Source organism: Streptomyces sp. T12 (assembly GCF_028736035.1).
Lineage (GTDB): Bacteria > Actinomycetota > Actinomycetes > Streptomycetales > Streptomycetaceae > Streptomyces.
The window spans coordinates 4,233,035-4,290,705 of record NZ_CP117866.1 but is presented as its reverse complement, the minus strand read 5'-3'; the positions used below and the strand labels follow the sequence as shown (position 1 = coordinate 4,290,705).

Sequence of the window (57,671 nt, the reverse complement as noted above, 5' to 3'; positions counted from 1 at the left end):
TTGACCTCGAAGCCGCGGTGGACGAGCCCCCACGCGTCCTTGGCGTAGTACGTCTCGTCGAATATCACCTTCTTCGGGCTGCCGAGGTTCCAGAACCGCAGCACTCCCGCCAGCAGCGTCACCAGCAGCGGACCGACCCAGCCGGACCAGCGCGCGACCCGCTCGGCGAGCGGCCGCGGGACGCCGAGGAACTGCCACATCCGCGGGCTGGGCTGGACGTACGGCGGGACGAGCCGGTCGCGTACGTCGCTTCTGGGCGCCGCCGTGTAGCCGAATCGGCGCAGCCGCTGCTGCCACGAAGGCCGCTGCTCGTGGGTCGCCTGGCCCTGCCGGGTGTCCGTGGAGGACGCGGTACTGGTCACCGCGCCATCGTAGGGAACACGTCTGTGGGAGTCCCGTGGATGCGCCCTGCGAGGATGGAAACGTGACAGGAACCCTTGTTTTGGCAGGCACCCCCATCGGCGACATCCAGGACGCCCCGCCCCGGCTCGCCGAGGAACTGGCGGGAGCGGACGTGGTCGCCGCCGAGGACACCCGGCGGCTGCGGCGCCTCACCCAGGCGCTGGGCGTGCAGCCGGCCGGGCGGGTCGTGTCGTACTTCGAGGGCAACGAGGCGGCTCGTACGCCCGAGCTCGTCGAGGCGCTCCTGGAGGGCTCGCGCGTGCTGTTGGTGACCGACGCGGGGATGCCGTCGGTGTCGGATCCCGGGTACCGGCTGGTCGCCGCGGCGGTCGAGAAGGACATCCGCGTCACCGCCGTACCGGGGCCGTCCGCCGTGCTCACCGCGCTCGCGCTGTCCGGGCTGCCTGTCGACCGGTTCTGCTTCGAGGGGTTCCTGCCGCGCAAGGCGGGGGAGCGGATGTCGCGGCTGCGGGAGGTGGCCGAGGAGCGGCGGACGCTCGTCTACTTCGAGGCCCCGCACCGGCTCGACGACACGCTCGCCGCGATGGCCGAGGCGTTCGGCGCCGAGCGGCGGGCCGCCGTGTGCCGGGAGCTGACCAAGACGTACGAGGAGGTCAGGCGGGGCGGGCTCGGGGAGCTCGCGGCCTGGGCCGCGGAGGGGGTGCGCGGGGAGATCACCGTCGTGGTCGAGGGCGCGCCGCCGAAGGGGGCCGAGGAGGTCGGCGCCGAGGAGTTCGTGCGGCGGGTTCGCGTGCGGGAAGAGGCGGGGGAGCGGCGCAAGGAGGCCATCGCGGCGGTGGCGGCGGAGGCCGGGGTGCCCAAGAGAGAGGTCTTCGACGCGGTCGTGGCGGCGAAGAACGCGGGGGCGTGAAATGCCGTGTGAGCAGGGCGTATCTCGGCTGAGCATACGCCCCATGCGGGGGTAAAGGGACCCGGCCCTTTCGGCAAGGAACGCCCAAGTCGGCGCCAATACTGGACAGATGGCGTGCGTTCGCTCCCGCAGAGGAGTCCACTGGACGAAGGGACGCAACCCGTCCCACCAGCGGACCACAGGAGCTGGCATGAGCGAGATCGCACAGCAGACCACGGGCCTTCGCAACGCCGCGACCGCCGTCGTCCACGAGTCGTATTCCTTCGCCTGCATGCGGTGCGGGCACGGCTGGGAGCAGTCGTACGAGATAGAGCACCACATCGACGGTGACGGCCGTGAGTTCGTCATGTACGTGGCCGACGGCCAGGTGGTCCCGTCTCCGTTGAGCCGGCCCACGTGTCAGAACTGCGACAACCACGTCGTCCGCATCATGCGGGCCGGGCAGGTGTCCTCCGTGCAGAACTCCCTGCACTCCCACCGATCGATCCCCCGGCAGGCGGGGCCCAAGCCGGAGTCGGAGTCGGCGGCCGAGGCGGACCACCACTGGCATCTGTCCGATCTCCTGCACGTCTTCCACCGCAAGGCGAGCTGAGACGAGCGCCGGCTGAGACCGAGCGCCGACAGAGAGGGCATGCTCCTTTCGTAGGATCGGGGCATGCCTTCGAACGCCTCCGACAAGCACGCCGCCCCGCCCCTCCCGGAACCCCTCCGGGTGCCGGTCGCCGACTCCCACACCCACCTCGACATGCAGTCCGGCACGGTGGAGGAGGGCCTGGCGAAGGCGGCGTCGGTCGGGGTGACGACGGTCGTGCAGGTGGGCTGTGACGTACGCGGCTCGCAGTGGGCGGCCGAGACGGCGGCGCGGTACGACGCCGTGCACGCGACCGTCGCCCTGCACCCGAACGAGGCTCCGCGCATCGTGCACGGCGACCCCGACGGCTGGTCACGGCAGGGCGCACGCGAACCCGGGGGCGCGGCGGCGCTCGACGAGGCGCTCGCGGAGATCGACCGGCTGGCCGCGTTGGAGCAGGTCAGGGGTGTCGGCGAGACCGGCCTCGACTACTTCCGCACCGGGCCCGAGGGTAAGGAGGCGCAGGAGGCGTCCTTCCGCGCCCACATCGAGATCGCCAAGCGGCACGGAAAGGCCCTGGTCATCCACGACCGCGACGCCCACGCGGACGTCCTGCGCATCCTGAAGGAGGAGGGCGCCCCCGAGCGGACCGTCTTCCACTGCTACTCCGGGGACGCCGAGATGGCCCAGGTGTGCGCCCGCGCCGGCTACTACATGTCCTTCGCCGGCAACGTCACCTTCAAGAACGCCCAGAACCTGCGGGACGCGGTGGCGGTGGCCCCGCTGGAGCTGCTCCTCGTGGAGACCGACGCGCCCTTCCTCACGCCGGCCCCGTACCGCGGACGGCCCAACGCGCCGTATCTCATTCCGATCACGGTGCGCGCCATGGCCGCCGTGCGGGGCATCGACGAGGACGCGCTGGCGGCGGCACTCGGCTCGAACACGGCACATGCCTTCGGCTACTGACCGATAACCGACGGATAACGCTCGTCCGGGTTCGCCCCGGTTCTCTGGTCACGGTGCGTGGCCACGTCGCTTTGGAGAGTAACGACCCCTCCGCTAGGTTCTGTGGGCCCGATCCGGACCCCTCCGCTGGAGCGTGTCGTCGTGAGCAACGCGCAGTTCGAGACGTATGGCCCGAGCCCCGCCCACGAGCCCCCGGCGTACGGCGGCTTCGACCCGTACAGCGCTCAGACCCTGGGGTACGGGGTGCCGGGGGCGTACGAGACGCGTACGGACACCTATGGACCTGTGTACGGGGTGTACGCGGGGTACGGCAGCCACAGCGGCCACGGCGGCCACACTGTCCACGGCGGCCATGGGACCTACGGGGATCATGGCGCCCATGGGGATTACGGGGCCTACGGGGATTACGGCGACTACGAGGACACCTACCGGCCCGCGTACGAGATTCCCGAGCCGGCGCCCGTACCTGTCGTGCGCCCCCGGCGCGGTCGACGAGCCGCGCGCCGGCACCGGGCTCGGGCCGCCGAGCGGGTGGACGGGCCCATGCGCAGACTCGTGCCGCAGGCGCTGGTCGTCGCGTTCCTCGCGGGTGGGACGACCGCCTTTGTCGCCGAGGACAAGGCGATCGAGCTGAGCGTCGACGGCGAGCCGCGCACCATGCACACCTTCGCGGACGACGTCACCGAACTGCTGGTCGAGGAGGGCGTGGAGGTGGGGGCGCACGACGTGGTGGCGCCCGCTCCCGGTGCGGCGCTCACCAACGGTGACGAGGTCGAGGTGGACTACGGGCGCCCCGTGCGGCTCACGCTCGACGGTCAGCGGCGCGAAGTGTGGACGACCGCGCGCACGGTCGAGGCGGCGCTCAAGCAGTTGGGGGTGCGTGCGGAGGGGGCGTATCTGTCGACGTCGCGCTCCCGGCGCATCGGGCGCGAGGGGCTCGCGCTGGATGTGCGCACCGAGCGCGCGGTGACGATCATGGCGGATGGCCGGGCGCGCACGATCCGTACGAACGCCGCGACCGTGGGCGAGGTCGTCGAGCAGGCCGGTATCACCCTGCGCGGGCAGGACACCACGTCCGTCCCGCACGAGAGCTTTCCGCGCGACGGTCAGACGGTCACGGTCCTGAGGATCACCGGCCGCAAGGAGATCCGCGACGAGGCGATCCCGTTCGCCACGGAGCGGATCGACGACCCCTCGGTGTTCAAGGGCACGGAGGTCGTCGAGCGGGCGGGGCAGCCGGGGCTGCGGCGGATCACGTACTCGTTGCGCACCGTCAACGGCGTCAGGCAGAAGCCGCGGCGGATCAGGTCCGAGGTGGTGCGGGAGCCGCGCACACAGGTGGTGAAGGTGGGGACGAAGCCGTTGCCGACGTCCGTGCGCGGTGCGGGTGATCTGAACTGGCAGGGGCTGGCGGCGTGCGAGTCCGGGGGGCGGGCGGATGCGGTGGATTCGTCGGGGACGTACGGCGGGCTGTACCAGTTCGACACGCAGACCTGGCGCAACCTCGGGGGCAAGGGGCGGCCGCAGGACGCGCCGGCGGAGGAGCAGACGCTGCGGGCGAAGAAGCTGTACGTGCGGCAGGGGGCGAGCCCTTGGCCGCACTGTGGGGCGCGGTTGCACGGGTGACCGTCCGGGGGCGGTGCACGGGTGACCCCGTCCGGAGCGCGGTTGCGCGGGTGGCCCTCGGCCGGGCGGCCGGCTGCGCTGGTGCGATCGTGCCCGGCGGTGCCCCGTACCCTTGTCGGGTGAGTAGCCCCACCCCTGACGCCCTGCTGGGCCCCGCCGACATCCGTGAGCTGGCGGCCGCCCTCGGTGTGCGCCCCACCAAACAGCGCGGCCAGAACTTCGTGATCGACGCGAACACGGTCCGCCGTATCGTCCGCACCGCGCAGGTCCGCCCCGACGACGTGGTCGTCGAGGTCGGCCCGGGGCTCGGCTCCCTCACGCTCGCCCTGCTGGAGGTGGCCGACCGCGTCACCGCCGTCGAGATCGACGACGTACTGGCCGCCGCGCTCCCCGCGACCATCGCGGCCCGCATGCCGGAGCGCGCCGACCGTTTCGCGCTGGTGCACACCGACGCGATGCACGTCACCGAGCTCCCGGGCCCGCCGCCCACCGCCCTGGTCGCGAACCTCCCGTACAACGTGGCCGTCCCCGTCCTCCTGCACATGCTCGAAACCTTCCCGAGCATCGAACGCACCCTCGTCATGGTGCAGTCGGAGGTCGCCGACCGGCTGGCCGCCGCGCCCGGCTCCAAGGTGTACGGCGTGCCGTCCGTGAAGGCCAACTGGTACGCCGAGGTCAAGCGGGCCGGTGCCATCGGGCGCAATGTCTTCTGGCCCGCGCCGAACGTCGACAGCGGGCTGGTGGCGCTGACCCGGCGCACCGAGCCGCTCAAGACCACCGCCTCGCGGCGCGAGGTCTTCGCCGTCATCGACGCCGCGTTCGCCCAGCGCCGCAAGACGCTGCGGGCCGCGCTCGCCGGGTGGGCGGGTTCGGCGGCGGCGGCCGAGGCGGCGCTCGTCGCGGCCGGCGTCTCGCCGCAGGCGCGCGGAGAGGCGCTGACCGTCGAGGAGTTCGTGCGCATCGCCGAGCACAAGGCAGACCACAACGCCGAGCACGAGGCAGACCCCGAGAAGGAAGACAAGGAGCCGGGTCAGCAGTGAGCGTCACCGTCCGCGTCCCCGCCAAGGTCAACGTCCAGCTCGCGGTGGGCGCCGCCCGCCCCGACGGGTTCCATGACCTGGCCAACGTCTTTCTCGCCGTGGGCCTGTACGACGAGGTCACCGTGACCCCGGCCGGGGAACTGCGTGTGACCTGCGAGGGGCCGGACGCCGGCCAGGTCCCGCTGGACCGTACGAACCTGGCGGCGCGGGCGGCGATCGCTCTCGCCGAGCGCCATGGGATCGACCCGGCCGTGCACCTGCACATCGCCAAGGACATCCCGGTCGCCGGTGGCATGGCCGGCGGCAGTGCGGACGGCGCGGGCGCGCTCCTCGCCTGCGACGCGCTGTGGGGCACGAACGCCTCCTGCGAGGAACTCCTCGACATCTGCGCCGAGTTGGGCAGCGACGTGCCGTTCAGCCTGGTCGGCGGGGCGGCCCTCGGCACCGGGCGGGGCGAGAAGCTGCGCCCGCTCGACGTGGGCGGCGCCTTCCACTGGGTGTTCGCGATGGCAGAGCGCGGGCTGTCGACGCCCGCCGTCTTCCGTGAGTTCGACCGGCTCGGTGAGGGCACGGACATCCCGGAGCCGGTCGCCTCCCAGCCGCTCCTCGACGCCCTCGCGAAGGGCGATGCCGACGCGCTCGCCGCCGCCGTCTCCAACGACCTGCAGCCCGCCGCCCTCTCCCTCTTCCCCGAGCTCGCCGGCACTCTCGCCGCCGGCCGCGCCGCGGGCGCGCTCACGGCGCTCGTCTCCGGCTCGGGCCCGACGACGGCGTTCCTGGCCCGCGACCCCGAGGCGGCGGTCAAGGTGGCCGAAACTCTACGGTCGTCGGGGACCTGTCGGGCGGTGCGTACGGCGTCCGGGCCGGCGCCGGGCGCCACCGTGCTGTCTGCATAAAACCGACACAACATCTCCACATGGGCCAATGTGACCCCTCGATCTGCATAGATATGTGGGTCAAGTGTTAGCTAGTTCACGGTAGTTGATTGTTAGACAATCATCTTCATGGTCCCTTTCGCGCCACTGTGCGTCATGGGAACGGCTGGCATGATCAGCCATCCCCGGTCCTCTGTTACCGGTGGTACTCCTGAGGAGCTCCCATGGGGCACATGGACCACTTCAGCGCGGGATGGGTCACCCCCGTCCTGTCCTACGCGATGGCCTGCGTCGGCTCGGCGCTCGGACTGCGCTGCACCGTCAGGGCACTTGAGGCGGACGGCGCCTCCAAGCGGAACTGGCTGCTGCTCGCCTCGCTCGCCATCGGCTCCGGCATCTGGACCATGCACTTCATCGCGATGATGGGCTTCAGCGTCGACGGCACCCCGATCCGCTTCGACGTCCCGATCACCGTGCTGAGCCTGCTGATGGCAGTCGCCGTCGTCGCGGCCGGCGTCTTCACCGCCGGATACGGCCGCTCACGCGTGATGTCGGTCGTCCTCGGCGGCCTCGGCACCGGGCTCGGTGTCGCCGCCATGCACTACACGGGCATGGCCGCGCTCAACCTCCACGGCGACGTCGACTACGACCCGATGCTCGTCATCGCCTCGGTCGCGATCGCCGTCGTCGCCGCGACCGCCGCGCTGACGCTCACGCTCATCGTGCGCGGACCGGTGCTGGCGACCGCCGCCGCGCTCGTCATGGGGCTCGCCGTCAGCAGCATGCACTACACCGCGATGTACGCCGTGCGCATCTCCCTCGCGCCCAGCAGCGTGGCCCTGCCCGGCGCGACCGCCACGGAGTTCATCTTCCCGCTGGCCGTGCTGCTCGGCTCGTTCCTCTTCCTCGCCGCCGCGTACGTCGCGCTGTCCCCGACCGGCAAGCGCCACGAGTCGGCGGCCGCGGCACAGCTGCTGCGCGAGGTCGAGCTCACCACGGCCTGACGGCTCCCCTGCCCCCCGAGCTTCTCCCCTGACCCAGGCCGAACGAGGTCCCCTCATGCGCGTCCCCCGCCGTAACTCCGCCCGGCTGCGCCCCAGATCGGTGCGGGCGAAGATCGTCTCCCTGCTGATGCTGCCCATCGTGTCCCTCATGGCGCTGTGGGGCTTCGCCGCCGTGACGACCGCGTCCAGCATCGGCGACACCGAGCGCGCCAAGGACGTCAACACCGAACTCCTCGCCCCGGTCGGCGACTTCGTCACCGTGCTGCAGGCCGAGCGGACCGCCGCGATGCGGTACGCGACTGCCCCGGAGGCCTTCGCGAAGGCCCGCAAGGCCACGGACAAGGCCGCCACCGCCCTGGTGAACGGCATCAACGCCTCCAGCTCCGACGCCGCCCTCCTCGACGCGAGCCTGCCCGGGCGCATCGAGCGTCTGGAGGCCGACGCCGCAGGTCTGGCGAAGCCGCGCGCCGAGGCGACCGCGAAGAAGGCGGGGGCGCCCTCGGCCGCGTACACCGCCTACTCGGCGATCATCGAGCACGCCTTCGCCGTCACCGGCGCCCTCACCGGCGACCGGAGCACCGACGCCGCGTCCGAGGCGCGGGTGGTGCTCGAACTCGGCCGCGCACGGGAGGCGCTGGCCCAGGAACAGGCGCTGCTGAGCGCCGCCGACGCGCGCGGGGCGCTGAGCGAGGCGCAGTACGGGCTGTTCGTGGGCGCCGTCGCCACGCAGCGCCAGCTGCTGGAACCCGCGGTCGCCGACCTGAAGGCCGCACACCGGGCGGCGTACGAGAACGTCCTGGACGGCGACGGGTACGCGCGCGTGCGGGCCGTCGAGAACCGGGTGCGGGATGCCGGTGCCGGGGCGGCGGCCGTGACGGCCGGTTCGCTCGCGGGCTGGGACACGGCGGTGTCCGCCGCGCTGACGGGGCTGACCGAGGCCGAGACGGCGGCCGGAACGGGCGCCGCCGCGCAGGCCGACCCGTTCGGCTGGGACACCCTCGGCGCCTCGGGCGTGGCGGTGGTGCTCGGCCTGGTGGGTGTGCTGCTGTCGCTGCTGGTCTCCGTGCTCGTCGGGCGCGGCCTCATCGTCGAGCTCCTCGACCTGCGCAACGACGCCCTGGAAGTCGCCGGCCGGCGCCTGCCCCAGGCCATGCGCAAGCTGCACGCCGGACAGGGCGTCGACATCGACGCCGAGGCACCCATGCGGCGACTGGTCGGCGACGAGCTGGCCCAGGTCGGCACGGCGCTCACGGCGGTGCAGCGGGCGGCACTGAAGGCCGCGAGCGAGCGGGCCGAGCTGCTGAGCGGGATCTCCGGCGTGTACGTCAGCCTGGCGCGCCGCAGCCAGGTTCTGCTGCACCGTCAGCTGGACCTGCTGGCGGGGATGGAGCGACGGCAGCAGGATCCGGCGGAGCTGCAGGACCTGTACCGCGTCGACTACCTCGCGACGCGGATGCGCCGGCACTCCGAGAGCCTGCTGATCCTGTCCGGCATCGCGCCGGGGCGTGGCTGGCGGGACCCGATCGCGCTGCCGGACGTGCTGCGCGCGGCGGTCGCCGAGATCGAGAACGCGCAGCGCGTGCAGATCTGGGCGGTGCCGAGGGTGTCGCTGGTGGGCGGCTCGGTCGCCGACGTCATCCACCTCCTCGCCGAACTGGTCGAGAACGCCACGGCGTTCTCCCCGCCGAGCACCAAGGTGCAGCTGCGCGCCGCCCGAATGCGCGAAGGGCTCCTCGTCGAGGTCGAGGACAGCGGCTTCGGCATGAACGAGGACGCCCTCGCCGACGCCAACCGCAAGATCCAGTCCGAGAAGGTCGACCTCCTCGACGCCAAGCAGATCGGCCTGTTCGTGGTGAACCGGCTGCGCGAGCGGCAGGGCCTGCGCGTCGAGCTGCGCGCGTCGGCGAACGGCGGCGTCACGGCGGCGGTCCTCGTCCCCGAGCACCTGCTGCGCGACGACATGCCGGTGGGCGAACAGACGGCCCACGGGCGCGGACTCGCCCCGGCGGCGGCGCTGATCCCGCAGCAGCGGACGGACGGCGCCGGAGCGTGACGCGGTACTCACAAGTAGGGCTTCTTCGCCCGATCTTCACACGAATGTACTGCGATCGGAGTACGCGTGGGGCGGGTGGGACGGTTAGGGTCGCTTGACGTTTCAAGCGCCTGGCGTCACGCCAGGCCGCCCGGACTGCCCTCGGCATGCCCGGTGCACCCCCCCGTCAAGTGCACTTCTGGAAGGGGACACTTCCGTGTCCGAATCCCCCACCCCCGCCCAGCCGTCCCACCGTAGAAAGCGCTCCCTGTCCCGCCGCGGCATGATTGCCGCCGGCGGCGCGGTGGCCGCCGGAGCCGCGATCACGCCGATGGTGTTCGCGTCCACCGACTCCGGCGAGACGGACAACTCCGCGTCCGGCTCCGGTGATTCCGGTACGACGCCGGAGAAGTTCCCCGCCACCCGGACCGAGGCCGCCACCGGCACCGGCGCGGCCACCACCGCCTTCGCCGCCTCGTACGTCGGTGTGCGCTGGTCCGGCGCCAAGGAGGGCGCCGCCATCCGGCTCGCGGACGGCGACTGGCAGCCCCTCGCCGGCGGCTGCGCGACCGTCGAGAACGGCGGCACGGCCCTGGTCGCCGCCGCCAGTGCCACCGCGTACGCGGTGAAGGCCCCAAGCGACATCGACGGCGTCCACTCGCTGGCGATCGACACCACCGACGGCCCGAACCGCACCGTCCAGGTGCCGAGCGAGCCCACACGCGTGCGTGGCGTCGGCTACCTCTCGCGCGCGGCCTGGGGCGCCGACGAGTCCAAGCGGTACAAGGACGGCAAGGTCAACTCGCCCGAGACGTACTACCCGCTGCAGATCATCACGGTCCACCACACCGCGACGCCGAACGGCGATCCCGACCCGGCCGCGACGGTGCGCGCGATCTACGAGTACCACGCGATCACCAACGACTGGGGCGACATCGGCTACCACTTCCTCATCGACGAGGCGGGCACGGTCTACGAGGGCCGTTACTCCGGCGACGACGGCATCCCGGCCTTCAACCCGGACGGCGACCTCGTCACCGGCTTCCACTCCGTGGGCTACAACTCCGGCGCCCTCGGCATCGCCCTGATCGGCAACCTCGACCAGCAGGCCCCCACGGACGCGGCCAAGGCGTCCCTGGTCCGCCTGATCAAGGTGATCTCCCGGTTCAAGGGCCTGGACCCGCAGGCGAGGGTGACGTACACCAACCCCGTCAACGGTACGAAGAAGGACACGAACACGGTCGGCGGCCACCGCGACTACTTCGCCACCGAGTGCCCCGGCCAGGTCATGTACGACCTCCTCGCCGAGGTCCGCGAGGCGGCTGCCGCCCGCCGCTGACGCCGAGCACGGCGATGCGCCCCGGGGATCCCGTCCCCGGGGCGCACGGTCGTTTCGCGCGGTGGCGGGGGACCAGGGACGACGCGGGGCGAGGAGCCGTCGGTGCGCCCGACTACGCTGGGAAGCTGATTCATCCCCCTGGGCAGGAGAGAAATGGCCGTCAATCTGGTCAATGTCGAGAACGTCAGCAAGGTGTACGGCACCCGTGCCCTGCTCGACGGTGTGTCGCTCGGCGTCTCCGAGGGGGACCGCATCGGTGTCGTCGGGCGTAACGGCGACGGCAAGACGACCCTGATCAGGATGCTGGCCAAGCTGGAGGAGGCCGACACCGGCCGGGTCACGCACTCCGGCGGGCTGCGGCTCGGAGTGCTCACGCAGCACGACTCGCTCGACCCCGAGGCGACCGTCCGGCACGAGGTCATCCGGGACATGGCCGACCACGAGTGGGCCGGGAACGCCAAGGTCAGGGACGTACTGACCGGGCTCTTCGGCGGTCTCGACCTGCCCGGCTTCCCGCAGGGCCTCGACACCGTCATCGGCCCGCTGTCCGGTGGCGAGCGGCGTCGGATCGCACTCGCCAAACTGCTCATCGAGGAGCAGGACCTGATCGTCCTCGACGAGCCCACCAACCACCTCGACGTCGAGGGCATCGCCTGGCTCGCCCAGCACCTGCGCGAGCGGCGCTCGGGGCTCGTGTGCGTCACCCACGACCGGTGGTTCCTCGACCAGGTCTGCACACGCATGTGGGACGTGCAGCGCGGTGACGTCTACGAGTACGAGGGCGGCTACTCCGACTACGTCTTCGCCCGCGCCGAGCGCGAGCGCATCGCCGCCACCGAGGAGGTCAAGCGGCAGAACCTGGTGCGCAAGGAGCTGGCCTGGCTGCGGCGCGGCGCGCCCGCGCGTACCTCCAAGCCCCGCTTCCGGGTCGAGGCCGCCAACGAGCTGATCAAGGACGTACCGCCGCCCCGGGACAGCAGCGAGCTGATGAAGTTCGCCTCGTCCCGGCTCGGGAAGACCGTCTTCGACCTGGAGGACGTGACGGTCCAGGCCGGCCCCAAGGTGCTGCTCAAGCATGTGACATGGCAGCTCGGCCCCGGCGACCGCATCGGCCTCGTCGGCGTCAACGGCGCGGGCAAGACCTCCCTCCTGCGGGCGATGGCCGAGGCCGCGCGGACCGAGGGCGAGGCGCAGCCGGCCGGTGGTCGGGTCGTGGTCGGAAAGACCGTCAAGCTCGCCTACCTGTCCCAGGAAGTCGCCGAGCTGAACCCCGGCCTGCGCGTGCTGGAAGCCGTTCAGCAGGTGCGCGAGCGCGTCGACCTCGGCAAGGGGCGCGAGATGACCGCCGGGCAGCTGTGCGAGACGTTCGGCTTCAGCAAGGAGAAGCAGTGGACGCCGGTCGGGGACCTCTCCGGCGGTGAGCGGCGCCGCCTCCAGCTGCTGCGTCTGCTCATGGACGAGCCCAACGTCCTCTTCCTCGACGAGCCCACCAACGACCTCGACATCGAGACCCTCACCCAGCTCGAGGACGTCCTCGACGGCTGGCCCGGCTCGATGATCGTCATCTCCCACGACCGGTTCTTCGTCGAGCGAACCACGGACCGGGTGTTCGCCCTGCTCGGCGACCACACCCTGCGGATGCTGCCGCGCGGCATCGACGAGTACCTGGAGCGGCGCCACCGCATGGAGGCGCAGGTCGCCGCCGCGGCCTCCGCCCCGGCCGCGGACAAGGCCGTACCGGAGAAGAGTGCCGCCGATCAGCGCGCCGCCAAGAAGGAGCTGCAGAAGATCGAGCGGCAGCTCGACAAGCTCTCCGAGCGCGAGACCAAGCTGCACGCCCAGATCGCCGAGAACGCCACCGACTTCGGGAAGGTCGCCGAACTCGACGCCGAACTGCGCGACTTGGCCGGCCAGCGGGACGAACTGGAGCTGCGCTGGCTGGAACTAGCTGAGGACGCATAGCACCGAGAACCGCCCCGCGGACGGCGCTCAGGGCCGTTCGCAGGGGCGGGGCGCGCGTCAAGTGAAGGTGACGTGGAGGCGCATAACGGTGGCATCACGGGCCGGTTCTCCCTTGGGAACAGGGGCGGAGACGGCCCGGTGCGCTGTCGGTGGCGGGTGATAGAAAGAGCCGTCTGAGAACAGTCTGAGAACCGCTGGTGTGGCGCGAACGCGACGGCACAGGACGTGCCGCACACCGGTCACAAGGGGGAACCGCGCATGAGCCAGCCGCCCAACCATCCGCCGCAGGGCGGTTTCGGCGCGCCACAGGACCCACGCCAGGGCGGCTTCGGGGCACCGCAGCCCCCGCAGCAGGACGCTGCGCAGGCCCCGCCCCCGCCGCCGGGCGCCCCCCAGACACCCCCGCCGCCGCAGGCCCCGCCCCAGGCGCCGCCGCCACCGCAGGGCCCGCCGCCCGGCGCCCCGCAGCCCGGCTACGGCTACCCGCAACAGCCGCCGGCCCAGCCCGGGCAGCCGGGCCCCTACGGCCAGCCGCAGCAGCAGCCGGGCCCCTACGGCTATCCCCAGCAGCCCGCGCCCTACGGCCAGCAGCCCGCCCCGGGTTACGCCTACCCGCCCCAGCCGCAGTACCCGGGCGCCCCCGGTACCCCGCCGTCCGGCTCGTCCAACCCCTTCAAGGGCAAGCCCGCCCTCGTCATCGGTGCCGCGGTCGCGGTGCTGCTCGTCCTCGGCGGCACCGTGCTCGCGGTGACCCGCGGCAGCGACGACGCCCCGAAGGCCCCGGTCGCCCAGCCGAGCGGCGACCCGAAGGGCTCCGAGTCCCCGACCGACGGCCCCGACAACGGCAGCGGCGGTGGCGGCGCCGACCCGGAGAACCTCAACGCGGGCCGCCAGGCCGGTGAGTCGAAGGTGCTCTGGTACAAGCAGGCGCCCGACGCGCCCGCCTCCGGCGCCGACGCCCCCGGCATGTGGATCACCGACAAGACCGCGGTGAAGGCGGCGTACAAGCAGCTCTTCGCCTACAACGTCGGTGACGGCGAGGCCACTTGGGACCCGATCGCCTTCCCGCAGAAGATCTGCGCGGTCACCCCGCAGAAGTCGGCCGACGACAAGATCGTCGTGGCGTACATGAGCGGCAGCAGCGACCGCGCCAAGTGCAACCAGCTCCAGCAGGTCGACCTCAACACCGGCGCCCAGGGCTGGAAGGCCAGTGTCGCCAACGGCCAGCTGTTCGACAGCACGCTCGACGTCGAACTGTCCATCACCGGCAAGACGCTGATGGTGGGCCGCTCGCAGTCCGGCACGGCGTACGACATCGACAGCGGCGAAAAGCTGTGGGACAAGACGCGGTTCGGCGACAAGTGCTTCCCCGACGCCTTCGCGGGCGGTGAGAAGCTGCTCGCCGTGGCGGGCTGCGACGCCACCGGCACCAACGAGCACGACGAGGTGCAGGAGCTCGACCCGGCGACCGGCAAGGCCAAGTGGACCCTGAACTTCGACAAGGGCTGGCAGGTCGCGCGCATCTACTCGATGGATCCGCTGGTCATCTACAGCACCAACGAGGACAAGAAGGTGTACAACATCTCCACCTTCACCGCCGGCGGCAAGTTCCGCTCGCAGATCGGCTTCGACCTCGACATCGGCGCCCAGTGCGGCTGGGCCATCCTCCAGCGTGACCTCCAGGGCTGCACCGGAGTCGCCGCCGACGCCGACACGCTCTACCTGCCGACCCGGGCGACCACCGGCGCCAACGAGATCGTCGCGGTCAACCTCGCCAACGGCAAGGAGAAGTGGCGCGTCAAGTCCCCGGCGGACGAGCCGATGCTGCCGATCAAGGCCGAGGACGGCAAGCTCATCGCCTACGTCGATCCGTCGTACGACGCGGGCGGCCAGGTCGTGGCCATCCCGGTCACCGGCAGCAGCCACCAGCCGACGAAGCTGCTGCAGAACCCGGCGAGCGCCGCGAGCGTCGAGAACGGCTTCTTCTCGAAGACGTTCGACTGGGTCGACGGGCGCTTCTACCTCTCCAGCACGCGGCTGACCGGCAGCGACGAATCCAAGGAGAAGCTGATGCTCGCCTACGGCAAGTAGGCGTGCGCCTCGTCTCCCCCTCCCCGCCGCCCCCACCGCGTCCGCCGTCCCCCTCCCCTGAGGTACCCACGCCATGACCCAGCCGCCTCCACCGCCCCACCAGCCCCCGCCGGGGGGAGGGTTCGGCGCGCCGCAGCCACCGCAGCAGCCTCCGCAGCCGCCCGGGCAGGCACCTCAGACACCGCCGGCGCCCCAGGGCCCGCCCACGCCGCCGGCCGGCGCGCCGCAGCAGCCCGCGTACGGCTATCCCCAAGCACCCCAAGCACCCCAAGCACCCCAGGGAACCCCGCAGCCCCCTCCGCCCGGGTACGGCTACCCCGGCCAGCAGCCCGCCGCATACGGTCAGCAGCAGAATCCGTACGGACAGCCGCCGAACCCGTACGGGCAGCAGCAGAACCAGTACGGGCAGCCGCCCGGTTACGGCTATCAGCAGCCGGCCACGCCGCAGTACGCCCAGCCCGCGGTGGCGGCCGGCGGCTCGAAGCTCAACGCGCAGGTGGCCGTCATCGTGGCGGCGGCCGTCGTGGTGATCGCGCTGATCATCGGCGGTGGCGTGTGGTACGCCAAGTCCGGTGACGAGGGCGGCAAGGACGACACCGCCAGCTCCAGCGGCGGCACCGGCGGCGGGGACAACGGCGGGTCAGGCAGCGGCGCCGACTTCCCCGACGGCACGGAGAAGGTGCCCGCCAACCCCGGCTCCCACGTCCTCTTCCGGGTCCCGCCGCCCGATGTCGACGACAAGACCAGCGTCGCCGTGTCCGGCTCGTGGCTGACCGACAAGGCGTACGTCAAGAGCGGCGTCGCCGAGATCGTCGGCTACGACCCCGACAAGGGCACCAAGCTGTGGACGATCCCGCTGCCGGGGCCGGTCTGCCTGGCCAGTAAGCACCTCACCGAGGACAACCTGACGGCCATCGCCTTCGAACCCGCGATGCCGACCAAGGCGAAGCCCTCGCAGGGCTGCAGTGAGGTCGCGGCGCTCGACCTCGACGCCGGTAAGAAGCTGTGGACGAAGACCGCCAAGGTCGACGGCGACCTGATCCGGTTCGACAACGTCACCGTCAGCGGCGGCACGGTCGCCGCCGGCGGCACCAGCGGCGGCGCCGCGTTCGACCTCCGGTCCGGCAAGCCGCTGTGGGTCCCGAAGGCCAACGACAGCTGCTACGACCTCGGGTACGCCGGCGGCCCGAAACTGGTCGTGGTCCGCAAGTGCGGCTCCTACGACCAGCCCCAGCTGAACATCCAGACCATCGACCCGAAGTCCGGGAAGGTGATCTCCGAGTACAAGATGACCCAGGGCGTCGAGTACGCCAGCGTGATCTCCACCGAGCCGCTCGTCGTGGCCGCCGAACTCGGCGAGTCCCAGGACGCCATCGGCATCACGGACGCCTTCTCCATCGACAACAAGACCGGCAAGCTGCGCATCCGCATCTCCCTGCCGGGCGGTCAGTACGCGGCCCGCTGCTCCGGCGTCACCAAGATCGAGTCCTGCACGGGCGTCGTGGTGGGCAACGACCGGCTCTATGTGCAGACCGAGGAGCACGCGAGCGGCGGCGCGCGCGGCCGGACCAACGAGATCGTCGCGTTCGACCTGGCCACCGGCAAGCAGACCGGGCAGCGCGCGGACGCGGGCGACGGGTACACGATCACGCCGCTGCGGATGGACGGCGGCAATGTGATCGCGTACAAGCGTCCGCCGTACGACAAGGGCGGGCAGATCGTCAGCATCGACGGCGGGAGCTTCAAGGAGACGAAGCTGCTGGAGAACCCGGCCACGAAGGCGGTGCGCGATGTGGAGACCCGGATGTCTCCGGATTACGCCGAGATCGTCTACGCGCAGGGGCATCTGTACATGTCCGCCATGTACGCGAGCGAGCTGACCACTTCGGACACGAGCAAGTCCCATGTGGTTGCGTTCGGCACGACGGGCTGACGAACGCGACCGGTCGGCGAACGACCGGTACCGGGCGTGATGACGGCCCCGTCCCTGTTCAGGGGCGGGGCCGTACGCGTACCGCTCATCACCCTCGAATGCGGGGAAAGCCAGAAATTCCGTCGATCCGGGGCACTTCTCACCGGTAGGGGGAGCGCAACGTCGAACAAGCGTGTAGCTTCCGGGGGCATGAAGGGCGGGGGAGCCGGGAGGGGGCTTCTGTCCGCGCGGACCAGTGGGCATCCATAGTGGGGCATCCGGACTGGCGCTGCTGGTCCGGGGTATTGATGGGGATCCATTGGGGGGACTGGGGGGTTGCTCGATGGGAGCGCGGCTCATGGTGGTCGACGACCACCGATTGCTCGCCGAGGCGCTGGCCTCGGCACTGAAACTGCGGGGCCACCGGGTGCTGGCCGCGGCGGCTCCGGCCGCGGGGGCGGCGGAACTGGTGATCACGCGGGCGCCCGAGGTGTGCCTGCTGGGTACGGCGACACCGGCGGAGCCCGGCATGTTCGATCCGGTGGTGAAGATCAAGCGGGAGCGGCCGCAGGTGGCGGTGCTGGTGCTGGGGCCGGTGCCGAGCCCGCGCGGGATCGCGGCGGCGTTCGCGGCGGGCGCTTCGGGTTACGTACGGCATGACGAGCGCATCGAGGGCGTCGAGCGGGCGATCATGAAGGCGCGGGCGGGGGAGGCGGCGGTGGCGCCGCAGCTCCTTCAGGGCGCGTTCAGCGAGTTGCTCAACCCGGCCGCCCAGCCGGACGACGAGGGTCAGCGCCTGCTCCAGATGCTCACACCCCGGGAGGTCGAGGTCCTGGTCCGGGTCGCCGACGGCGAGGACACCCGTCTGATCGCCGCGGGCATGGGCATCGCCCCCTCGACGGCCCGCACCCATGTCCAACGGGTCCTGATGAAGCTGGGCGTCGGCTCCAGGCTGGAGGCGGCGGCGTTGGCGGCCCGCACCGGGCTGCTGGACCGGGCGGGACCGGTGCTGCACGCCCACCCCTTGGCGGACCCGGAAGCGGGGCCGGAGTTCTGAGTGTGCGGTTCCCCCGCGGGCGGTTTCGTGACCAGGCACCGTGAGGTGCATTACGCCGACCACCATGAGGACTTCGGCCTCAGCGGGCTGGCAGGGGCCCTGTGCTCCTGGACCGGGCCACGCCTCGGCGTGCCGACGGTCGTGGCCCGCGCCGCGGAGAGGGCCTGCGACGACGGGGACGACCAACTCGGCAGGGACGTGCGGCTCCTGCTGGGGTCACCGCTGCCGGGCGAGGTGCTCCACACCGTGTGGCTCGCCGCCACGCGAGGGCGCTTCGACCCGTGCGGCCACGGCCTGGACATGCGCGCGTGGCTGCGCGGGATCGCCGAGGCGTGCCCGGCCCGCACGACGCCTCGGACGGAAGCGGAAGAGGCCGTTCTGGCAGAGGTGGCACCGGTCGTGCCGGAGGAAGAGCTGCGCGTCTGCGTGTCGGCCGAGATCCGGTCGGCCGCCTCCGCGCTGACGCGCGCCGCCGCGTCGGAGGACCTCGTGCCCGCCCTGCGGCAGGTCGTCGAAGAGGCCGACGCCGACCTCGGCTTCCGGCTGTTCCTGCGCGCGCTCAAGGCCTGCGCCGTGAAGGTGGACCACGACCAGTACGAACGGCTGCTGGGCCTCGGTGACCGGCTGGCCTACCCGCTCACCGCCGTCTTCGCGGGCTTGGACGTGCGATGGCCGCCGCTCGACGCGGGCCGACGGGATTTCGAGTTCGGGTTCGGACTGCCGCAGCTCTCCCGCATGTTCGACGGGGAGTGGGACGCCTGGCGGTACGAGGGCACGGGCACGCCACGCGAACAGGTCGTACGACTCGCCCACGCAGACAGCGGTATGACCCCCGGCTCGCAGGCGGCCGTACTGCTTCAGGACGTGCGGTGTCTGCTGAACTCCGCCCTGTCCGACGACGAGGTCACGGCTCTGTGGCGCACCGCGGCGCGGCGCCGGCACCGAAGCGAGGCGTTCGACGCCGACGGACGGGCATGGCTGCGGGAGATCGCCGAGGTGTGCACCGAGCGGTTGGCGGAGGTCGCCCCTGCCTACACGCCCGTGGCGCAGGAGCAGACGGGGACGTCGGTCGACGCCGACCTCGGGTTCCGCCTCCTCCTGCGCATCCTCGACGCGTACGGCATCCCGGCCGAGCGGGTGGAGGAACTCCTCCGGCACGGCTGACGGGGGCCCGGGGCCTGGGCCGAGGTCCTGCGTCACTCCCTCGGCTCGTCACCCGGTGTCACGTCCCCCGGTGTCAGATCCTCGGGTGCCAGGTCCGGCGGCGGTGGAGCCGTGGGCCTCAGCTTCAGCCATGCCAGGAAGAACAGGCCGAGCAGCAGCATGCCCAGGCCGGTCCAGAGGTTGATGTTGACGCCCTCGGCCTTGTCGATCGCGGCGTCGTCATCGGTGAGGCCGGTGAGGGTGACGATGACGCCGTAGAGGACGAACAGGCCGCCGATGATACGGCGGATGTCGAAGAGGCGGGCGGCGGTGGCGGACTTGCCCTCCAGCTCGGTGACTTCCCGCTGGACGTCCTTCTCGGAGTACCCGGACTGATCAGTCATGGTGTGTCGATCCTCCCTCGATCAGAACGAGAACGGGATGTAGCAGGCGGCCGCCAGTACCACCGCACCCCAGCCCAGCAGCGCCGGCTTGCGGTACCACGCGTCGTCGCCCTCGGCGGGCGGCTCGGCCGTGCCGGGGGTGGGGGTGCCCCCGGACGAAGTCTGGGGGAGGGTGCCGTAGACCAGCCCTTGCAGTTCCTCCGTGGGCTTGGGCGCCGTGAACAGCGACACGGCCACCATCACGACCGCGCCGGCCACGAAGCCCGCGATCGCGGAGACGAAGTTGGCGCCCTGGTCGGAGGGGATGGAGATGACGTCCTGCTTGTAGAGGACGAAGTAGTTGATCATCGCCGCCGTCGTGCCGGCCAGCAGGCCCCAGAAGCCCGACTTCATCGACGCCCGCTTCCAGAACATGCCGATGATGAAGACCACGAACATCGGCACGTTGAAGAAGGAGAACAGGGTCTGCAGGTAGCTCATGATGTTCGAGAACGACGAGGCCAAGAACGCCGTGCCGATCGACGCGAGCACCCCGATCGCCGTGATCAGGCGGCCGAAGCGGACGTAGTAGGAGTCCTCGCGGTCCGTCACCACGTACTTCGCCCAGATGTCCGTGGTGAACACCGTGTTGAAGGACGACACGTTTGCCGCCATGCCCGCCATGAAGGCCGCCAGCAGGCCCGTCACCGCGATGCCCAGGACGCCGTTCGGCAGGAGCTGTTCCATCAGGTACGGGATCGCGTCGTTGTACTGCAGGTCCGAGCCGGAGGTGCCGATCTTCGGTACCAGCACCGCGGCCACCAGGCCCGGGATCATCACCAGGAACACGATGAAGATCTTCGGGAAGGCCGCGATCAGCGGGGTGCGCTGGGCCGCTGAGAGGTTCTTCGCGGAGAGCGCGCGCTGGACCTCCGCGAAGTTCGTCGTCCAGTAGCCGAAGGAGAGCACGAAGCCGAGGCCCAGCACGATCGTCAGCCAGTTCGCGCCGAGCGGGTTCGCGTCGCCGATGCCCGTGCCGCCCCAGGCGGTGACGAAGTCGTCGCCGTGGGTCTTGGTCAGGGAGTCGGCCAGGCCGTCCCAGCCGCCCACCTTCTTCAGTGCCAGCACGGTGATCGGGATCAGCGCGGCCAGGATCACGAAGAACTGCAGGACCTCGTTGTAGATCGCCGACGACAGGCCGCCGAGGGTGATGTAGGCGAGGACGAAGAAGCCCGCCACGACGATGGCCACCCACTGCGGCCAGCCCAGCAGCGCCTCGACCACGATCGCCAGGGCGTAGAGGTTCACCCCGGCGATCAGGATCGCGGCGAAGGCGAACAGGACCGAACTGAGCAGGTGCGCCCCCTTGTCGAAGCGCAGGAGCAGGAACTCGGGGACCGAGCGGACCTTGCTGCCGTAGTAGAAGGGCATCATCACCAGGCCCAGGAAGACCATGGCCGGGATGGCGCCGATCCAGTACCAGTGGACGGTGTAGGCACCGTACTGCGCGCTGTTGGCGGCCATGCCGAGGATCTCGGTGGCGGCCAGGTTGGCGGAGATGAAGGCGAGGCCCGTGACCCAGGCGGGCAGGGAGCGGCCCGAGAGGAAGAAGTCGAGGCTGGTCTTCACCGAGCGGCGGGCGGCGAAGCCGATGCCCAGCACGACGACGAAGTAGATGCCGAGGATCGTGTAGTCGAGCCAGTTCGTGGGGAGCCGTAGCTCGGCGGCGAGGTGGAGGGGGCCGGGGGTGGGGCTGGGGGTGGGGCTGGGTGTGGGGCTGGAGGTGAGGGTGGGGGAAATTGTGGGGGTTTGCATATGTACTCGCTTCGTTTCGCGAACCGATACAGAGCGGAACCTACGCCCCTGTGTTCAGTAATTGAACGCGTCTGGTGATGCTCTTTGTTTGATTGTGATGTTGACGCAGGTGGTGAGTTGTGTTTCTCTATGTTTAGTTCTGTTTGATGGAGACTCGGATGGTGTCCGCCGTGAAGAAGACCTCGACCCGACTGGCCGACGGTCGTGAGCTCATCTACTACGACCTGCGCGACGACACGGTGCGGGACGCGGTCGACCGCCGTCCCCTGGACCGGACCGTCACGGCGTCCGAGGTCCGTCGCGACGCGCTGCTCGGCGACGCGGTCGCCATCGCCTCGCACCGGCAGGGGCGGACGTACCACCCGCCGGCCGACGAGTGCCCGCTGTGCCCCTCGGAGGGCGACCGGCTGAGCGAGATCCCGGACTCCTCGTACGACGTCGTCGTGTTCGAGAACCGCTTCCCCTCGCTCGCCGGCGACTCCGGGCGCTGCGAGGTCGTCTGCTTCACCTCCGACCACAACGCGTCCTTCGCCGACCTGACCGAGGAGCAGGCGCGTCTGGTCCTCGACGCGTGGACGGACCGGACCTCGGAACTGTCATCGCTGCCCTCCGTGCAGCAGGTGTTCTGCTTCGAGAACCGCGGCGCCGAGATCGGTGTCACCCTCGGCCATCCGCACGGGCAGATCTACGCCTACCCCTTCACCACCCCGCGCACCGCCCTGATGCTGCGCTCCCTCGCCGCGCACAAGGACGCCACCGGCGGGGAGAACCTCTTCGACGCCGTCCTGGAGCGTGAACTCGCCGACGAGCGGGTCGTCCTGGAGAGTGAACACTGGGTGGCCTTCGTGCCGTACGCCGCGCACTGGCCGTACGAGGTCCACCTGTACCCGAAGCGCCGCGTGCCGGATCTGCTGGCGCTGGACGAGGACGCGCGCACAGAGTTCCCCCAGGTTTATCTGGAACTCTTGAGGCGCTTCGACCGGATCTTCGGTGGGCGGGACGCGGGGGAGAGTTCCGCCGGCGAGCCCGCCACCCCGTACATCGCCGCCTGGCACCAGGCGCCGTTCGGCACGCTGGACGAGTTCGAAGGGGTCGTCCGTGAGGACTTCGCCCTCCACCTCGAGCTTTTCACCATCCGCCGCACTTCCGGCAAGCTGAAGTTCCTCGCGGGTTCCGAATCCGGCATGAGCGTGTTCATCAACGACATCCGGCCGGAGGCCGCGGCCGAGCGACTGCGAGAGGTAGCGAGTTCATGAGTGGGAAGTACCTGGTCACCGGCGGCGCCGGCTACGTGGGCAGCGTGGTCGCCCAGCATCTGCTGGAGGCGGGTGACGAGGTCGTCGTCCTCGACAACCTCTCGACCGGCTTCCGCGAGGGCGTGCCGGCCGGGGCTTCCTTCATCGAGGGCGACATCCGCGACGCCGCCAAGTGGCTGGACTCCTCCTTCGACGCGGTGCTGCACTTCGCTGCGTTCTCGCAGGTCGGCGAGTCGGTCGTGAAGCCCGAGAAGTACTGGGACAACAACGTCGGCGGCACCATGGCGCTGCTCGGCGCCATGCGCGAGGCGGGCGTGCGCAAGCTCGTCTTCTCCTCCACGGCGGCCACGTACGGCGAGCCGAAGGAGGTGCCGATCGTCGAGTCGGCGCCGACGCAGCCGACCAACCCCTACGGCGCCTCGAAGCTCGCCGTCGACCACATGATCACCGGCGAGGCGGCCGCACACGGCCTGGGCGCGGTCAGCCTGCGCTACTTCAACGTCGCGGGCGCCTACGGCGACTGCGGCGAGCGCCACGACCCCGAGTCGCACCTCATCCCGCTGGTCCTGCAGGTCGCCCAGGGCAGGCGCGACGCGATCTCCGTCTACGGCGACGACTACCCGACGCCCGACGGCACCTGCGTGCGCGACTACATCCACGTCGCCGACCTGGCCGAGGCCCACCTGCTGGCGCTCAAGGCCGCCCAGCCGGGCGAGCACCTCATCTGCAACCTCGGTAACGGCAACGGCTTCTCCGTCCGCCAGGTCGTCGAGACCGTCCGCCAGGTCACCGGGCACCCGATCCCCGAGGTCGTGGCCCCGCGCCGCGGCGGCGACCCCGCGGTCCTGGTCGCCTCCGCCGACACCGCCCGCGAGCGGCTCGGCTGGAACCCGTCCCGCGCGGACCTCGCGGGGATCGTCGCGGACGCGTGGGAGTTCGCGCAGCGCCGCGACAGTTAAGTTCTACGGCCGGTACGGACGGCTGTAAGTTCCAAGGCTGTTCGGCCGGTCAACTCACCGGCCGCTTCGGCCGGTTCAGCAGGGAAGGTCAGGGTCAGGGGATGAGCGTCGACACGGCAGCCGCGGTCGCCGAGCGGTTCAAGGAGCTGTACGGGGCCGAGCCGGAGGGAGTGTGGGCCGCGCCGGGCCGGGTCAACCTGATCGGCGAGCACACCGACTACAACGACGGCTTCGTCATGCCGTTCGCGCTGCCGCACACCGCGGTCGCGGCGGTCTCGCGGCGCGACGACGGTGTCCTGCGCCTGCACTCGGCGGACGTCGAGGGCGACGTCGTGGAACTGCGCGTCGACGACCTGGCACCCGAATCGGACAAGGCCTGGACGGCGTACCCGTCGGGCGTGATCTGGGCGCTGCGCGAGGCCGGCCACGCCGTGACCGGCGCCGACATCCACCTGGCCTCGACGGTCCCGTCGGGCGCGGGCCTGTCGTCGTCGGCGGCACTGGAGGTCGTCGTGGCGCTCGCGCTCAACGACCTGTACGACCTGGGCCAGAAGGGCTGGCAGCTGGCCCGCCTGTGCCAGCGCGCCGAGAACGTCTACGTCGGTGCCCCGGTCGGGATCATGGACCAGACGGCGTCCGCGTGCTGCGAGAGGGGCCACGCCCTGTTCCTCGACACCCGGGACCTCTCCCAGAAGCAGATCCCCTTCGACCTGGCCGCCTTGGGGCTGCGCCTGCTGGTCGTCGACACCCAGGTCAAGCACTCCCACAGCGAGGGCGAGTACGGCAAGCGGCGCGCGGGCTGCGAGAAGGGCGCGGCGCTGCTGGGCGTGGACGCGCTCAGGGATGTCGCCTACGACGACCTGGACGCGGCGCTCGATCGGCTCGGCGACGACGAGGAGGTGCGCCGCCTGGTGCGCCATGTCGTCACCGAGGACCAGCGCGTCGAGCGGGTCGTCTCCCTGCTGGAGTCGGGCGAGACGCGAGGGATCGGCCCGGTCCTGACCGAGGGCCACGCCTCCCTGCGGGACGACTTCCGGATCTCCTGCCCGGAGCTGGATCTGGTCGTCGACACCGCCCTGGCGAACGGCGCGCTGGGCTCCCGCATGACGGGCGGCGGCTTCGGCGGCTCGGCGATCGTGCTGGCGGAGGTGGCCGACGTCGAGACCATCACCAAGGCCGTCGAAGAGGCCTTCGCCTCGGCCGGGTTCACCGCCCCGCGGGTGTTCGAGGCGGTGCCGGCGGCGGGGGCGCGGCGGGTGAGCTGACCCCAGGGGTTCCCAGAGGTACGGGGCTGAGGGCGACCCTTCGGCCCCGTAGCCGTATCTCGTGGCTCACCCCAGCCGCTTGGTGAGGGTGTACTCCGTGATCCCCGGCGGATAGTCCGGGATCACGCACACCACGTCGTACCCCTGCTTCTTGTAGAACTCCGGCGCCTGGAAGTCCCACGTCTCCAGGCGTACGGCGGTGCAGCCCCGTTCGGTGCGGGCCGTGCGCTCCGCGCGTGCGAGCAGATGCGAACCGAGACCGGTGCCGCGGTGGCGTTCGTCGACCCAGAGGTAGGTGACATGGAGCCAGGTGGTCCAGGTGTGACCGACGAGCCCGCCGGCCAGGGCGCCGGAGTCGTCCAGCGCCCAGACCTGGAGCGGACGTTCGCGTTCACCTGGGGTTCCGCGCAGGGCGCGCAGGATCGGGGAGACCGCGGTGTTGGTCTCCCGCAGCCGGCGGCGGAGCAGATCCTGCCGCGATTTGTCGACTTCTGTCTCCAGACGAAACATGCGGCTCACCATAAACGCGCCGGACTACCAGTTCTGCAAATTACCTTCCGCTCCTGCCCCCCGCCCGTACTCTGATGAACGGCACCGGTGGGGGCCGGTGCTGATCAGGGGGCGAGACAAAGTCGGGTTCGACGCCCGAAGTGGGGGTAGCAGTTTCTGCACGGCGGCGGCCGTGCGGCCCATCATGCTTCGGGCGTCGTACCCGCGACCGTGTCCGTCTCCCGGTGTCGTCCTCATGACGATGGGGTATCCCCTGCTCTTCGAGAGCGTGGGGAAGGGGGTTTCGTGGTTCGCATCCGAGTGCTGGTCGTCGACGACCATCGCATCTTCGCCGAGTCGCTCGCCGCCGCCCTGGCCGCCGAGCCCGACGTCGACGTCTCGGCCGCCGGCAGCGGCCCGGCCGCGCTGCGCAGCCTGGAGCGCGCGGCCGCCGAGGGGCGCCGGTTCGATGTCCTGCTCGTCGACGCCGACCTGGGCGGCAATGTGGCGGGGATACGGCCCGCCGTGCCCGTTCAGGAGGTGGGCGAGGACGGGCTGGTCGACGGCATCTCGCTCGTCGCCGGTGTCCGCACCGCCCAGCCGGCCGTACGGATCGTCGTCCTCGCCGAGAAGGACGATCCGCGCCGGGCCGCGCTCGCCCTGCAGGCCGGGGCCTCGGGATGGGTGGCCAAGGACTGCTCGCTGTCCCGGCTGCTCACCGTCATCCGCGGTGTCCTGCGCGACGAGACCCATCTGCTGCCGGCTCTGCTCACGGGCGTCCTGCGGGAGCTGACGGCCGCGCGCAAGCACCGCACCGAGAGCGAACGGCTGGTGGAGTCGCTGACGCCGCGCGAGCGGGAAGTGCTCCGGTGCATGGTGGCGGGACTGGGGCGCAAGGCGGTCGCCGAGCGCCTGTACCTCTCCCCGCACACCGTCCGCACGCACATGCAGAACGTCCTCGGCAAACTGGGCGTCCACTCGACGCTGGCCGCGGTGGCGCTCGCGCGGCGCGCCGGGGTCGGGCCGGTCGACCTGGCCGGGGATGTTGTCGAACGGGGCGGTCAGTTGGCGTAGCGGGTGGCTGGGGGTCTGGTCGGCGCGGTTGTGGCCCTTGTTCGTGAGGCGGAGCGCTGTGCGCCGGTCGCTGGGGTCGGGGCGGCGATTCACCTGCTCCGCGGTGGCGCTCGCGCGGCGCGCCGGGGTCGGGCCGGTCGACCTGGCCGGGGATGTGGTCGAACGGGGCGGTCAGTTGGCGTAGCGGGTGGCTGGGGGTCTGGTCGGCGCGGTTGTGGCCCTTGTTCGTGAGGCGGAGCGCTGTGCGCCGGTCGCTGGGGTCGGGGCGGCGATTCACCTGCTCCGCGGTGGCGCTCGCGCGGCGCGCCGGGGTCGGGCCGGTCGACCTGGCCGGGGATGTGGTCGAACGGGGCGGTCAGTTGGCGTAGCGGGTGGCTGGGGGTCCGGTCGGCGCGGTTGTGGCCCTTGTCCGTGAGGCGGAGCGCTGTGCGCCGGTCGCTGGGGTCGGGGCGGCGATTCACCTGCTCCGCGGTGGCGCTCGCGCGGCGCGCCGGAGGGCGGGCCGGTCGACCTAGCCGGGGATGTTGTCGAACGGGGCGGTCAACTGTCGTAGCAGACCGGCCAGTTCGCCCCGCTGGGCGCGCGACAGCTCCGCGAGGATCGCGCGCTCCTGGTCCAGCAGGCCGGCCAGCGCCTGGTCCGCGCGGTCGCGGCCCTCGTCCGTGAGGCGGACGAGCACACCGCGCCGGTCACTGGGGTCGGGGAGGCGCTCGACCAGGCCCTTCTTGGCCAGGCGGTCGATGCGGTTCGTCATCGTGCCCGAGGTGACCAGGGTCTGCGTCAGCAGCTGTCCCGGGGAGAGCTGGTACGGCGTTCCCGCGCGCCTGAGCGCGGTCAGTACGTCGAACTCCCAGGGCTCCAGGCTGTGCTCGGAGAAGGCCAGCCGCCGTGCGCGGTCCAGGTGCCGGGCCAGTCTGCTCACCCGGCTGAGCACCTCGAGCGGTTCCACGTCGAGGTCCGGGCGCTCCCGGCGCCACGCTGCGACCAGCCGATCGACCTCGTCCTCCATAGAGATCAGTGTAGTGGTTGTGTCGACGTGAAGTCTCTTGACGTCAAGATACTTGCGAGGGCAGGCTGGAGATCGACAGACAGGAGGCCCGCCCATGTCCGCTGCCGCCGCCCCCACCTGGGACCCGGCCCAGTACCTGCGTCACGCCGACCACCGCGCCCGCCCCTTCACCGACCTCCTCGCCCGGGTCCCCGGCCTCCCCGGCGAGCGGCCCCGCATCGCCGACCTGGGCTGCGGCCCCGGCAACGTCACCGCCGTGCTCGCACAGCGCTGGCCCACGGCCCGGATCACCGGCTACGACAACTCCGCCGAGATGCTCGACAAGGCCCACGTCGAGCACGAAGGACCGACCCCGGGCGGCGGCCGCCTCGACTTCGCCCACGCCGACGTACGGACGTGGACGCCCGGGGAGCCGTACGACCTGATCATCAGCAATGCCACGCTGCAATGGGTCCCCGGGCACGTGGACCGGTTCGCGGACTGGGTGAGGGCCCTTGCGCCCGGCGGCACGTTCGCCTTCCAGGTCCCCGGCAACTTCGACGCCCCGAGCCACCGCCTGATGCGCGACCTCGCGCACCGCTACGGCCTCACCGACACCCTGCGCCACGAGGACGCCGTGCTCACCCCGCAGGCCTACCTCGAGCGCCTGACCGCCCTGGACTGCACGGCGGACGTGTGGGAGACGACGTACATCCATCTGCTGACCGGCGAGGACCCCGTCCTGGACTGGGTGAAGGGAACGGGCCTGCGCCCTGTCCTGACGGCCCTCGCCGACACCCCCGACCAGCGGGAAGCCTTCCTGCGCGACTACCGGGCGGCCCTGCGGCAGGCGTATCCGCCCGGCGCACACGGCACCCCCTTCCCGTTCCGCCGGATCTTCGCCGTGGCCCGCAAGGAGGCGTGATGATCACGGCCGTCGACCATGTCCAGCTCGCGGCCCCGCCCGGCTCGGAGGAGCGGCTGCGGACGTACTACGTGGGTGTCCTCGGGATGACCGAGATCCCCAAGCCGCCTGTGCTCGCCGCGCGCGGAGGCTGCTGGTTCCAGGCGGGTGGCGTGCAACTGCACCTCGGCGTGGAGGCGACCTTCCGGCCCGCGAAGAAGGCCCACCCAGGGCTGCGGGTCACCGGAATCGAGCGGTACGGCGCCCGGCTGCAGGCCCTCGGGGCCCAGGTGGAGTGGGACGAGAACCTGCCGGGGCACAGGCGGTTCTACTCGTACGACCCCGTCGGCAACCGGCTGGAGTTCCTGGAACCGGTGACCGCTGTTTGAGCACCACGGCGCAGGGTCACCCGCTGGTTGGACCACGACGTCAAGCCCTGCGAGGAGTGAGAGACGTGGCGAAGGAAGAGAAGGTCAGGGGGAAGAAGGAACAGCTCAAGGGCAAGGCCAAGGAAACGATGGGCCGCGCGGTCGGCAACGAGGGGCTGACCGCCGAGGGCAAGGCCGAAAAGAGGAAGGGCAACGCCCGCCAGACGAAGGAGAAGGGGAAGGACACCTTCAAGGGCTGAGCCGGACAGGGGCTGAGCCAGGGCCGAGAGCGCGTCGATACAGAGCGTGCGTCAGCTCTTGCGGTGCCCTATCAGCCGCGGCTTCGGCTCCAGGCCGTCCAGCCCGTGCCAGGCCAGGTTCACCAGATGGGCCGCCACCTCCGCCTTCTTCGGGCGGCGGACGTCCAGCCACCACTGGCCGGTCAGGGCGACCATCCCGACCAGGGCCTGCGCGTACAGCGGGGCCAGCTTGGGGTCGAAGCCGCGGCTCTTGAACTCGCGGCCCAGGATGTCCTCCACCTGGGTGGCGATGTCCGAGATGAGAGACGCGAAGGAACCCGTGGACTGCGGGATGGGCGAGTCACGGACCAGGATGCGGAAGCCGTCCGTGTACTCCTCGATGTAGTCCAGGAGGGCGAAGGCCGCCTGCTCGCACAGTTCCCGGGGGTGGCCGGCCGTCAGCGAGCTGGTCACCATGTCCAGCAGACGGCGCATCTCGCGGTCCACCACGACCGCGTACAGCCCCTCCTTGCCGCCGAAGTGCTCGTACACCACCGGCTTGGACACCCCGGCCTTCGCCGCGATCTCCTCCACCGACGTGCCCTCGAAGCCCTTCGCGGCGAAGAGGGTGCGACCGATCTCCAGCAACTGCTGGCGGCGCTCCGCACCGGTCATCCGGGTACGGCGCGTCCGCCGCTGCTTGTCGTTGCCGGGAGTACTGCTGGAGTCGGTCGCCACGGCGTCAATCATGCCGCCTTCACAGGCTCCTTCCGGCGCCGGGAGCCGCCTTCCTCGCTGTTCCGGCGTGAATCGATACGCGAGCGTGACGGCCAGCGCACGTCATAGGCCCAGCCGAGCATCTCGAACCAGCGGATGATGCGCGCCGAGGAGTCGATCTGCCCGCGCTCCACACCGTGCCGCGCGGAGGTCGGGTCGGCGTGGTGCAGGTTGTGCCAGGACTCGCCGCACGACAGGACCGCCAGCCACCACACGTTGCCCGAGCGGTCACGCGACCTGAACGGGCGCTTGCCCACCGCGTGACAGATCGAGTTGATCGACCAGGTGACGTGGTGCAGCAGGGCCACCCGGACCAGCGAGCCCCAGAAGAAGCCCGTGAACGCGCCCCACCAGGACATCGTCACCAGACCGCCGATCAGGGCGGGCAGGGCCAGCGACAGCACCGTCCAGGAGATGAACTGACGGGAGATCGCGCGGATCGCGTTGTCCTTGATCAGATCCGGCGCGTACTTGTCCTGCGGCGTCCGCTCCTCGTCGAACATCCAGCCGATGTGCGCCCACCACAGCCCCTTCATCAGCGCCGGGACGGTCTCCCCGTAACGCCACGGGGAGTGCGGGTCGCCCTCCGCGTCGGAGAACTTGTGGTGCTTGCGGTGGTCGGCGACCCAGCGGACCAGCGGACCCTCGACCGCCATCGAGCCCGCGATGGCGAGCGCGATGCGCAGCGGGCGCTTCGCCTTGAAGGAGCCGTGGGTGAAGTAGCGGTGGTAACCGATCGTGACGCCATGGCAGGCGAGGAAGTAGAAGAAGACCAGCAGACCGAGGTCGAGCCAGCTCACGCCCCAACCCCAGGCCAGCGGCACCGCGGCGGCGAGCGCCAGGAACGGGACGACGATGAAGAGGAGGAGCGCGAACTGCTCAAGCGACCCCTTCTTCTCGCCGCCGAGTGTGGCGGAGGGCGTAGGGGTGTCGTCGTTCGCCTTCGGGGCGTCTTCGATCACATCGGAGCTCGTGGTCATGGGCGTCCCCTGTGGGGTTTCGAGGGTTGTGGCAGGTGCCGGGGTCGCGGGATGTGTTCCCAGGTTCCGTTACAACGGTCCCTACGGTTCCGTAACCTACGGCGTCGTAAGTATGGCAGTGCGCCGACCGGCGGCAAGAGCCCGAAAGACTGCGCGTCCACATGGACACCTATCCTTGGAGTCGGTCGGACAGCGCGGTCCGCTCTGAATTCTTCCCGGATGCCAGGAGCCGTATGCGGCCCCCGCCGCGCGGCCCCCGGCCCCGGGTTCCCTCCCGGACGAGCTTCAACACTGCAAGGAGCCGCACCTGTGAGCAGTGCCGACGACCAGACCACGACGACCAGCAGCGAGCTGCGAGCCGACATCCGCCGACTGGGTGACCTGCTCGGCGAGACCCTCGTCCGCCAGGAGGGTCCCGAGCTGCTGGAGCTCGTCGAGAAGGTCCGCCGCCTCACCCGAGAGGACGGCGAGGCCGCAGCCGAGCTGCTGCGCGGCACGGAGCTGGACACCGCGGCCAAGCTGGTCCGCGCCTTCTCCACCTACTTCCACCTGGCCAACGTCACCGAGCAGGTCCACCGCGGCCGCGAGCTGCGCGCCCGGCGCGCCGCCGAGGGCGGCCTCCTCGCCCGTACGGCCGACCGCCTCAAGGACGCCGACCCCGAACACCTGCGCCAGACGATCAAGCACCTCAACGTCCGCCCCGTCTTCACGGCGCACCCCACCGAGGCCGCCCGCCGCTCCGTCCTCAACAAGCTCCGGCGCATCGCCGCGCTCCTGGAGACCCCGGTCCTCGAAGGCGACCGACGCCGGCACGACACCCGACTGGCCGAGAACATCGACCTCGTATGGCAGACGGACGAGCTCCGCGTCGTACGCCCCGAACCGGCCGACGAAGCGCGCAACGCCATCTACTACCTCGACGAACTGCACGCCGGCGCCGTCGGCGACGTCCTGGAGGACCTCACCGCCGAACTGGAGCGCGTCGGCCACAAGCTCCCCGACGACACCCGCCCGCTCACCTTCGGCACCTGGATCGGCGGCGACCGCGACGGCAACCCCAACGTCACCCCCCAGGTGACCTGGGACGTCCTCATCCTCCAGCACGAGCACGGCATCAACGACGCCCTGGAGATGATCGACGAGCTGCGCGGCTTCCTGTCGAACTCCATCCGCTACACCGGCGCCACCGAGGAGCTCCTGGACTCCCTCCAGGCCGACCTCGAAGCCCTCCCCGAGATCAGCCCCCGCTACAAGCGCCTCAACGCCGAGGAGCCCTACCGGCTCAAGGCCACCTGCATCCGGCAGAAGCTGGAGAACACCAAGCAGCGCCTCGCCAAGGGCATCCCGCACGAAGCCGGACGCGACTACCTCGGCACCAGCGAGCTGCTGCAGGACCTCACGCTGATCCAGACGTCGCTGCGCGAGCACCGGGGCGCACTGTTCGCCGACGGCCGCATGGACCGCACCATCCGCACCCTGTCCGCGTTCGGCCTCCAGCTCGCCACCATGGACGTCCGCGAACACGCCGACGCCCACCACCACGCCCTCGGCCAGCTCTTCGACCGCCTCGGCGAGGAGTCCTGGCGCTACGCCGACATGCCCCGCGACTACCGCTCCAAGCTGCTCGCCAAGGAGCTCCGCTCGCGCCGCCCCCTCGCGCCCACCCCGGCGCCCGTGGACGCGGCCGGCGAGAAGACCCTCGGCGTGTTCCAGACCGTCAAGCGGGCCCTCGCCGTCTTCGGACCCGAGGTCATCGAGTCGTACATCATCTCCATGTGCCAGGGCGCCGACGACGTGTTCGCGGCCGCCGTCCTCGCCCGCGAGGCCGGCCTCATCGACCTGCACGCCGGCTGGGCCAAGATCGGCATCGTCCCGCTCCTGGAGACCACCGACGAGCTCAAGGCCGCCGACACCATCCTGGAGGACATGCTCTCCGACCCGTCCTACCGCAGGCTCGTGGCCCTGCGCGGGGACGTCCAGGAGGTCATGCTCGGCTACTCCGACTCCTCCAAGTTCGGCGGCATCACCACCAGCCAGTGGGAGATCCACCGCGCCCAGCGCCGCCTGCGCGACGTCGCCCACCGCTACGGCGTCCGGCTGCGCCTCTTCCACGGCCGCGGCGGCACCGTCGGCCGCGGCGGCGGCCCCTCGCACGACGCGATCCTCGCCCAGCCCTGGGGCACCCTGGAAGGCGAGATCAAGGTCACCGAGCAGGGCGAGGTCATCTCCGACAAGTACCTCGTGCCCTCGCTGGCCCGCGAGAACCTGGAGCTGACCGTCGCGGCCACCCTCCAGGCCTCCGCCCTGCACACCGCCCCGCGCCAGTCCGTCGAAGCACTGGCCCGCTGGGACGCCGCCATGGACGTGGTCAGCAACGCCGCCGAGGCCGCCTACCGCAGGCTCGTCGAGGACCCCGACCTGCCCGCGTACTTCTTCGCCGCCACCCCCGTCGACCAGCTCGCCGACCTGCACCTCGGCTCCCGGCCCTCGCGCCGCCCCGACTCCGGCGCCGGGCTCGACGGACTGCGCGCCATCCCGTGGGTCTTCGGCTGGACCCAGTCACGGCAGATCGTGCCCGGCTGGTTCGGCGTCGGCTCCGGCCTGAAGGCGCTGCGCGAAGCAGGCCTGCGGCAAGAAGGGGACACCGTGCTCGACGAGATGCACGAGCAGTGGCACTTCTTCCGCAACTTCATCTCCAACGTCGAGATGACGCTCGCCAAGACCGACCTGCGGATCGCCGCGCACTACGTCGACACCCTCGTGCCGGACGAGCTCAAGCACGTCTTCGACACCATCCGCGCCGAACACGAACTCACCGTCGCCGAGGTCCTCAAGGTCACCGGCGAAAAGGAACTCCTCGACGCGGCGCCGGTCCTCAAGCAGACCTTCACCATCCGCGACGCCTACCTGGACCCCATCTCCTACCTCCAGGTCACCCTCCTCAAGCGCCAGCGCGACGCCGCGGCCGCGGGCGCCGAGCCCGACCCGCTGCTCGCACGGGCCCTGCTGCTCACCGTCAACGGCGTGGCGGCCGGCCTGCGCAACACCGGCTGAGCCCCCCCCCCGCACATGACGGTGCCCCCGTGCTTCGTACGAGCACGGGGGCACCGTTCGTTCCACAGCCCTGGCGTCAGGCCTTACGACGCCGGAACACCAGGTACCCGCCCGCGCCCAGCAGCGCCGCCGCAGCAGCCGACAGCAGACCCACCGGAGCACCGTTGCCCGTCTCGGCGAGGTCGCCCTCGGCGTCGCCCTGCGCCGACGGGGACGACGACGCGGCGGCGGCCGGCTCGGTCGTCGGGTCGCCCGGCGTCTCGGACTCGGAGCCGGACGGCGCGCTGGACGACGGAGTGGACGGCGTGGCCGTGACACCGCCGCCCGGCTCCTCGTCCTCGCAGTCCGTCCAGAACACCTTGTGCTTGGCGGCGCCGTTCTCGCCCTCGAAGTTCCAGAACAGCTTGTAGTGCCCGTCGGCCAGCGTCATGTCCTCCGTACGGCCATGACCCTCGCCGTCCAGGGTGATCGCACCGGACTTCACCGTCTCGCCCTTGACGTCGGCGGTCGGCGCCCACGCCTCGATGTGCCAGTCGACCTTCTGCACGCTGTCGAAACCGAACGCGTCCAGGTAGAACTCGCACACGTGCGGCTCGTTCTTGCGCAGCTCCTCGCCAGTGGTGGCGTCATGGATCTTGACGGTGCCGTTGTCACCCGGAGCAGTGGCGTGGGCGGCGGCCGGTGCGGAGAAAACAGCGGCCGCGGCGACGGCGGACAGAGCGCCGACGCGGGTGAGGGTACGCATGAGGCAGTCATCCATCTTCGTGAAAGGAACGGGAAGATGTGGAGGGGGCGGCTCAGCATCCAGCCCGGACTGACCCCAGGTCAATCACGAACAGACAACACTCACATCCTCCACAGACATGGAGAACGGCGGAATCGTCAGATCGTCACGAAAGTCGCCGTCAGCAACGCGATCCCCGACCCCGCCAACACCCACGCCACCCGCGTCCGCCGCAGCCCACCTGCGACGACGACCGAAGCCAGCAACAGCGCACCGCCCAACGGAACCCAGGCGTAGAGAACACCCGCGGGCCCGGACCGTACGACGTCGTCACTCCCCGGCTTCACCACGACTGTGTACGTCTGCCCCTTGCGCACCGCCACGTTCTTCTCGATGACGACCGACTCCCGCGGCTGAGACCCCGCCGAGATCGGCGTGTACGGCCCACTGCACGTGTGAGCACCACACCGCGTCACCTCGATCGTGCCGCTCTCCCGCCCCTTCGTGAGCATCACATGGTGCGCCGTGCCCCACGACGCCCACACGCCCGCGATCAGAATCAGCACCGCGACCGCGCCCATCGCCGCGAAGCGCCCGAACCGCAACACGGCCACAGCGCCCTGACTGGAAACAACGGCAGAAGGCATGGCCGCGATCCTTGGCCATGCCCCTACGCCCGGTCAACCTCAGCCCGTTGGGGCGGGCGGACAAGTCAGGAGTTGTACGTGCTTTGCGCCCGCTCCAGCCCCTCGATCACCAGACACTCCACCGCATCCGCCGCCCGGTCCACGAAGTAGTCCAGCTCCTTGCGCTCCGCCGACGCGAAATCCTTCAACACGAAGTCCGCCACCGGCATACGCCCCGGCGGCCGCCCGATCCCGAACCGCACCCGGTGATAGTCCGAACCCATCACCTTCGTCATCGACTTCAGCCCGTTGTGCCCGTTGTCACCGCCACCCAGCTTCAACCGCAGCGCGCCGTAGTCGATGTCCAACTCGTCATGGACAGCCACGATGTTGCCCACCGGCACCTTGTAGAAATCCCGCAGAGCGTTGAGAGGACCACCGGAGAGATTCATGTACGACATCGGCTTCACCAGGATCACCCGCCGGTTCAACGGCCCGGGCGGCCCGATCCGCCCCTCCACGACCTGCGCCTGAGCCTTACCCGCCCGCTTGAACTTCCCCCCGATCCGCCCGGCCAGCAGATCCGCCACCATGAACCCGACGTTGTGCCGGTTCATCGCGTACTCGGGCCCCGGATTGCCGAGGCCGGCGATCAGCCAAGGGGCGCTCGGGTCGGTCGTCACGTCCATCTCTCCTTGCTGTGCTTTTCCGGGGGATAACCCCCGGACCCCCAGCAGAAACGCCGGTCCGCCGGGATGACCGGCGCGAACATTGCTGGGCAAGCCTGAGTGATATGCGCCAGCCGCTGCCCCCATCGGGAACAGCGGCTGACAAACCGATGACAGAGCCGAGGATCACGCCTCTGCCAGAGCCGAAGATCAGGCCTCGGCGACTTCCTCGCCCTCGCCGGCCTCGCCCTCCGGGGCCTCCTCGGCCTGCGCGGACAGGACCTGCAGGACGACCGCGTCCTCGTCGACCGCCAGCGTGGTGCCCTTCGGCAGCGTGATGTCCTTGGCCAGGATCGAGGCACCGGCCTCCAGACCCTCCACGGACACGGTCACCGACTCCGGGATGTGCGTGGCCTCGGTCTCGACCGGCAGCGTGTTCAGCACGTGCTCCAGCAGGTTGCCACCGGCGGCCAGCTCGCCCTCGGTGTGCACCGGGATCTCGACCGTGACCTTCTCGCCACGCTTCACCAGCAGCAGGTCCACGTGCTCAAGGAAGCCCTTGATCGCGTCACGCTGCACGGCCTTCGGGATCGCCAGCTCGTTGGTCTTGCCGTCGATGTCCAGGGAGATCAGGACGTTCGGCGTACGCAGCGCCAGCAGCAGGTCGTGACCCGGAAGGGTCAGGTGCAGCGGGTCCGCACCGTGGCCGTACAGAACACCGGGAACCTTCGAGTCACGACGGATACGACGGGCCGCACCCTTACCGAACTCGGTACGGGTCTCGGCGGAGATCTTTACCTCGGACATGATCACTCCTCGTAGAACTGGAGACAGACGTGGTCACCCGGCCACGAACGGCCTGCTACGAAGAGCGCGTCGATAACGGACCGCCGTACGACTTCCCAAGAAGCGGTACGGCCTCCCTCGCCGAGCAACTGAAGCAGTCTACTCGGCCAGGGAGGCCGCACAGAAATTGACCTTGAGCGCCCTCCGGGCGCGGGCGGTCAAGCAGGTCCGCTACCGGCTCACTGCTCGTCGAACAGGCTCGTCACCGACCCGTCCTCGAACACCTCACGCACCGCACTCGCGATCGTCGGCGCGATCGACAGCACCGTCAGCTTGTCCAGGTCCCGGCTCAGCTCACCCGGCGTCGGCAACGTGTTCGTGAACACGAACTCGCTCACCCGGGAGTTCTTCAGCCGGTCCGCCGCCGGGCCGGACAGCACACCGTGGGTGGCCGTCACAATCACGTCCTCGGCACCGTGCGCGAACAGCGCATCGGCGGCCGCACAGATGGTCCCACCGGTGTCGATCATGTCGTCGACCAGGACACACACACGACCCTTGACCTCACCCACGACCTCGTGGACGGTCACCTGGTTCGCCACGTCCTTGTCCCGCCGCTTGTGCACGATGGCGAGCGGAGCCCCCAGACGGTCACACCAGCGATCGGCGACCCGCACCCGCCCGGCATCCGGGGAGACGACGGTCAGCTTCGCCTTGTCGACCTTGGCACCCACATAGTCCGCAAGCAGCGGAAGAGCGAAGAGATGGTCGACCGGACCATCGAAGAAGCCCTGGATCTGGTCCGTGTGCAGATCCACGGTCAGGAGGCGATCCGCACCCGCGGTCTTCATCAGATCCGCGATCAGACGCGCCGAAATCGGTTCACGCCCACGGTGCTTCTTGTCCTGCCGCGCGTAACCGTAGAACGGCACGATCACGGTGATGGAGCGAGCCGACGCACGCTTCAGCGCGTCGATCATGATCAGCTGCTCCATGATCCACTGGTTGATCGGAGCCGTGTGGCTCTGGATCACAAAGCAGTCCGCACCACGCGCCGACTCCTGATAACGGACGTAGATCTCACCGTTGGCGAAGTCGAAGGCCTTCGTCGGGACAACCCCGACCCCCAACTGCTGGGCGACCTCCTCGGCAAGCTCGGGGTGGGCGCGGCCGGAGAAGAACATCAACTTCTTCTCGCCGGTCGTCTTGATCCCGGTCACAGCACTGTCTCCTCAGAGGTGTCACAGCTGGGTGTCGAGAGACCACGCCGCTGGGCGCGACGAGCCGTCTCAGCTGGTGGGTGCGGGTGTGTACTTATCACGGTACGCCGTGTTTGACGCACCTGTTTCCGGTCAGCCCTCGTCCTCCCCCTGACGGGAGGCCGCCTCGGCCGCCCTCGCGGCCGCACTGCCCGGACGCTTACGAGCCACCCAACCCTCGATATTCCGCTGCTGACCGCGGGCCACGGCCAGCGAACCGGGCGGCACATCCTTCGTGATCACAGAGCCCGCAGCGGTGTACGCGCCGTCCCCGACCGTGACAGGAGCCACAAACATGTTGTCCGAACCGGTACGACAGTGCGAGCCGATCGTCGTGTGATGTTTGTCCTGTCCGTCATAGTTCACGAAGACACTCGCGGCACCGATGTTGGAGTACTCACCGATGGTCGCGTCACCGACGTAGGACAGATGCGGGACCTTGGTCCCCTCCCCGATGGAGGAGTTCTTGGTCTCCACATACGTACCGATCTTGCCCTTGGCGCCGAGTCGGGTACCAGGACGGAGATAGGCGAACGGCCCCACGGACGCCTGCGCCCCGATGACCGAACTGTCGGCCACGGTGTTGTCGACCCGCGCCCCCGCGCCGACCTTCGTGTCCTTGAGCCGGCAGTTGGGCCCGACCTCCGCGCCCTCGCCCAGGTGGGTGCGGCCCTGCAACTGAGTGCCCGGATGGACGACAGCGTCCTGCTCGAAGGTGACAGTGACGTCGACCCAGGTGGTCGCGGGGTCGACGACGGTGACACCGTCGAGCATGGCCCGGTGCAGCAGCCGGTCGTTCAGAATCCGACGGGCCTCGGAGAGCTGCACCCGGTTGTTGATCCCGGCGATCTCACGGTGATCACCGGCAACGGAGGCACCGACGCGGTGACCGGCCTCGCGCAGGATCCCGAGAACGTCGGTCAGGTACTCCTCACCCTGACTGTTGTCCGTACGGACCTTCCCGAGGGCATCGGCGAGCAACTGCCCGTCGAACGCGAAGACACCCGAGTTGATCTCCCGGATCGCCCGCTGCGACTCGCTCGCGTCCTTGTGCTCGACGATGGCCGTCACCGCACCGGAGGCACCGTCACGCACGATCCGCCCGTACCCGGTCGCGTCCGGCACCTCGGCGGTCAGCACGGTGACGGCGTTGCCGTCGGTGGAGTGCGTGGCGGCGAGGTGGGTCAGGGTCTCGCCGGTGAGGAGGGGAGTGTCCCCGCAGACGACGACAACGGTCCCGTCCACGGTGCCACCGAGCTCATCGAGGGCCATCCGTACGGCGTGCCCGGTGCCGTTCTGCTCGGCCTGCACGGCGGTGCGTACGCCGGGGTCGATCTCGCCGAGATGCGCGGTGACCTTCTCGCGTGCGTGCCCCACGACCACGACCAGGTTCTCGGGCTGCAACTCGCGCGCGGCGGCGAGCACATGACCCACGAGGCTGCGTCCGCAGAGCTCGTGCAGGACCTTCGGTGTGGCCGACTTCATACGGGTGCCCTCACCCGCTGCGAGAACGACGACGGCTGCCGGGCGAATGGCGCTCACGGGATGCCCTTCGGCTGTGGAGGGGGTGGGGTGACATCCGCAGGATACCGGGGCGTTTCGTGGGGGACATGGGAGCGGGCCCTGACTTGGCAGTCAGGGCCCGAACCGAGGTCTTGTGTGCTGAGGCTCCCCCGCAAGGATTCGAACCTTGTCCTGCTGGTACCAAAAACCAGTGTGCTGCCATTTACACCACGGGGGACAGCGACTCAGACCTTACCGGAGACCCGCCTGGCACTGGGCCACGATTCCCTCCCACCAGCCCTCGATGCGGTTGTAGAGCTCGGCGCTTCTCGCAACGGTGACGACCAGGCAGCCGTGGTAGTCGTCGCCGGTGTTCTTGCGAACGGTCTTCGGGTTGTGCTTCTTGAGCGTCGGCTTGGCGAAGATCGAGACGTCCACATCGGCGATGTCCGCCCAGTAGCGCTGGGCCGCCTCGACGTCAGCGGATTCGTGGATGAGCACACGAAAGCGCAGACGCTCCCGGTCCACGTCGAGCAGGTCGAGCCACGCGAGATAGACCTTGATCACGCCAGGGTCGCTGTTGACGAAGATGGCCCGCTCGCGCCGATCGTACGGCTTGCTCTTGGAACCTTCGGCCCAGTACAGCGCGATCCCGGTCATGAACAATTCGCGGTCCGTCAGCTCACCGATGTCCCTGCAGGCCGCGAGCTTGGTCCTCTTGCGCTCCTTGTCCTCCGCGGCGCGGCGCTTTGCCAGGCCCTTCTGCATGAGAGCCAGTTGCTCCTCGGGTGTGTAGCGGGGCTCGGGCCTCGGAAGATCCCGCACCCACAGCGACACCGAACTCCTGGAGCACCCCAGCTCCGCCTCGATCTGGTCGTACGTCCACCCCTGGAGCCGTAGCCCCCGCGCCTTCGCCTTCAGGTCGTCCTTCGCGTTCGGTCGCTTCGTCCACTCCGGCGGCGGTTCTCCCTTCACCAGCTGGTTGAGGATGTCGTTGTTGAAGATCTTCAGCTCGTCCCGGATCTGTCGAAGGCTGTAGCCCCGCCGCCGCAGCGCCACCGCCTGTTCCCGTAGCCGCTCGAAGTCGGCGTATTTGCCCTGTGCATGTGCCATAGGCGTACCGTCCGGGCGGAATGATCGCTTCCGGAGTCGAACGGTGAGCGATTCAGCAGTTCGAGGGATATCGGGCTGTTTCGCTTCCGTTCGGTTACGGACTGTGGTGTAGGCCAGTCCGTAAAACTCGCCGGAAAACCATCGAGGCCCGCCCGTAGGCTGGAGCCATGACCACGACGGGGGAAGACCACGCCGAGGCCCCGCCACCGGGGGCGGGGCCGTGGTGGTGGGACAGGGTGCGCAGTGCGGTGCTGGACGTGAGTCTGGCTGTCGTGTCCGCGCTGGAGTGTGGGTTTGAGGGGGATCGGTTCGCGGGGGATGCCGGGATTCCGGAGGCCGCGGGGGTCGTGTTCGGGGTTCTGGCCGGGGCGGCGCTGGTGTTGCGGCGGCGGTGGCCGATAGCCGTCGTGCTGGTGTCGATCGCCGTCATGCCCGCCCAGATGGGGTTCCTGATGGGCATCGTCGGGCTGTACACCCTCGCCGCTTCCGAGTTGCCGCGGCGGATCATCGCCTCACTGGCGGGGATGTCGTTCGTCGGGATGCTGATCGTGACGTTCGTGTGGGTGCGGCAGGGTGTGGCGAGTGGGGATCTGACGTTCGGGGACTGGGTCGTTCCCCTGGCCTCTCTCACCACGGCCGTCGGCATGACCGCGCCTCCTCTCCTGCTCGGGCTGTATGTGGGGGCTCGGCGGCGGCTGATGGAGAGTCTGCGGGAGCGGGCCGACAGTCTTGAGCGGGAGCTTCAGCTGCTCGCCGAGCGGGCCGAGGAGCGGGCCGAGTGGGCGCGGAACGAGGAGCGGACCCGGATTGCGCGGGAGATGCATGACGTGGTCGCGCATCGGGTGAGCCTGATGGTGGTGCATGCGGCCGCGCTGCAGGCTGTGGCCAGGAAGGATCCCGAGAAGGCGGTGAAGAACGCCGCGCTGGTGGGGGACATGGGGCGGCAGGCGTTGACCGAGTTGCGGGAGATGCTCGGTGTGCTGCGCAGTGGGGGTGGCGGTGCGGAGCGGGAGCGGCGGGTTGTGGTGTCGCTTGCCGCTGTGGGGGCTGCTGCCGCCGCCGCGGCCGATCGGGAGCGGGGTCTGGGGGACGAGGGGGCTGCCGAGGGGCCTTGTCTGTCCGAGTTGGATGAGTTGATCGGGCAGTCGGCCGCTGCGGGGATGGTGGTGGATCTGTCCGTGGAGGGGGAGTGGCGGTCGTATGCGCCGGAGGTCGAGCAGACGGCGTATCGGGTGGTGCAGGAGGCGTTGACGAACGTCCACAAGCATGCGGCGGGGGCGAAGACGCACGTGCGGCTCGCGCATCGGGTGTCGGAGATCGCGATGCAGGTGGAGAACGAGCCGCCGCCGGAGGTGGCGTCGGCGGCGTCGGCGCGGTTGCCGTCGGGGGGCAACGGCCTGGTGGGGATGAAGGAGCGGGTGGTGGGGCTGGGTGGGGTGTTCGTGTCCGGGCCGACGGATGCGGGGGGTTTTCGGGTGTCGGCGGTGATTCCGGCGGCGTAGTCGCGGCGGCGGGGGTGGGTCAGCCCGCTGTCAGGCGTGCCGGTTCTATGCCGGAGACGAGGCCGGCGAGGGCTTGGTCGATGTCGGGGCCGAGGTACCAGTCGCCGGTGTGGTCGAGGGCGTAGATGCGGCCCTCGGTGTCGATGGCGAGGAGGGCCTGGGTGTCGGTCTCGGTGCCGAGGGGGCAGACCTCGGTGTCGAGGGCGCGGCCGAGGTCGCCGAGGGTGCGGGCCATGTGGAGGCCGTGCAGCGGGTCGAAGTGGATGTGGGCGGGGGCGACCTGGCGGCCGGGGCCGGTGGGGGTGAGGTGGAGGCCGCCGAATTCGGCCCAGGCCTCTACGGCGGCGGGGAAGACGGCGTGGCGGTGACCGGCGGGTGAGGCGTGGTCGCGGAGGGTGTCGGCCCAGAACTCGGCCTGTTTGATGTCCCAGCGTCCGGGTTGCCAGCCGGCGGCGCGCAGGGTGGCGTCGACGGGGACGGGGAAGCGGGTGGTTGAGGTGCGGTCGGCTTGCATCGGCCCTTCGTTCGTCGTGCGAGTGGTGCGTGTGGTGCGTGCGTGCGGGGTCAGTTGCCGGTGGTTGTCGGGTCGACGATGCGGACGCCGAAGTGGGCGCTGAGGGCCGTGCAGGCCCGGCAGGGTGCGGCGAAGCTGCCGTGCAGGGGGTCGCCGTCCTCGCGGATGCGGCGGGCGGTGAGCTTGGCCTGCTTGAGGGCTTTGCGGGCTTCGCCGTTGGTCATGGGTTTGCGGGCGGCGCGTTTGCTGCGGGCGTCGTCGGCGGCGGCGAGGTGCCGGGAGATGAGGATGGTCTCGGCGCAGCGGCCGGTGAAGCGGTCGCGTTCTGAGCTGGTGAGGGTGTCGAGGAAGTCCTGGACGAGGTGGTGCAGTGGCGGGGGTTGGTCGCCGCGGGCGGCGGTGCCGGTGAGGGTGGCGCCGCGGACGGAGAGGGCGGCGGCGACGGTCGGGAGTATGCCGTCGCGGCGGTGACGGAGCGTCGGCGCGTGGGGTGTTTCGGCGGTGCTCCAGCCGATGCGGGGGTCGCCGGAACTCGCTGCGTGTGGGCCTGTCTGCGTCGCGTTCATGATCATCATCCCCTCCCGAGCATCCCCCGGGCATGCTCTCGGACGTCACAGAGTGCCAAAAGGCGTGGCGGGTGCGGAAGCTGGGGCCGCGCGACACGCCCGGGTTTGGGCGGGCTGTCACGGCGGGGTGACGGCTGGTCACGGAAGCGGAGGGGGTGGTGCCCGGTGCCGGTGACCGGTGTCGTCGTACCGCATAGGCTGTCGGCACCGCTTTCCATGCGGTGACGTGGGGACGCAGACGAGACAGCCGATACGGGGCGTTGTGACCGAGTGTGGTCATGGCGGGCCGTATCAGAACGCCGCAGGGGGCAACCGCCATGACGACAGGTCGGCTCGGGCAGCAAGCCGCGCCGCCGAACGCGGCCTACGCCGGGCAGGTCGTGCATTTCCCGGATCCGGTTCGGGCGTCACGTCACCCGAGAGGAGTACGGGTGGACGAGCATGGTTACCCCGACTTCTCGCCGTATGCGCGGGCGGCGGCGGAGATCGCGGAGCCGCCGGAGGGTTTCGGCGTCGACGAGTTGCGGCTGACGGACTACGTGTCGGCGAACGCGGCGCTGGCGGCGTCGGGGCACGACCTGTGGGACACGATCCCGGCGGTGGCGACGCCGCACGGCTGGACGTGGCATCACGTGGTGGGTTCGCGGCGGCTGGAGTTGGTTCCGGTCGAGGTGAAGGCGCTGCTGCGGCATCACGGTGGGATCGCCACGTCGACGGTGGACCAGAACAAGCGGGGGACGCGGCCGTTGCAGGAGACGCGGCCGGCGCACTTCGGGCTGCCGAAGTCGGGTGTGGCGGTGACGGAGTCGCAGGTGCTGGGGGCCGAGGAGGATCTCGGGTACCGGCTGCCGGGTGCGTGTCGGTCGTTCCTGAAGGCGGCGGGTGGCTGTGCGCCGGTGGGGACGGCTCTGGACGCGGAGTTGGGCCTGCTGGTCGACCAACCGCTGTTCACCGTGCGGGACGAGGCGGCGGTCAACGACCTGGTCTACGTCAACAAGTGCCTGCGGGACCATCTGACCAAGGACTACCTGGGTGTCGGGTTCGTGCAGGGCGGTTTGCTGACCGTGAAGGTGAAGGGCGAGCGGCTCGGTTCGGTGTGGTTCTGCGCGTACGACGACGCGCGGGACGTGGATCCCTCGTGGTCGCCGGCCGAGCGCGTGGAGCGGTTGCTGATGCCGTGCGGTGAGGACTTCGACGTGTTTCTGTCCCGACTGGCGGGTTCGCCGCCGGAGTTGGAGACGGTCGCGAATCTGATGGTGGATGGTGGGTTCGCGCATGCGGTGCCCGTGGCTGCCGCGGCTGTGGGGGAGTGAGCTTCGCGATGGTGACGTTCGCGCAGGCGCAGGAGCGCGCGGAAGAGTGGATCAACGGGGATGTGCCGTCGTACCAGCATCGTGAGGTGCGGGTGCGGGAGTTCGAGCTCGGGTTCGTGGTGTGGGCCGAGGACCGTGCGGACGGGCCGAGCTCGGACGGGGGTGCGCAGCGGCTGGTGATCGCCCGGGACAGTGGTGAGGCCACGCTGTGGCCTTCGCTGCCGGTGGGTGAGGTGATTCGCCGGTACGAGGAGGAGTACGGCCGCGCGGACGCGGTTGCGGAACCGGCGCCGGCTGCTCCGGCTCGGGTGGACCTGAATCAGACGTCGTTCCTGCTGACTCCGCCGGAGTGGTTGCAGGAGGCGGCGGACCGGATAGGGGTTCCGGATCGGCGGGGCGGGGGGCCGGGGTCGGACTTCGACACCCGTGCCGGTGCCGGTGCGGGGGTCGGTGCTGGTGCCGGTGTGGCTGTGGATGCGGGTGCGTCCGGTGCGTCCGGGACCGGCGGATCGGGGATGCCCGGTGTGCCTGACGGGGCGACTCCTTGGGCCGGCACGGACACCAACGCCGATGTCGGTGAGGACCGTTCCGTGCCGTTGCCGGAGACGGTGTTCGCGCCGCCGTTGAGCGGTGACGACACCACGCCGCCGGACGCCAAGACAGCGCTGATGTCGGGCGGCAGCCAACTTCCGTCGACGGCGGTCGAACCGGCGGTCGACGATCCGAGCGCGCCGGGTGGCCAGGGTGGTGCGCCGCAGGGCAGCACGCCGCCGCCGGGGCCCGGTGCGTCGTCTTACGGCTATCCGCAGGGTGCGGGTGTGCCGGGTACGCCCCCTCCGGGGCCGACGCCTCCGCCGGTGCCGGGTGCGCCTTCGTACGGCTATCCGCAGGGTGCCGGTGCGCCGCAGGCGCCGGGCGGGCCGGGGCAGCCGCCGGCGCCGAACGCCGGGGACATCGCCGATGCCGCGACGAGCAAGGCGGCGCCTCCTCGTGCGCGGGGTGGGGCGACGCCGCCTCCGCCGCCGGGTGCGCCGGGTGTGCCGGCGGGTGGGTACGTTCCGACGCAGCTCGTGTCGGCGTTGGGGCCCGGTGGACCTGAGGGTGCTGCCGGGCCGGGGGCTCCGCAGGGGCCGGGTGCCGCTAACGCGCCTGGCGTGCCGCAGCCGCCCGGCGCCCCCAACTCGCCCGGCGGTACGCCTCCGGGCGGTGTGCACCATGCCGCCACGGTGCTGGCCGACCCGGGCCGGATGGGTGGCCCTCCGCAGCCTCCGGGCGCCCCGGGCATGCCTGGTGCGCCGCAGCCTCCCGGTGCCCCGGGTGCCCCGGGTGCACCTGGAACTCCCGGTGCGCCGCAGCCTCCGGGTGCCCCGCACCCTCCCGGCGCCCCGGGCATGCCAGGTGGGCAGGGCGCCCAGGGTTCTTCCGGCGGTGCGCGCGGTGCCGTACACCACGCGGAGACCGTGCTGGCCGGGCCCCCGGTGGGCGGCCCCGGTGTGCCTCCGCCGCCGCAGGCGCCCGGCGTCCCGCAGCCACCGCAGGTCCCTGGCACGCCCCAGCCTCCGGGCGCTCCTGGCGCTCCTGGCGCTCCGGGTATGCCGCCGGGCGTGCCCCAGCCTCCTGGCGCTCCCGGTATGGCTCCGGGCGCCCCTGGCATGGCTCCGGGCGCTCCGGGTATGCCGCCCGGTGCCCCGCAGCCGCCTGTGCCGCCGGGTGCGTTTCCGCCGCCTCCCGGGCAGCCGGGTCCGGGTCAGCCGGGTCCGGGTCAGTCCGGTCCGGGGCAGCCCCCGGCGTACGGCTACCCCCAGCAGCCCACCGGCCAGCCGACCGTCGGCCCCGGCTACCAGGCCGTCCTGCGCTACCGCGCGCAGGACGGGTCGGAGCAGCAGCTGATCCGGCGTTCGGCGCCGGGTACGCCGCACCCGGAGTGGCAGATCTTCCACGAGCTGCGGGGCATGAACGTGCCCCCGGACCAGGTGCTGGAGCTGCACACGGAGCTGGAGTCGTGTGAGCTGCCGGGTGCGTACTGCGCACGGATGATCCGGGAGCAGTGGCCGCAGGCACGGATCACGTCCATCGCGCCGTACGGCACGGATCACGCGAGCCGGCAGCAGGGCATGCAGCAACTGCTGGCGCACCAGGGCGAGTTGCACCAGGTGGCCGACGGGCCCGCCCGCCCGGCGCCGGTGCGCGCGCCGCTTCCGCAGGTGCAGGCGGCACCGCCGATTCCGCCGGAGGGCGTGGCGCAGGAGCTGGCGGGGGCGTTCGGGCCGGGGCTCTTCCGGTTCGAGCAGGCCGCCGTGTCCCGGCAGGGCGTGCCGCCGGTCGTGGCGCACAGCCTGGTGGTCGGCGGGCTGCCGATGGACTTGGGCCCGTTCTTCTGGGCGCAGGCCCAGCCGGGGCGGCCCGTCCCCACGCTGGCGGAGCTGGCGGCCGAGCGCGGGGTGCAGCCGGCGTCGGACGCGGGCTCGTACCTCGTCATGGGCAGCGACTTCGGCAAGGCGCTCTGCGTGCAGTACGGGACGGCGCACATCGTCGCCGTCCCCGTGGAGGCGGGCCCGGGCGGCGCGCCCGTAGCGCCGCAGTTCGTGAACACCGGGCTGCCGGAGTTCCAGCGCTGCCTGGCGCTGCTCGGCCGGATGTGGCGTCTTCGCTTCGGCCTGAACCAGGAGCAGGCGGGCCGCTGGACCGTCGACTTCCAGGCCCAGCTCGCCGCCCTCGACCCGGCGGCGCTCGGATCGCCGGAGAGCTGGTGGTCGGTGCTGCTGGAGCAGATGTGGGACGGGTTGCTGTGAGGCTTCCCCCTCGGCTGTCGGTAGGTAGGTAGGTAGCGAAGGGTCGGCTCTCGGTTGTGTGACACCGGGGCCGGCCCTTTCGCATGCGCCCGCGCACCGCGCACCGCGCACCGATCGCCCGTACCCCAGTGCCCCGCGCGCCACCTCACCCGCACGCCTTTACGCCCGCGCGTCACTTCACCCGCTTGCCATTGCACCCCGCTCCATCACGCCCCCGCGCCCTTACGCCCCGCCCCTCCGCGCCCCTGCGCCTCGGCATCTCTCCTCTGTGTCTCTGCGCCCGTGCCGTGCCCCTGCGCCTGCCTCGTGCCCCTGCGCGCGGAGTGTCGCGTTATGAGCGATTCCACCTGATACATCAAGATGGGCGCTAAATCATCATTTTTGTAGTTCGGTGGAGAGGGGTTCCAGGATGAGCAGCGCACCGGTCTCGCTCTACGACTTCGCGGTCGTACGAGGGCGTGGCTACCGTCCCGAACAGGTCGACGCCTACGTCGACGCCCTCTTCAGCGACCGCGACGCGGCCTGGGAACGGGCCGCCCGGCTCACCGTGCTCGCCCGGGAGATGGAGGAGGAGGTGGAGCAGCTGCGTGAGGAGGTGGCGCAGCTCGCCCCGCAGACGTACGAGACGCTCGGGGGGCGCGCGCGGCGGATCCTCATGCTGGTGCAGGAGGAGGCCGAGACCCTGCGGGAAGGTGCGCGGCAGGAGGCCCAGGCCCTGGTCGACGAGGCGCAGAAGCGCGCGAACGGCGTGCGTGACGCGGCACAGGCGTACGCCGATGCCGTACGCGCCGATGCGGAAGAGCGTGCCGATGAGCGGTTGCTCGCGGCGCGTGCGGAGGCGATCGAGCTCCGTGTCACCGCCCGGCGCGATGTGAAGGAGGGGCGCGGGGAGGTGCTCGGCACGTTGCGCGAGGTACGGGAGCGCACCGCCGGGATGCTCACCGAGCAGGACAAGGAGCACACCACGCGGTGGACCGAGTTCGAGCGGGAGGCCGAGGAGCGGCTGGCGGCGCTGGAAGTGTTCGAGAAGGAGGGGATGGCGCGGGCCGAGGCCTCGCTGGCCGAGGCGGAGCAGGAGCTCGCGGACGCGCACGCCTCGACGCAGCGCTTGCAGGAGGAGGCGCGGGCGCGCGCGACGGAGCTGCTCGCGCAGGCTCGGCGGCGGTCGGACGCCATCGCCCGGGAGACGGAACGGGTGCTGCGCGAGCACGGGGACATGTGGGACGACGTGCGGGCGCACATCGGGCAGATGCGGGTCAGTCTGACGGCGCTGACGGGGCAGGCGGCCCTGGAGTGAGTGCCGCCGCCAGGGTGGGAACAAGGCGGGATTGGGAACTGCCCGGCACCGGAGATGAGCTGAGGAACCAGCCCACCACCGGCGAGTGACCCGCCCCCGCTCACCGACCAGCCGGTCACCCAGCCCCGGTCCGTCCAGTGCCCAGCCACCCAACTCCGGGCCGTCCAGCCTCCGGGCCGTCGCGCCCCGAGTCGTCCAGCCCCGAGTCGTCGAGCGCCCGGCCGTCCAGTCCGCGGGCCGTCCAGCCCCTGGGCCGTTCAGCCCCTGGGCCGTCGCGCCCCGAGTCGTCCAGCCCCGAGTCGTCGAGCGCCCGGCCGTCCAGTCCGCGGGCCGTCCAGCGCCTGGGCCATCCAACCCCCGGGCCGTCCAGCCCCGAGTCGTCCAGCGCCCGGGCCATCCAGCCCCGAGCCGTCGAGCCCTCGGCCGTCGAGCCCTCGGCCGTTCAACCCCCGGGCCGTCCAGCCCCCGGCCATCCACCCCCGGACCACCCAGTCCGAGGCCCACCCCACCCCGGACCCCCCAATCCGAGGCCCACCCCACCCCGGACCCCCAGCAGTCAGCTCCCCCCAAACCCCCAGCAGTCAGCTCCCCCTCCGCACCGCCCCCGCCAGAATCCACCCCTCCACAGCCTCGTACTGCCGCCGCTGCTCCTCCGACTTCCCCCGGCCCGACACGACCGTCCCCAGCCAGCCGAAGAGGAAGCCGGCCGGGATCGACACCAGCCCGGGTGTCGTGAAGGGGAACCAGTTGAAGTCGGCGTCGGGGAAGGCCGAGATCGGTGATCCGGAGACCAGATTGGTTCCCGGCATCAGCGCGAGCACGACCACCGAGCCGCCGATCAAGGTCCACAGCAGACCGGCGCGTGTGTACCGGCGCCAGAACAGGCTGTAGACCAGGGCCGGGGCGATGGCCGAGGCGCCCAGGGAGAAGGACAGGGTCACCAGCGGCTGCAGGCTGCGGTGCTGGACCATCGTCGCCAGCACGATCGCCGGGACCCCCACCGCCAGCGCCGACAGCCGCGCCAGCATCATCTCGCGGCGTCCGGACAACTCCCGTACCCGCACGGCGAACACGTCATGGGCGAGGGAGTTCGCGCAGGCGAGGATCATGCCCGCGACCGAGGCGAGCACGGTGAGGAAGATGGCCGTGGTGACCGTCGTGAACAGGAGGGTCTCCGCGGTGGAGACCTCGGCGCCGAAGGCGGCCCTGGAGCCCAGCAGATACGCCGTGTTGCCCTGCGGGTCCGCCCCGGCGATCACCTCACGCCCGATCAGCGCCGTCGCGCCGAAGCCGATCACCGTGATCACCAGCACGAACAGCGCCACGCCGGCCACCGCCCACGACATCGAGCGCCGCACCTGACGCGCGCCCGTCGCCGTGTACATGCGCATCGTGATGTGCGGCAGACACGCACCGCCGAGGACGACCGCCAGCTGCGAGCTGATCATGTCCAGGCGGGGATGCGGGCCGCCCGCGAACTGCAGCCCCGACTCCAGGAAAGCCGACCCGACCCCGCTCTGCTCCGCCGCAGTGCTGAACAACGCACCCGGATCCCAGTCGAACCGTGCCAGCACCAGTACGGCGACGACGGCGCCCGACCCGAGCAGCATCACCATCTTCAGGATCTGGATGAGCGCGGTGCCCTTCATGCCGCCGATCGCCGCGTAGCTGATCATCAGCACGCCAAGGCCGACGATGCACCCCGTCTTCAGCGAGTCGCCCGAGAACCCCAGGATGAACGCGAGCAACTGCCCGGTCCCCGCCAACTGAACCAGCATCAGCGGCACCAGCGCGGCCAGCGTCACCGCGCACGCCGCGATCCGCACCCCCCGCCCCGGCATACGCCGCGCCAGCGCGTCGCCCATCGTGAACCGGCCCGCGTTGCGCAGGGGTTCGGCCAGCAGGAACATCAGCAGCATCAGCGACAGGGCCGTGCTCAGCGCCAGCACGATCCCGTCGTAGCCGCACAGCGCGACCACGCCGGTCGTGCCCAGTACGGTCGCCGCGCTGATGTAGTCGCCGGCGATCGCCAGGCCGTTGCGCATGGGGGAAAGGGAGCTGTAGCCCGTGTAGAACTCGTCGAGGTCGTCGCGGTCCGGGCCCATCATCACGCACAGCAGCAGCGTGATGGTGGCCACGGCACAGAAGGCGACCAGCGACATCGCCTGCGCGTCTCCGCTGAAGTCCGTCATCGCCCCGTCCCCCTCTGCCCCGTGCCCCTCTGCGCCGCCCCCCTCTGCGCCGACTCCCGCTTGGCTTCCACCGCGGCCTCCTTGCGGATGCGGTCCGCGAGCGGGTCGACGTAACGGCGGGCGGTGTACTCGTAGAGGCCTATCGCCAGCAAGGTGACGGGCAGTTGGAGCAGCGCCAGCAGCAGGCCTGCGGGCAACCCCTCGGCGATCGTGCTCGACATGAAACCGGGCGCGAAGGCGGACAGGATCAGGAAGAGGATGAAGTACCCGAGCGCGGTGAGCGTCGCCACGCGGCGCTGCCAGCGGTAGGCGGTGCGCAGGATGCGCAGGTCGCTGTGGTGGCCGAGGGGTGGGTGGTCGGGGGTTCGGTGTCGTGGGGGTGGCGGTGGCTGCGGTGGGGCGGGCGGTTGCCAGGGATAGGTGGGCGAGTACGGGTCGTACGGGGAGGACATCCCGTTGCTCCTTGCATGGCTCGGGTCCGGTGCGGCGGACGCAGGGAGGTGGGGGGCGGGCGAGCCATGCACGTTACTTCGCAGTACGGGAATGCGTGCGGTTTTCACCAAACTGAGCAGTCGGTATGCGCTTACTACGCCAAACCGTGCCTGACCTGGGGTGTTACCCCCGTTAACTCAGACCTTTGAGTGCGGGCGTGGGCTGCGGGCGTGGGTGCGGGCGCGGAGCGCCTTGCGGTAGCTGTCGACCGCTTCGCCGACCCATTCCATGCGCTCTCGCATGTCGTCGGAGGTGCGGCTTCTGACGAGGGTCCGCAGTACGTAGTCGGGAGAGAACTCCCCCGCGAAGCCGTTCGGGGCGTTGGAACGGATCATCGGCTCGTTGGTGAACACCGAGGAGTCGTCGTCGGAGTGCTGGTACGTCCAGCGGCACGGCCAGAGCCGCAGCGCGGTCTCTCCGACGTACCTGACCGCCCCTTCGAAGAACCCGTCTGCGGCCGCCGCCTCCAGTGAGTCGGGGCCGTCGAAGCGGTCCAGCACAAGCCGTTCCAGCTCCGAGAGCGAGTCGAGCGAGTGGTCGAGGGGGAAGCCGTCCGGCAGATGGGCCGTTCGCCACCGCTCCAGCGCGGCGTCCATCGAAGCCAGCCACTCGTCAAGACACCGGCGGGACTCCTCGCTCGCGTGCAGGCGGTCGTCCTCCACGTACCAGGCGAGCGTCTCGGGCTCCGCCGCGGGCATCCCGTCGCGCACCCAGTTGCCGAGCTGCACCGGCACCGGCAGACCGAACTCCTTCAGCCCTTCTGCCTGGTCGGGCGTCAACAGGAGCCACCAGGCGTCGTAGGACTCCTCGTCCAGCTGGTAGAAGCCCCGTGGATCGTCGTTGCCGGGCACGAGGTCGCCGATGGCGTCGAAGGCGGCGTTCCAGTCCATGTAGCGGGTGCTGTCGGAGAGGTGTTCCGTCGGGTGCCAGATCGAGCGGCCATTGCGCCGGAAGTGCAGGTACTCGTCGCCGTCCTCGTCCGTCACCAGCTCGACGTCCTCGACGACCACCGAACCGCCCGAGCACGCCGCCGCATCGATCAGCAGCTCCTCGTACCCGTCCTCAAGATCGCCCGACACCTTTTCCGGCATCTGAAAGCCGAGGCCGCATTCGCCGACGAGGAAGGTCAGCTCGTCGGTGTCCTCGAACTCCTCGTCCAGGTCCATGCCGATCCCGGCGGCCTCCGCCAGGCCGGCTGCGGCCTGTTCGTCCGTCGCTATGCCCAGGCGGACCAAGGTGTCCGCAAACCCACGGAGGGTGTGTCGTGTTGCGTTGGTCATGACGGCACCCTGTCATGACCCCGGTGATGAGGTGAGCTCCGCGAAGAGGCCTCCCTCCAGCGCCTGTTGAGCCATCATGGACGCACTCGTAGTGGTGCGCGGGATGCAAGGGGGAGGCCACATGAGTGACGTGTCGGTGCCGGGGCGGGTGTTCATCTCGTACGCCCATGACGACGCGGGGCACATCGACAAGGTCAGGGACTTCTACCACTTCCTGCGCCGGTGCGGAATCGACGCCGACCTGGACCTGCCCGCAGGCGAACGCCGCCGGGACTGGGCGCTGTGGATGTTGCGCGGCATCCGGGACAGCCGGCACGTGATCGTCGTCGCCTCGCCGGAGTACAAGCGGCGTGCGGAGGGCGATGCCGCGCCCGGTGAGGGCAAGGGGGTGCAGTGGGAGTCCATGCTGCTGCGGAACCTGGTGTACGAGGATCATGCCGCCGCGTTGGAGAAGATCGTCCCCGTCGTCCTGCCCGAGGGCTCCGCGAAGGACCTGCCCCTGTGGCTGGGCGGCAGCCCCACCGGCCACTACGCCGTCGAGGGGTTCGCCGTCGACGGCGCGGAGAAGCTGCTGCGGCTCCTGACCGGGCAGCCGTACGAGACGGAGCCGCCGCTGGGGCCGAAGCCGGTGCTGGCGCCGCGTGAACCCGCTGCGGCCGCCACGCCGTTGGTACTGCACCCGCCGGTGACCGCGTCGGCGCCGGTGCCGCCTCCGGAGCCTCCGCTGCCGACCTTCGTGATGCCTGAGCCGAAGGATCTGATCGACGCGCTCATGGCCTGCCGGAAGCTGCGTCAGCTGTACTACCGCCATGAACTCCTGGAGATGATGAGCGAGTCGCTGGGCGGCCCGGACTATGTCTTCGACGTGCCCGAGTCAGCCGAAGCCCGGACACATCTGCGCGCGCTCGACGGCCGTATCCGGCGTACGACACTGATGGCCGACGCGGTGCTGAAGGTGATGTACCTGTCCTTGAAGGAGATCGCACCGGACGACATCGGCACCAAGCGAGTGCGGGAGCTGCTCGTCGCCTGCGGACTGGTGCTCGGGGAGGCGTGAGTGTTCCGCCACCTGCGTCGCAGACTTTCCGTCGGCCGTACCGCACCCCAGGGCACCGGCCCGACCCCGCCCCGCCCGGAGCGCGAGACCGAGCGGGACACGGAACAGCTCCTTGTCGGGATCCTGGCCGCCATCCCTCGGCTGCGGTCGGTCGACGGGCGCAAGGACCTGCTGCAACAGGCAGACCCCCGGCTCGGAGACGCCGCCCCCGAGCACAACGTCACCCGTGACCATCTGCATGCCATCGTCGCCACCGCTCGGCGCACCGGGACGCTGCAGTCGTTGCGGGACGCTCTGGCGTGCGTGGAGCCGGACGACATCGCCACCGAGTGGTTCGATCTGGCGGTCGTGGTCCTGACCGGGCCGCCCGGCCCGTTGCCCGCGCCCTTCATGCTGGAGATCATCGGCGAACTGCACAGACATAAGGCGGATTTCGGCCGGACGGCGGTGCACCAGTACCGCACCGAACGCCGCACCGCAGGCCGACCACTGGACGCCGACCGGCTCCCGCAGGTGCTGGCCAAGCTCTACGACGCACGGGTGACTCCCGCCGAACCCGACGCCCCACGCACCCAACTGCTGCGCTTCCTCGCCCTGCTGGCGGCGGAGCCCGCCATCGGGCCGCAGCTCGCCCGTCTGGTCGCCTCCGTCCAGGGGCGGGGAGCGGGCGCCGGAACCCCGCCCGCGAGCGGCGACCGGCAGATCATCATCCAGATACGGGTCGAGGAGGAGGACGCGCCGAGCGACCTGCCGTACACCCAGCGCCGCTACTCCCTGCGCGGCTATCACTACGAGCGCGTCGGCGACGGCCGGCCCGCCTTCCGGGGCTCGCAGTCCCTGCCCGGCACCTTCGCCGGCGGCGAACTGAAGGACTGCGGCCGCGGTTTCCTGGCCGCCTGGCAGGAACCGGCCGAGGCCGGCCGGGGAGTGAACAAGCGGGTGGAGTTCCTGCTGCCGCACTCGCTGCTCGACCACCCCGCCGAGTCGTGGCCCGGTGGTTCGGCCGGCGTGCCCCTCAGCCGCAGCTGCCAGGTCGTCGTCCGCTCCCTGACCCGGTACAAGGACAGCACGATCCACGACGAATGGATCCGCCGCTGGCAGGCACTGGAAGCAGCGGATCGCGACGGCACACCGGGCGACGCGCTGGAACGCATCGGCTGGATGGGGCCCGACACTCCGGAACGGGCGGACGGCCAGAACCCCACGGCGAAACCCTGGAGTTGTCCCGGCAGCAGCTATTCGTCCCTACGGCTGTCCGACCCCGCCGACGTCGCGGACTGGTTGCTCGAACACGCCGACCTGTCCTGCCTGGGACTGGGGATCCCGTACGACCACCGTGACGAACTCATCCGGGAAGCGGTACGAGGCGCCCTGCTGGAAGACGGAATCCCGGTCATGGTCTGGCGTCGCGACGACGGCGACCCGGGCTCGCTGCTGGACGTCCTGCGCCACTGCCGGCCGCTCGACCGGCTGGCAGACCTGCCGCACAGCGTGCACGAGGCCCGTAAGCGCGGGCGCCGCGACCCCGAGAGCGTGCACAACCGGATAACCCTGCTGTGGGACGACCCGACATGCGTCTTCAGCGGCCAGGACCAGCCGATGACCGGTACCCGCGGGGCCGGCGAAGGAGCAGCATGACGAAGAAGCCGGACTGGTGGGTCTACGAGGGGACGGGCACCCCGCACGACGGCATCAGGAACCTGCCCAAGGCACCCCCGTGGCGCGCCTTCCGGCACGGCGGCGAACAGCCGGCCCGGCTGCTCGACACCCCGCAGGCCCCCGACGACGACGCCGTCCACCGGCATCTCGGCCGAGAGGGCCAGGGCGTCGCGTACCAAGCCGGTGAGCGCGAGATCCACCTCGTCAACCTCGCCCTGCACCTGCGCCGCCCCCTGCTGCTCACCGGCAAGCCCGGCACCGGCAAGTCCACGCTCGCGTACGCCGTCGCGCAGGAGCTGAAGCTCGGCCCGGTGCTTCGCTGGGGCATCACCAGCCGTTCCACCCTCAAGGACGGGCTGTACGAGTACGACGCCGTGGGCCGTCTCTACGACGCCGGCCTGCGCAACGCGGGCTCCCTGACCGGCGGCCGGGAGGGCGAGGCGCCCCCGCCGCCCGACATCGGCAAGTACATGTGGCTGGGACCGCTCGGGACGGCCCTGCTGCCGTGGAAGCGGCCCAGGGTCCTGCTGATCGACGAGATCGACAAGAGCGACATGGACTTCCCCAACGACCTCCTGAACGTCTTCGAGGAGGGCGAGTTCGTCATCCCCGAGCTGGCCCGGATGGAGGGCAAGGAACAGACGGTCATGACCGCCGACCGTAAGAAGGTGCAGGTCAAGGGCGGTGAGGTGGCATGCGCTCAGTTCCCGTTCGTCGTGCTGACCAGCAACGAGGAGCGGGAGTTCCCGATGGCGTTCCTGCGCCGCTGCATCCGGCTGGAGATCGGGGCGGCGGACAAGGGGCGTCTGGCCGGCATGGTCGCCGCGCACCTCGGGGAGCCGGGGACCGGCGGCAACGGCTCCTCCGCCGAGGTGCGGGGCAAGATCATCGGTGACTTCCTCACCAAGCAGCGGGAGAAGGGCACGCTCGCCAACGACCAGCTGCTCAACGCGCTGCTCATGGCGGAACGCGGGCTGTGGAACGACGAGACGGGGCGGGCCCTGCTGGACGAGGATCTGTTGCGGCCGCTGGATCGGGGCTGAGCGGGCCGTGACGGGGGCTGAGGGAGCCGAAGGAGCCGACGGAGCGGGGGGAGCCGGGGGAGCCGCGGCCGGGCCCGGTTCCGTGCCCGACGACGTCCTGCGGGAGGAACTGGCCCGCCTCCTGGACGCGGGAGGCGCGCCGGACGCCGACGATGCCCTCGACGTGCTGTGGATCGCCCGGCTCAGCGGCCTCGACCCGGTCGACTGGTCGCTGCTCGGCAACGGGACGGACCCGACGCAGCCCCCGCCCCCGGCCGCCCCGGTCGCGCCCCCACCGCAGGACGATGACCCCGCCCCTGACACCGGCCCCGAGTCTCCGTCGGCCCGCCTCCACCTTCCAGGCGGCACCGACGGCACAGCGTCCGCCGGCCCCGGCGGCGCACACGCCATCCGCGTCGCCCAGCCCCAGGCCCTCCCCGATGCCCTCGCCCTGACCCGAGCCCTGCGCCCTCTGCGCCAGACGGTGCCCTCGACTCGCGCCCGCACCCTCGACGTGGAGGCCACGGCGGCAGCCTCGGGCGATACCGGGCTGCTCCTGCCGATCCTGCGCCCTGCCCCTGAACGCCGGTTCTCCGTCGACCTGTTGATCGACACGGGCACGACGATGAAGGTCTGGCACCGCCTCGCCGATGAGCTGCGGACCCTGCTCGCCCGGCACGGTGCCTTCGCCGACGTGCGGGCGTGGGCGCTTCAGACCGACGGTCCGGAACCGACGCTGGCGCCGTTCCGACGCAGCGGCGCGCAGGCGGCGTCGACGGTACGGCGCTGGCGGCAGGCCTTGACGGACCCGGCCGGGCGGCGCGCGGTCCTGGTCCTGACAGACGGGGTGGGCCCGTCCTGGTACGGCACGGAGCTGCCTGCGGCGCTGGCCGACTGGTCCGTACGACGCCCCGTCGCCGCGCTCCAGGTGCTGCCCGGACGGCTGTGGCACCGTACGGCGCTGCGTACGTCTGCGGTGCGGGCGCGTGGCACGCAGACCGACCGGGCGACGATCGAGGTGCGGTCGTCGGGGCCGTTGCCGGGCATCGCCCGCGGGCGTGCGGGGGCGGAGGACCGGGCGCGGATCCGCTGGCTGCCGGTGCTGGAGGTGTCCGGTGACTGGCTGAGCCCGTGGGCGCGGCTCGTGTCCGGCCGTACGACGGACTGGCTGCCGTTGCGGGCCGCCGCGCTGACCGTCGTGGAACGGCCGAGCCCTGTGGGCCCGGGTGACGAGCCGAGCAGTCCGGCGGCCTGGATCGAACGCTTCGAGGAGGGCTACTCACCCGAGGCGTTCCGGCTGCTGCGACTGCTGGCGGCTGCTCCGCTGAGCCTGCCGGTGATGCGGCTGGTCCAGCGCACCATGCTGCCGGCCTCCACGCCGATGCATCTCGCCGAGGTCTTCCTCTCCGGACTCCTTGTGCGCCGTACGCCGATCGAGCCCGGTGGGGATCCGGACAGTGTGCTGTACGACTTCCGGGACGGCGTGCGGGACGCGTTGCTGGAGCGGCTGAGCCGTACGGAGTCGTTGCGCGTGCTGACGCAGGTCGTCGACGGCGTGAGCGAGCGGGTGGCAAAGACGTTTGGTGGGGTGACGGACTTCGGGGCGCTGTTGGCCTCCGCAGGAGAAGTCGGCGGGCTGGACGGGCGCGAACTTCCAGAGGGGAGCCGGGCGTTCGCGGAGGTGGCCTGGGCCGTCATCGCCGGGGTCGGCGGGGACCATGCCGAGATCGTGGAGAAGCTGACTCGGGGGCGGGTGGGGGAGGCTGCGCCGGCGCAGCCGGAATCGGCACTGGAGCAGACGGAGAAGGAGCCGCGGGAGAGGCGGCCGCGGCTGTTCTCGCGGTGGCGTCGGAATCGGGGGCGT

General features: G+C 70.8%; 49 protein-coding genes and 1 tRNA gene (2 of these 50 running past the window's edge). 30 read left to right on the top strand and 20 right to left on the bottom strand.

The genetic code is table 11. The features are described from left to right. A protein-coding gene (locus PBV52_RS19035; RefSeq protein ID WP_274239669.1) for a dolichyl-phosphate-mannose--protein mannosyltransferase crosses the window boundary here: on the bottom strand, positions 1-362 show its beginning. The gene continues 1,381 nt to the left of window position 1, outside the view; only the first 362 of its 1,743 coding nucleotides appear in the window; it begins with the start codon at positions 360-362; the stop codon falls past the left edge of the window. Between the two features lie 62 nt (positions 363-424). On the opposite strand from PBV52_RS19035, the gene rsmI reads away from it, so the two are divergent. The 14 genes from rsmI (at position 425) to PBV52_RS18965 (ending at position 18,912) form a co-directional block, all read left to right on the top strand. After that, positions 425-1,273 carry a 16S rRNA (cytidine(1402)-2'-O)-methyltransferase gene (rsmI, locus tag PBV52_RS19030; protein WP_274239668.1) on the top strand — a complete coding sequence of 283 codons (849 nt, stop codon included), beginning with the start codon at positions 425-427 and terminating at the stop codon, positions 1,271-1,273. A 190-nt stretch (positions 1,274-1,463) separates the two neighbouring features. After that, the gene (locus PBV52_RS19025; RefSeq protein WP_274239666.1) at positions 1,464-1,865 is read left to right on the top strand and encodes a hypothetical protein; all 402 of its coding nucleotides are present in this window, start codon (positions 1,464-1,466) and stop codon (positions 1,863-1,865) included. A gap of 63 nt (positions 1,866-1,928) precedes the next feature. Then, positions 1,929-2,810, top strand: a complete 882-nt coding sequence (locus tag PBV52_RS19020; protein WP_274239665.1) for a TatD family hydrolase — start codon at positions 1,929-1,931, stop codon at positions 2,808-2,810. 141 nt (positions 2,811-2,951) lie between these two features. Next, complete coding sequence (locus PBV52_RS19015) at positions 2,952-4,436, top strand: resuscitation-promoting factor (RefSeq protein ID WP_274239664.1); 1,485 nt, start codon at positions 2,952-2,954, stop codon at positions 4,434-4,436. Positions 4,437-4,555: 119 nt separating this feature from the next. After that, positions 4,556-5,476, top strand: a complete 921-nt coding sequence (rsmA, locus tag PBV52_RS19010) for a 16S rRNA (adenine(1518)-N(6)/adenine(1519)-N(6))-dimethyltransferase RsmA (RefSeq protein ID WP_274239663.1) — start codon at positions 4,556-4,558, stop codon at positions 5,474-5,476. Further along, on the top strand, positions 5,473-6,372 hold the full coding sequence (locus PBV52_RS19005) for a 4-(cytidine 5'-diphospho)-2-C-methyl-D-erythritol kinase (RefSeq protein ID WP_274239662.1): 900 nt from the start codon (positions 5,473-5,475) through the stop codon (positions 6,370-6,372). Before rsmA ends, PBV52_RS19005 begins: the two co-directional genes overlap by 4 nt. A 203-nt stretch (positions 6,373-6,575) precedes the next feature. Further along, positions 6,576-7,355 carry an MHYT domain-containing protein gene (locus PBV52_RS19000; protein ID WP_274239660.1) on the top strand — a complete coding sequence of 260 codons (780 nt, stop codon included), beginning with the start codon at positions 6,576-6,578 and terminating at the stop codon, positions 7,353-7,355. A 55-nt stretch (positions 7,356-7,410) separates the two neighbouring features. Further along, positions 7,411-9,408 (top strand): nitrate- and nitrite sensing domain-containing protein, encoded by a 1,998-nt coding sequence (locus PBV52_RS18995; RefSeq protein WP_274239659.1) that lies wholly within the window; start codon positions 7,411-7,413, stop codon positions 9,406-9,408. 196 nt (positions 9,409-9,604) lie between these two features. Next, the gene (locus PBV52_RS18990) at positions 9,605-10,726 is read left to right on the top strand and encodes a peptidoglycan recognition family protein (RefSeq protein WP_306801428.1); all 1,122 of its coding nucleotides are present in this window, start codon (positions 9,605-9,607) and stop codon (positions 10,724-10,726) included. A 153-nt stretch (positions 10,727-10,879) separates the two neighbouring features. Beyond that, positions 10,880-12,688 carry an ABC-F family ATP-binding cassette domain-containing protein gene (locus PBV52_RS18985; protein ID WP_274239658.1) on the top strand — a complete coding sequence of 603 codons (1,809 nt, stop codon included), beginning with the start codon at positions 10,880-10,882 and terminating at the stop codon, positions 12,686-12,688. 258 nt (positions 12,689-12,946) lie between these two features. Next, the gene (locus PBV52_RS18980) at positions 12,947-14,779 is read left to right on the top strand and encodes a PQQ-binding-like beta-propeller repeat protein (RefSeq protein WP_274239657.1); all 1,833 of its coding nucleotides are present in this window, start codon (positions 12,947-12,949) and stop codon (positions 14,777-14,779) included. A 73-nt stretch (positions 14,780-14,852) separates the two neighbouring features. Further along, on the top strand, positions 14,853-16,712 hold the full coding sequence (locus PBV52_RS18975) for a PQQ-binding-like beta-propeller repeat protein (protein WP_274239654.1): 1,860 nt from the start codon (positions 14,853-14,855) through the stop codon (positions 16,710-16,712). 322 nt (positions 16,713-17,034) lie between these two features. Continuing rightward, positions 17,035-17,748, top strand: coding sequence for a LuxR C-terminal-related transcriptional regulator (locus tag PBV52_RS18970; RefSeq protein ID WP_274239652.1), 714 nt, complete (start codon positions 17,035-17,037; stop codon positions 17,746-17,748). Between the two features lie 27 nt (positions 17,749-17,775). Next, positions 17,776-18,912 (top strand): hypothetical protein, encoded by a 1,137-nt coding sequence (locus PBV52_RS18965; protein WP_274239651.1) that lies wholly within the window; start codon positions 17,776-17,778, stop codon positions 18,910-18,912. 32 nt (positions 18,913-18,944) lie between these two features. On the opposite strand, the gene PBV52_RS18960 is transcribed toward PBV52_RS18965, so the two are convergent. Both PBV52_RS18960 and PBV52_RS18955 read right to left on the bottom strand, forming a co-directional pair. Then, a complete protein-coding gene (locus PBV52_RS18960; RefSeq protein ID WP_274239650.1) occupies positions 18,945-19,295 on the bottom strand; it encodes a hypothetical protein in 351 nt (116 codons plus the stop codon). Positions 19,296-19,316: 21 nt separating this feature from the next. Next, positions 19,317-21,089: a sodium:solute symporter family protein gene (locus tag PBV52_RS18955; RefSeq protein WP_274239649.1), complete on the bottom strand. Its 1,773-nt coding sequence runs from the start codon at positions 21,087-21,089 to the stop codon at positions 19,317-19,319. A 170-nt stretch (positions 21,090-21,259) separates the two neighbouring features. Here PBV52_RS18955 and galT point away from each other — a divergent pair, with 170 nt between their 5' ends. From galT to galK, 3 genes are all read left to right on the top strand, one after another. Then, on the top strand, positions 21,260-22,345 hold the full coding sequence (gene galT / locus PBV52_RS18950) for a galactose-1-phosphate uridylyltransferase (RefSeq protein WP_274249450.1): 1,086 nt from the start codon (positions 21,260-21,262) through the stop codon (positions 22,343-22,345). Further along, a complete protein-coding gene (galE, locus tag PBV52_RS18945) occupies positions 22,342-23,304 on the top strand; it encodes a UDP-glucose 4-epimerase GalE (protein ID WP_274239648.1) in 963 nt (320 codons plus the stop codon). The genes galT and galE overlap by 4 nt, the downstream gene beginning before the upstream one ends. 101 nt (positions 23,305-23,405) lie before the next feature. Then, complete coding sequence (gene galK / locus PBV52_RS18940; RefSeq protein ID WP_274239647.1) at positions 23,406-24,569, top strand: galactokinase; 1,164 nt, start codon at positions 23,406-23,408, stop codon at positions 24,567-24,569. A 66-nt stretch (positions 24,570-24,635) separates the two neighbouring features. Here galK and PBV52_RS18935 read toward each other — a convergent pair whose 3' ends face one another. Further along, the gene (locus PBV52_RS18935; protein ID WP_274239646.1) at positions 24,636-25,091 is read right to left on the bottom strand and encodes an N-acetyltransferase; all 456 of its coding nucleotides are present in this window, start codon (positions 25,089-25,091) and stop codon (positions 24,636-24,638) included. 273 nt (positions 25,092-25,364) lie between these two features. On the opposite strand from PBV52_RS18935, the gene PBV52_RS18930 reads away from it, so the two are divergent. Continuing rightward, the gene (locus PBV52_RS18930; protein WP_274239645.1) at positions 25,365-26,132 is read left to right on the top strand and encodes a response regulator transcription factor; all 768 of its coding nucleotides are present in this window, start codon (positions 25,365-25,367) and stop codon (positions 26,130-26,132) included. 511 nt (positions 26,133-26,643) lie between these two features. Here PBV52_RS18930 and tamR read toward each other — a convergent pair. Further along, complete coding sequence (gene tamR / locus PBV52_RS18915; protein ID WP_059196100.1) at positions 26,644-27,141, bottom strand: MarR family transcriptional regulator TamR; 498 nt, start codon at positions 27,139-27,141, stop codon at positions 26,644-26,646. A gap of 94 nt (positions 27,142-27,235) precedes the next feature. Between tamR and PBV52_RS18910 the strand changes: the two genes are divergently transcribed. The 3 genes from PBV52_RS18910 (at position 27,236) to PBV52_RS18900 (ending at position 28,652) form a co-directional block, all read left to right on the top strand. Beyond that, on the top strand, positions 27,236-28,045 hold the full coding sequence (locus PBV52_RS18910; RefSeq protein WP_274239641.1) for a trans-aconitate 2-methyltransferase: 810 nt from the start codon (positions 27,236-27,238) through the stop codon (positions 28,043-28,045). Next, complete coding sequence (locus PBV52_RS18905) at positions 28,045-28,413, top strand: VOC family protein (RefSeq protein WP_274239640.1); 369 nt, start codon at positions 28,045-28,047, stop codon at positions 28,411-28,413. The genes PBV52_RS18910 and PBV52_RS18905 overlap by 1 nt, the downstream gene beginning before the upstream one ends. Positions 28,414-28,478: 65 nt before the next feature. After that, positions 28,479-28,652, top strand: coding sequence for a CsbD family protein (locus PBV52_RS18900; protein WP_274239638.1), 174 nt, complete (start codon positions 28,479-28,481; stop codon positions 28,650-28,652). A 51-nt stretch (positions 28,653-28,703) separates the two neighbouring features. On the opposite strand, the gene PBV52_RS18895 is transcribed toward PBV52_RS18900, so the two are convergent. Continuing rightward, entirely contained in the window at positions 28,704-29,381 is a 678-nt protein-coding gene (locus PBV52_RS18895; protein ID WP_274239636.1) for a TetR/AcrR family transcriptional regulator, read from the bottom strand. Then, the gene (locus tag PBV52_RS18890; RefSeq protein ID WP_274239634.1) at positions 29,378-30,388 is read right to left on the bottom strand and encodes a fatty acid desaturase; all 1,011 of its coding nucleotides are present in this window, start codon (positions 30,386-30,388) and stop codon (positions 29,378-29,380) included. Before PBV52_RS18890 ends, PBV52_RS18895 begins: the two co-directional genes overlap by 4 nt. Positions 30,389-30,697: 309 nt before the next feature. On the opposite strand from PBV52_RS18890, the gene ppc reads away from it, so the two are divergent. Further along, on the top strand, positions 30,698-33,442 hold the full coding sequence (gene ppc, locus PBV52_RS18885; protein ID WP_274239633.1) for a phosphoenolpyruvate carboxylase: 2,745 nt from the start codon (positions 30,698-30,700) through the stop codon (positions 33,440-33,442). Between the two features lie 76 nt (positions 33,443-33,518). On the opposite strand, the gene PBV52_RS18880 is transcribed toward ppc, so the two are convergent. The 8 genes from PBV52_RS18880 to PBV52_RS18845 form a co-directional block, all read right to left on the bottom strand. Next, positions 33,519-34,187, bottom strand: coding sequence for an LPXTG cell wall anchor domain-containing protein (locus PBV52_RS18880; RefSeq protein ID WP_274239632.1), 669 nt, complete (start codon positions 34,185-34,187; stop codon positions 33,519-33,521). A gap of 137 nt (positions 34,188-34,324) precedes the next feature. After that, positions 34,325-34,813, bottom strand: coding sequence for a hypothetical protein (locus tag PBV52_RS18875; protein WP_274239631.1), 489 nt, complete (start codon positions 34,811-34,813; stop codon positions 34,325-34,327). 65 nt (positions 34,814-34,878) lie between these two features. Next, positions 34,879-35,481, bottom strand: coding sequence for an aminoacyl-tRNA hydrolase (gene pth, locus PBV52_RS18870; protein ID WP_274239630.1), 603 nt, complete (start codon positions 35,479-35,481; stop codon positions 34,879-34,881). 189 nt (positions 35,482-35,670) lie between these two features. Beyond that, complete coding sequence (locus tag PBV52_RS18865; protein ID WP_274239629.1) at positions 35,671-36,267, bottom strand: 50S ribosomal protein L25/general stress protein Ctc; 597 nt, start codon at positions 36,265-36,267, stop codon at positions 35,671-35,673. 218 nt (positions 36,268-36,485) lie between these two features. Then, positions 36,486-37,466 (bottom strand): ribose-phosphate diphosphokinase, encoded by a 981-nt coding sequence (locus tag PBV52_RS18860; protein WP_274239628.1) that lies wholly within the window; start codon positions 37,464-37,466, stop codon positions 36,486-36,488. Positions 37,467-37,598: 132 nt separating this feature from the next. Further along, entirely contained in the window at positions 37,599-39,047 is a 1,449-nt protein-coding gene (gene glmU / locus PBV52_RS18855; RefSeq protein WP_274239627.1) for a bifunctional UDP-N-acetylglucosamine diphosphorylase/glucosamine-1-phosphate N-acetyltransferase GlmU, read from the bottom strand. A 126-nt stretch (positions 39,048-39,173) separates the two neighbouring features. Further along, positions 39,174-39,246: transfer RNA gene (locus tag PBV52_RS18850), tRNA-Gln, on the bottom strand. 14 nt (positions 39,247-39,260) lie between these two features. After that, a complete protein-coding gene (locus PBV52_RS18845; RefSeq protein WP_274239626.1) occupies positions 39,261-40,121 on the bottom strand; it encodes a hypothetical protein in 861 nt (286 codons plus the stop codon). Between the two features lie 167 nt (positions 40,122-40,288). Between PBV52_RS18845 and PBV52_RS18840 the strand changes: the two genes are divergently transcribed. Next, positions 40,289-41,623: a sensor histidine kinase gene (locus tag PBV52_RS18840; protein WP_274239625.1), complete on the top strand. Its 1,335-nt coding sequence runs from the start codon at positions 40,289-40,291 to the stop codon at positions 41,621-41,623. Positions 41,624-41,642: 19 nt separating this feature from the next. Here PBV52_RS18840 and PBV52_RS18835 read toward each other — a convergent pair whose 3' ends face one another. Further along, positions 41,643-42,137, bottom strand: coding sequence for an SUKH-3 domain-containing protein (locus tag PBV52_RS18835; protein WP_274239624.1), 495 nt, complete (start codon positions 42,135-42,137; stop codon positions 41,643-41,645). A gap of 50 nt (positions 42,138-42,187) precedes the next feature. Next, on the bottom strand, positions 42,188-42,712 hold the full coding sequence (locus PBV52_RS18830; RefSeq protein ID WP_274239623.1) for a YwqJ-related putative deaminase: 525 nt from the start codon (positions 42,710-42,712) through the stop codon (positions 42,188-42,190). Between the two features lie 308 nt (positions 42,713-43,020). On the opposite strand from PBV52_RS18830, the gene PBV52_RS18825 reads away from it, so the two are divergent. The 3 genes from PBV52_RS18825 (at position 43,021) to PBV52_RS18815 (ending at position 48,105) form a co-directional block, all read left to right on the top strand. Next, positions 43,021-44,016, top strand: a complete 996-nt coding sequence (locus PBV52_RS18825) for an SMI1/KNR4 family protein (RefSeq protein ID WP_274239622.1) — start codon at positions 43,021-43,023, stop codon at positions 44,014-44,016. An 8-nt stretch (positions 44,017-44,024) separates the two neighbouring features. Then, positions 44,025-46,808 carry an SUKH-4 family immunity protein gene (locus tag PBV52_RS18820; RefSeq protein WP_274239621.1) on the top strand — a complete coding sequence of 928 codons (2,784 nt, stop codon included), beginning with the start codon at positions 44,025-44,027 and terminating at the stop codon, positions 46,806-46,808. 409 nt (positions 46,809-47,217) lie between these two features. Continuing rightward, positions 47,218-48,105 carry a DivIVA domain-containing protein gene (locus PBV52_RS18815; RefSeq protein ID WP_274239619.1) on the top strand — a complete coding sequence of 296 codons (888 nt, stop codon included), beginning with the start codon at positions 47,218-47,220 and terminating at the stop codon, positions 48,103-48,105. Between the two features lie 581 nt (positions 48,106-48,686). Here the strand turns inward: PBV52_RS18815 and PBV52_RS18810 are convergent. The 3 genes from PBV52_RS18810 to PBV52_RS18800 form a co-directional block, all read right to left on the bottom strand. Next, a complete protein-coding gene (locus PBV52_RS18810) occupies positions 48,687-50,297 on the bottom strand; it encodes a cation acetate symporter (protein WP_274239617.1) in 1,611 nt (536 codons plus the stop codon). Beyond that, positions 50,294-50,749, bottom strand: a complete 456-nt coding sequence (locus PBV52_RS18805; protein WP_274239615.1) for a DUF485 domain-containing protein — start codon at positions 50,747-50,749, stop codon at positions 50,294-50,296. The genes PBV52_RS18810 and PBV52_RS18805 overlap by 4 nt, the downstream gene beginning before the upstream one ends. A gap of 177 nt (positions 50,750-50,926) precedes the next feature. After that, positions 50,927-52,069, bottom strand: coding sequence for a hypothetical protein (locus tag PBV52_RS18800; RefSeq protein WP_274239614.1), 1,143 nt, complete (start codon positions 52,067-52,069; stop codon positions 50,927-50,929). A gap of 121 nt (positions 52,070-52,190) precedes the next feature. Between PBV52_RS18800 and PBV52_RS18795 the strand changes: the two genes are divergently transcribed. The 4 genes from PBV52_RS18795 to PBV52_RS18780 form a co-directional block, all read left to right on the top strand. Continuing rightward, a complete protein-coding gene (locus PBV52_RS18795) occupies positions 52,191-53,126 on the top strand; it encodes an SEFIR domain-containing protein (RefSeq protein WP_274239613.1) in 936 nt (311 codons plus the stop codon). Beyond that, positions 53,127-54,764 (top strand): hypothetical protein, encoded by a 1,638-nt coding sequence (locus tag PBV52_RS18790; protein ID WP_274239612.1) that lies wholly within the window; start codon positions 53,127-53,129, stop codon positions 54,762-54,764. Continuing rightward, on the top strand, positions 54,761-55,828 hold the full coding sequence (locus PBV52_RS18785) for a MoxR family ATPase (protein ID WP_274239611.1): 1,068 nt from the start codon (positions 54,761-54,763) through the stop codon (positions 55,826-55,828). The genes PBV52_RS18790 and PBV52_RS18785 overlap by 4 nt, the downstream gene beginning before the upstream one ends. 82 nt (positions 55,829-55,910) lie before the next feature. Beyond that, on the top strand, positions 55,911-57,671 hold the beginning of the coding sequence (locus PBV52_RS18780) for a toll/interleukin-1 receptor domain-containing protein (protein WP_274239609.1). Its footprint extends 1,902 nt past the window's final position; 1,761 of the gene's 3,663 nt are visible here — the first part of the coding sequence; it begins with the start codon at positions 55,911-55,913; its stop codon lies beyond the right edge, outside the window.

Coding starts and splice junctions, on each gene's coding strand:
- PBV52_RS19000 (WP_274239660.1), top strand. CDS start 6,576: ATGGGGCACATGGACCACTTCAGCGCGGGATGGGTCACCCCCGTCCTG.
- PBV52_RS18955 (WP_274239649.1), bottom strand. CDS start 21,089: ATGCAAACCCCCACAATTTCCCCCACCCTCACCTCCAGCCCCACACCC.
- PBV52_RS18975 (WP_274239654.1), top strand. CDS start 14,853: ATGACCCAGCCGCCTCCACCGCCCCACCAGCCCCCGCCGGGGGGAGGG.
- PBV52_RS18825 (WP_274239622.1), top strand. CDS start 43,021: ATGACGACAGGTCGGCTCGGGCAGCAAGCCGCGCCGCCGAACGCGGCC.
- PBV52_RS18905 (WP_274239640.1), top strand. CDS start 28,045: ATGATCACGGCCGTCGACCATGTCCAGCTCGCGGCCCCGCCCGGCTCG.
- galE (WP_274239648.1), top strand. CDS start 22,342: ATGAGTGGGAAGTACCTGGTCACCGGCGGCGCCGGCTACGTGGGCAGC.
- PBV52_RS18815 (WP_274239619.1), top strand. CDS start 47,218: ATGAGCAGCGCACCGGTCTCGCTCTACGACTTCGCGGTCGTACGAGGG.
- PBV52_RS18865 (WP_274239629.1), bottom strand. CDS start 36,267: ATGTCCGAGGTAAAGATCTCCGCCGAGACCCGTACCGAGTTCGGTAAG.
- PBV52_RS18985 (WP_274239658.1), top strand. CDS start 10,880: ATGGCCGTCAATCTGGTCAATGTCGAGAACGTCAGCAAGGTGTACGGC.
- PBV52_RS18970 (WP_274239652.1), top strand. CDS start 17,035: ATGGGAGCGCGGCTCATGGTGGTCGACGACCACCGATTGCTCGCCGAG.
- PBV52_RS18880 (WP_274239632.1), bottom strand. CDS start 34,187: ATGCGTACCCTCACCCGCGTCGGCGCTCTGTCCGCCGTCGCCGCGGCC.
- PBV52_RS18800 (WP_274239614.1), bottom strand. CDS start 52,069: ATGACCAACGCAACACGACACACCCTCCGTGGGTTTGCGGACACCTTG.
- galK (WP_274239647.1), top strand. CDS start 23,406: ATGAGCGTCGACACGGCAGCCGCGGTCGCCGAGCGGTTCAAGGAGCTG.
- PBV52_RS19020 (WP_274239665.1), top strand. CDS start 1,929: ATGCCTTCGAACGCCTCCGACAAGCACGCCGCCCCGCCCCTCCCGGAA.
- PBV52_RS18795 (WP_274239613.1), top strand. CDS start 52,191: ATGAGTGACGTGTCGGTGCCGGGGCGGGTGTTCATCTCGTACGCCCAT.
- PBV52_RS18845 (WP_274239626.1), bottom strand. CDS start 40,121: ATGGCACATGCACAGGGCAAATACGCCGACTTCGAGCGGCTACGGGAA.
- PBV52_RS18820 (WP_274239621.1), top strand. CDS start 44,025: ATGGTGACGTTCGCGCAGGCGCAGGAGCGCGCGGAAGAGTGGATCAAC.
- PBV52_RS18805 (WP_274239615.1), bottom strand. CDS start 50,749: ATGTCCTCCCCGTACGACCCGTACTCGCCCACCTATCCCTGGCAACCG.
- tamR (WP_059196100.1), bottom strand. CDS start 27,141: ATGGAGGACGAGGTCGATCGGCTGGTCGCAGCGTGGCGCCGGGAGCGC.
- PBV52_RS18935 (WP_274239646.1), bottom strand. CDS start 25,091: ATGGTGAGCCGCATGTTTCGTCTGGAGACAGAAGTCGACAAATCGCGG.
- PBV52_RS18840 (WP_274239625.1), top strand. CDS start 40,289: ATGACCACGACGGGGGAAGACCACGCCGAGGCCCCGCCACCGGGGGCG.
- PBV52_RS18890 (WP_274239634.1), bottom strand. CDS start 30,388: ATGACCACGAGCTCCGATGTGATCGAAGACGCCCCGAAGGCGAACGAC.
- PBV52_RS19025 (WP_274239666.1), top strand. CDS start 1,464: ATGAGCGAGATCGCACAGCAGACCACGGGCCTTCGCAACGCCGCGACC.
- PBV52_RS18835 (WP_274239624.1), bottom strand. CDS start 42,137: ATGCAAGCCGACCGCACCTCAACCACCCGCTTCCCCGTCCCCGTCGAC.
- PBV52_RS18830 (WP_274239623.1), bottom strand. CDS start 42,712: ATGATGATCATGAACGCGACGCAGACAGGCCCACACGCAGCGAGTTCC.
- PBV52_RS18910 (WP_274239641.1), top strand. CDS start 27,236: ATGTCCGCTGCCGCCGCCCCCACCTGGGACCCGGCCCAGTACCTGCGT.
- PBV52_RS18995 (WP_274239659.1), top strand. CDS start 7,411: ATGCGCGTCCCCCGCCGTAACTCCGCCCGGCTGCGCCCCAGATCGGTG.
- PBV52_RS18895 (WP_274239636.1), bottom strand. CDS start 29,381: ATGATTGACGCCGTGGCGACCGACTCCAGCAGTACTCCCGGCAACGAC.
- PBV52_RS18810 (WP_274239617.1), bottom strand. CDS start 50,297: ATGACGGACTTCAGCGGAGACGCGCAGGCGATGTCGCTGGTCGCCTTC.
- PBV52_RS18980 (WP_274239657.1), top strand. CDS start 12,947: ATGAGCCAGCCGCCCAACCATCCGCCGCAGGGCGGTTTCGGCGCGCCA.
- pth (WP_274239630.1), bottom strand. CDS start 35,481: ATGGACGTGACGACCGACCCGAGCGCCCCTTGGCTGATCGCCGGCCTC.
- PBV52_RS18875 (WP_274239631.1), bottom strand. CDS start 34,813: ATGCCTTCTGCCGTTGTTTCCAGTCAGGGCGCTGTGGCCGTGTTGCGG.
- PBV52_RS18960 (WP_274239650.1), bottom strand. CDS start 19,295: ATGACTGATCAGTCCGGGTACTCCGAGAAGGACGTCCAGCGGGAAGTC.
- PBV52_RS18785 (WP_274239611.1), top strand. CDS start 54,761: ATGACGAAGAAGCCGGACTGGTGGGTCTACGAGGGGACGGGCACCCCG.